The organism is Allobosea sp. TWI1241, assembly GCF_039673065.1.
Taxonomy (GTDB): Bacteria; Pseudomonadota; Alphaproteobacteria; order Rhizobiales; family Beijerinckiaceae; genus Allobosea.
In genome coordinates, this window is record NZ_JBDJKW010000001.1 from 277,789 (window position 1) to 333,751 (window position 55,963).

Annotated in this window: 53 protein-coding genes and 1 other RNA gene (2 of these 54 running past the window's edge); 18 read left to right on the plus strand and 36 right to left on the minus strand. The window is 70.5% G+C overall.

Features of this window, described 5'->3' with window-relative positions:
- The 5 genes from ABE438_RS01365 to ABE438_RS01385 form a co-directional block, all read right to left on the minus strand.
- On the minus strand, positions 1-25 hold the 5' portion of the coding sequence (locus tag ABE438_RS01365) for an FAD-dependent oxidoreductase (RefSeq protein ID WP_346500466.1). It extends 1,217 nt beyond the left edge of the window; 25 of the gene's 1,242 nt are visible here — the first part of the coding sequence; its start codon is at positions 23-25; its stop codon lies off the left edge, out of view.
- Between the two features lie 16 nt (positions 26-41).
- On the minus strand, positions 42-578 hold the full coding sequence (ilvN, locus tag ABE438_RS01370) for an acetolactate synthase small subunit (RefSeq protein WP_346500468.1): 537 nt from the start codon (positions 576-578) through the stop codon (positions 42-44).
- Positions 575-1,288, minus strand: coding sequence for a glutathione S-transferase family protein (locus tag ABE438_RS01375; RefSeq protein ID WP_346500470.1), 714 nt, complete (start codon positions 1,286-1,288; stop codon positions 575-577). Before ABE438_RS01375 ends, ilvN begins: the two co-directional genes overlap by 4 nt.
- A 124-nt stretch (positions 1,289-1,412) precedes the next feature.
- Complete coding sequence (locus ABE438_RS01380; RefSeq protein ID WP_346500471.1) at positions 1,413-2,123, minus strand: aspartate/glutamate racemase family protein; 711 nt, start codon at positions 2,121-2,123, stop codon at positions 1,413-1,415.
- 151 nt (positions 2,124-2,274) lie between these two features.
- Positions 2,275-4,038 (minus strand): acetolactate synthase 3 large subunit, encoded by a 1,764-nt coding sequence (locus tag ABE438_RS01385; protein WP_346500473.1) that lies wholly within the window; start codon positions 4,036-4,038, stop codon positions 2,275-2,277.
- A gap of 395 nt (positions 4,039-4,433) precedes the next feature.
- Here ABE438_RS01385 and ABE438_RS01390 point away from each other — a divergent pair, with 395 nt between their 5' ends.
- The gene (locus ABE438_RS01390) at positions 4,434-5,903 is read left to right on the plus strand and encodes a sensor domain-containing diguanylate cyclase (RefSeq protein WP_346500475.1); all 1,470 of its coding nucleotides are present in this window, start codon (positions 4,434-4,436) and stop codon (positions 5,901-5,903) included.
- Between the two features lie 10 nt (positions 5,904-5,913).
- Here the strand turns inward: ABE438_RS01390 and miaA are convergent, their stop codons facing one another.
- Positions 5,914-6,855 (minus strand): tRNA (adenosine(37)-N6)-dimethylallyltransferase MiaA, encoded by a 942-nt coding sequence (miaA, locus tag ABE438_RS01395; protein WP_465248530.1) that lies wholly within the window; start codon positions 6,853-6,855, stop codon positions 5,914-5,916.
- Here miaA and serB point away from each other — a divergent pair.
- The gene (serB, locus tag ABE438_RS01400; RefSeq protein ID WP_346500479.1) at positions 6,854-7,744 is read left to right on the plus strand and encodes a phosphoserine phosphatase SerB; all 891 of its coding nucleotides are present in this window, start codon (positions 6,854-6,856) and stop codon (positions 7,742-7,744) included. The genes miaA and serB overlap by 2 nt on opposite strands.
- A 25-nt stretch (positions 7,745-7,769) precedes the next feature.
- Here the strand turns inward: serB and ABE438_RS01405 are convergent, their stop codons facing one another.
- From ABE438_RS01405 to ABE438_RS01440, 8 genes are all read right to left on the minus strand, one after another.
- The gene (locus ABE438_RS01405; protein WP_346500481.1) at positions 7,770-8,111 is read right to left on the minus strand and encodes a DHCW motif cupin fold protein; all 342 of its coding nucleotides are present in this window, start codon (positions 8,109-8,111) and stop codon (positions 7,770-7,772) included.
- 103 nt (positions 8,112-8,214) lie between these two features.
- Positions 8,215-9,732, minus strand: coding sequence for a DegQ family serine endoprotease (locus ABE438_RS01410; protein WP_346500483.1), 1,518 nt, complete (start codon positions 9,730-9,732; stop codon positions 8,215-8,217).
- Positions 9,733-9,993: 261 nt separating this feature from the next.
- Positions 9,994-10,179, minus strand: coding sequence for a DUF2065 domain-containing protein (locus tag ABE438_RS01415; protein ID WP_346500484.1), 186 nt, complete (start codon positions 10,177-10,179; stop codon positions 9,994-9,996).
- Between the two features lie 9 nt (positions 10,180-10,188).
- Complete coding sequence (hflC, locus tag ABE438_RS01420) at positions 10,189-11,154, minus strand: protease modulator HflC (RefSeq protein WP_346500486.1); 966 nt, start codon at positions 11,152-11,154, stop codon at positions 10,189-10,191.
- On the minus strand, positions 11,151-12,338 hold the full coding sequence (hflK, locus tag ABE438_RS01425) for an FtsH protease activity modulator HflK (protein ID WP_346500488.1): 1,188 nt from the start codon (positions 12,336-12,338) through the stop codon (positions 11,151-11,153). The genes hflC and hflK overlap by 4 nt, the downstream gene beginning before the upstream one ends.
- A 563-nt stretch (positions 12,339-12,901) precedes the next feature.
- Positions 12,902-13,441 carry a dihydrofolate reductase gene (locus ABE438_RS01430; RefSeq protein WP_346500489.1) on the minus strand — a complete coding sequence of 180 codons (540 nt, stop codon included), beginning with the start codon at positions 13,439-13,441 and terminating at the stop codon, positions 12,902-12,904.
- Between the two features lie 4 nt (positions 13,442-13,445).
- Positions 13,446-13,928 (minus strand): GNAT family N-acetyltransferase, encoded by a 483-nt coding sequence (locus ABE438_RS01435; protein WP_346500491.1) that lies wholly within the window; start codon positions 13,926-13,928, stop codon positions 13,446-13,448.
- Positions 13,925-14,719 (minus strand): thymidylate synthase, encoded by a 795-nt coding sequence (locus tag ABE438_RS01440; RefSeq protein WP_346500493.1) that lies wholly within the window; start codon positions 14,717-14,719, stop codon positions 13,925-13,927. The genes ABE438_RS01435 and ABE438_RS01440 overlap by 4 nt, the downstream gene beginning before the upstream one ends.
- Positions 14,720-14,885: 166 nt before the next feature.
- Between ABE438_RS01440 and ABE438_RS01445 the strand changes: the two genes are divergently transcribed.
- The 7 genes from ABE438_RS01445 (at position 14,886) to ABE438_RS01475 (ending at position 18,755) form a co-directional block, all read left to right on the plus strand.
- A complete protein-coding gene (locus ABE438_RS01445) occupies positions 14,886-15,188 on the plus strand; it encodes a PepSY domain-containing protein (protein WP_346500494.1) in 303 nt (100 codons plus the stop codon).
- A 147-nt stretch (positions 15,189-15,335) separates the two neighbouring features.
- Positions 15,336-15,638: a hypothetical protein gene (locus ABE438_RS01450; protein WP_346500496.1), complete on the plus strand. Its 303-nt coding sequence runs from the start codon at positions 15,336-15,338 to the stop codon at positions 15,636-15,638.
- Between the two features lie 118 nt (positions 15,639-15,756).
- Positions 15,757-16,123, plus strand: a transfer-messenger RNA (tmRNA) gene (ssrA, locus tag ABE438_RS01455).
- Positions 16,124-16,316: 193 nt separating this feature from the next.
- Positions 16,317-16,901: an SspB family protein gene (locus tag ABE438_RS01460; protein ID WP_346500498.1), complete on the plus strand. Its 585-nt coding sequence runs from the start codon at positions 16,317-16,319 to the stop codon at positions 16,899-16,901.
- 23 nt (positions 16,902-16,924) lie between these two features.
- Positions 16,925-18,328 (plus strand): class II fumarate hydratase, encoded by a 1,404-nt coding sequence (gene fumC, locus ABE438_RS01465; RefSeq protein ID WP_346500500.1) that lies wholly within the window; start codon positions 16,925-16,927, stop codon positions 18,326-18,328.
- Between the two features lie 2 nt (positions 18,329-18,330).
- Positions 18,331-18,525: a DUF4169 family protein gene (locus ABE438_RS01470; RefSeq protein ID WP_346500501.1), complete on the plus strand. Its 195-nt coding sequence runs from the start codon at positions 18,331-18,333 to the stop codon at positions 18,523-18,525.
- On the plus strand, positions 18,522-18,755 hold the full coding sequence (locus tag ABE438_RS01475; RefSeq protein WP_346500503.1) for a ribbon-helix-helix domain-containing protein: 234 nt from the start codon (positions 18,522-18,524) through the stop codon (positions 18,753-18,755). Before ABE438_RS01470 ends, ABE438_RS01475 begins: the two co-directional genes overlap by 4 nt.
- Positions 18,756-18,764: 9 nt before the next feature.
- Here ABE438_RS01475 and ABE438_RS01480 read toward each other — a convergent pair whose 3' ends face one another.
- Both ABE438_RS01480 and ABE438_RS01485 read right to left on the minus strand, forming a co-directional pair.
- A complete protein-coding gene (locus tag ABE438_RS01480) occupies positions 18,765-22,367 on the minus strand; it encodes an AsmA family protein (protein ID WP_346500505.1) in 3,603 nt (1,200 codons plus the stop codon).
- 107 nt (positions 22,368-22,474) lie between these two features.
- Entirely contained in the window at positions 22,475-23,896 is a 1,422-nt protein-coding gene (locus tag ABE438_RS01485; RefSeq protein WP_346500507.1) for an FAD-binding oxidoreductase, read from the minus strand.
- 182 nt (positions 23,897-24,078) lie between these two features.
- On the opposite strand from ABE438_RS01485, the gene ABE438_RS01490 reads away from it, so the two are divergent.
- Positions 24,079-24,639, plus strand: a complete 561-nt coding sequence (locus tag ABE438_RS01490; protein WP_346500508.1) for a thioesterase family protein — start codon at positions 24,079-24,081, stop codon at positions 24,637-24,639.
- Here the strand turns inward: ABE438_RS01490 and ABE438_RS01495 are convergent.
- Positions 24,633-25,343 (minus strand): class I SAM-dependent methyltransferase, encoded by a 711-nt coding sequence (locus tag ABE438_RS01495; RefSeq protein ID WP_346500510.1) that lies wholly within the window; start codon positions 25,341-25,343, stop codon positions 24,633-24,635. The two genes, ABE438_RS01490 and ABE438_RS01495, sit on opposite strands and share 7 nt — an antisense overlap.
- Positions 25,340-26,593 carry a BtaA family protein gene (locus tag ABE438_RS01500; RefSeq protein WP_346500512.1) on the minus strand — a complete coding sequence of 418 codons (1,254 nt, stop codon included), beginning with the start codon at positions 26,591-26,593 and terminating at the stop codon, positions 25,340-25,342. Before ABE438_RS01500 ends, ABE438_RS01495 begins: the two co-directional genes overlap by 4 nt.
- Before the next feature lie 160 nt (positions 26,594-26,753).
- Here ABE438_RS01500 and msrB point away from each other — a divergent pair, with 160 nt between their 5' ends.
- From msrB to ABE438_RS01515, 3 genes are all read left to right on the plus strand, one after another.
- Positions 26,754-27,191 carry a peptide-methionine (R)-S-oxide reductase MsrB gene (gene msrB, locus ABE438_RS01505; RefSeq protein ID WP_346501023.1) on the plus strand — a complete coding sequence of 146 codons (438 nt, stop codon included), beginning with the start codon at positions 26,754-26,756 and terminating at the stop codon, positions 27,189-27,191.
- 414 nt (positions 27,192-27,605) lie between these two features.
- Entirely contained in the window at positions 27,606-29,963 is a 2,358-nt protein-coding gene (locus tag ABE438_RS01510; protein ID WP_465248531.1) for a UvrD-helicase domain-containing protein, read from the plus strand.
- Between the two features lie 80 nt (positions 29,964-30,043).
- Complete coding sequence (locus ABE438_RS01515; RefSeq protein ID WP_346500514.1) at positions 30,044-30,868, plus strand: SDR family NAD(P)-dependent oxidoreductase; 825 nt, start codon at positions 30,044-30,046, stop codon at positions 30,866-30,868.
- Between the two features lie 140 nt (positions 30,869-31,008).
- Here the strand turns inward: ABE438_RS01515 and ABE438_RS01520 are convergent, their stop codons facing one another.
- Positions 31,009-31,800 carry a GGDEF domain-containing protein gene (locus tag ABE438_RS01520; protein ID WP_346500516.1) on the minus strand — a complete coding sequence of 264 codons (792 nt, stop codon included), beginning with the start codon at positions 31,798-31,800 and terminating at the stop codon, positions 31,009-31,011.
- 92 nt (positions 31,801-31,892) lie between these two features.
- Between ABE438_RS01520 and ABE438_RS01525 the strand changes: the two genes are divergently transcribed.
- Complete coding sequence (locus ABE438_RS01525; protein ID WP_346500518.1) at positions 31,893-32,846, plus strand: 50S ribosomal protein L11 methyltransferase; 954 nt, start codon at positions 31,893-31,895, stop codon at positions 32,844-32,846.
- A 31-nt stretch (positions 32,847-32,877) separates the two neighbouring features.
- On the opposite strand, the gene ABE438_RS01530 is transcribed toward ABE438_RS01525, so the two are convergent.
- Complete coding sequence (locus ABE438_RS01530; RefSeq protein WP_346500520.1) at positions 32,878-33,000, minus strand: hypothetical protein; 123 nt, start codon at positions 32,998-33,000, stop codon at positions 32,878-32,880.
- Between the two features lie 54 nt (positions 33,001-33,054).
- Positions 33,055-33,300: a hypothetical protein gene (locus tag ABE438_RS01535; protein WP_346500521.1), complete on the minus strand. Its 246-nt coding sequence runs from the start codon at positions 33,298-33,300 to the stop codon at positions 33,055-33,057.
- 312 nt (positions 33,301-33,612) lie between these two features.
- On the opposite strand from ABE438_RS01535, the gene ABE438_RS01540 reads away from it, so the two are divergent.
- Complete coding sequence (locus ABE438_RS01540) at positions 33,613-35,448, plus strand: aminopeptidase P family protein (protein WP_346500523.1); 1,836 nt, start codon at positions 33,613-33,615, stop codon at positions 35,446-35,448.
- 30 nt (positions 35,449-35,478) lie between these two features.
- Here ABE438_RS01540 and ABE438_RS01545 read toward each other — a convergent pair whose 3' ends face one another.
- The 4 genes from ABE438_RS01545 to ABE438_RS01560 all read right to left on the minus strand — a co-directional run bounded on the left by ABE438_RS01545 (position 35,479) and on the right by ABE438_RS01560 (position 38,680).
- Complete coding sequence (locus ABE438_RS01545; RefSeq protein ID WP_346500525.1) at positions 35,479-35,778, minus strand: AzlD family protein; 300 nt, start codon at positions 35,776-35,778, stop codon at positions 35,479-35,481.
- Positions 35,775-36,500 carry an AzlC family ABC transporter permease gene (locus tag ABE438_RS01550; protein WP_346500527.1) on the minus strand — a complete coding sequence of 242 codons (726 nt, stop codon included), beginning with the start codon at positions 36,498-36,500 and terminating at the stop codon, positions 35,775-35,777. Before ABE438_RS01550 ends, ABE438_RS01545 begins: the two co-directional genes overlap by 4 nt.
- A gap of 11 nt (positions 36,501-36,511) precedes the next feature.
- Entirely contained in the window at positions 36,512-37,375 is an 864-nt protein-coding gene (locus tag ABE438_RS01555; RefSeq protein ID WP_346500528.1) for an AraC family transcriptional regulator, read from the minus strand.
- A 90-nt stretch (positions 37,376-37,465) separates the two neighbouring features.
- Complete coding sequence (locus ABE438_RS01560) at positions 37,466-38,680, minus strand: MFS transporter (RefSeq protein ID WP_346500530.1); 1,215 nt, start codon at positions 38,678-38,680, stop codon at positions 37,466-37,468.
- 127 nt (positions 38,681-38,807) lie between these two features.
- On the opposite strand from ABE438_RS01560, the gene ABE438_RS01565 reads away from it, so the two are divergent.
- The gene (locus ABE438_RS01565; protein ID WP_346500532.1) at positions 38,808-39,800 is read left to right on the plus strand and encodes an AraC family transcriptional regulator; all 993 of its coding nucleotides are present in this window, start codon (positions 38,808-38,810) and stop codon (positions 39,798-39,800) included.
- A 36-nt stretch (positions 39,801-39,836) separates the two neighbouring features.
- Here ABE438_RS01565 and ligA read toward each other — a convergent pair whose 3' ends face one another.
- Complete coding sequence (gene ligA, locus ABE438_RS01570; RefSeq protein WP_346500534.1) at positions 39,837-41,969, minus strand: NAD-dependent DNA ligase LigA; 2,133 nt, start codon at positions 41,967-41,969, stop codon at positions 39,837-39,839.
- Between the two features lie 221 nt (positions 41,970-42,190).
- Between ligA and ABE438_RS01575 the strand changes: the two genes are divergently transcribed.
- Positions 42,191-43,012: a DUF2189 domain-containing protein gene (locus ABE438_RS01575; RefSeq protein WP_346500536.1), complete on the plus strand. Its 822-nt coding sequence runs from the start codon at positions 42,191-42,193 to the stop codon at positions 43,010-43,012.
- 17 nt (positions 43,013-43,029) lie between these two features.
- Here the strand turns inward: ABE438_RS01575 and ABE438_RS01580 are convergent, their stop codons facing one another.
- From ABE438_RS01580 to ABE438_RS01590, 3 genes are all read right to left on the minus strand, one after another.
- On the minus strand, positions 43,030-43,833 hold the full coding sequence (locus ABE438_RS01580) for a carbohydrate ABC transporter permease (protein ID WP_346500537.1): 804 nt from the start codon (positions 43,831-43,833) through the stop codon (positions 43,030-43,032).
- Positions 43,830-44,699: a carbohydrate ABC transporter permease gene (locus ABE438_RS01585; RefSeq protein ID WP_346500539.1), complete on the minus strand. Its 870-nt coding sequence runs from the start codon at positions 44,697-44,699 to the stop codon at positions 43,830-43,832. The genes ABE438_RS01580 and ABE438_RS01585 overlap by 4 nt, the downstream gene beginning before the upstream one ends.
- Positions 44,700-44,810: 111 nt before the next feature.
- Complete coding sequence (locus tag ABE438_RS01590) at positions 44,811-46,037, minus strand: extracellular solute-binding protein (RefSeq protein WP_346500541.1); 1,227 nt, start codon at positions 46,035-46,037, stop codon at positions 44,811-44,813.
- Positions 46,038-46,097: 60 nt separating this feature from the next.
- Here ABE438_RS01590 and ABE438_RS01595 point away from each other — a divergent pair, with 60 nt between their 5' ends.
- Positions 46,098-46,316, plus strand: a complete 219-nt coding sequence (locus tag ABE438_RS01595; protein WP_346500543.1) for a hypothetical protein — start codon at positions 46,098-46,100, stop codon at positions 46,314-46,316.
- Between the two features lie 96 nt (positions 46,317-46,412).
- Here ABE438_RS01595 and ABE438_RS01600 read toward each other — a convergent pair whose 3' ends face one another.
- The 7 genes from ABE438_RS01600 to ABE438_RS01630 all read right to left on the minus strand — a co-directional run.
- Positions 46,413-48,383 (minus strand): DEAD/DEAH box helicase, encoded by a 1,971-nt coding sequence (locus ABE438_RS01600; RefSeq protein WP_346500545.1) that lies wholly within the window; start codon positions 48,381-48,383, stop codon positions 46,413-46,415.
- 189 nt (positions 48,384-48,572) lie between these two features.
- Entirely contained in the window at positions 48,573-50,258 is a 1,686-nt protein-coding gene (recN, locus tag ABE438_RS01605) for a DNA repair protein RecN (protein ID WP_346500547.1), read from the minus strand.
- A 112-nt stretch (positions 50,259-50,370) separates the two neighbouring features.
- Positions 50,371-51,273 (minus strand): outer membrane protein assembly factor BamD, encoded by a 903-nt coding sequence (locus ABE438_RS01610; protein ID WP_346500549.1) that lies wholly within the window; start codon positions 51,271-51,273, stop codon positions 50,371-50,373.
- A 177-nt stretch (positions 51,274-51,450) separates the two neighbouring features.
- A complete protein-coding gene (lpxC, locus tag ABE438_RS01615) occupies positions 51,451-52,401 on the minus strand; it encodes a UDP-3-O-acyl-N-acetylglucosamine deacetylase (RefSeq protein ID WP_346500551.1) in 951 nt (316 codons plus the stop codon).
- 322 nt (positions 52,402-52,723) lie between these two features.
- The gene (gene ftsZ, locus ABE438_RS01620) at positions 52,724-54,484 is read right to left on the minus strand and encodes a cell division protein FtsZ (protein WP_346500553.1); all 1,761 of its coding nucleotides are present in this window, start codon (positions 54,482-54,484) and stop codon (positions 52,724-52,726) included.
- Between the two features lie 134 nt (positions 54,485-54,618).
- Positions 54,619-55,944 carry a cell division protein FtsA gene (gene ftsA / locus ABE438_RS01625; protein WP_346500554.1) on the minus strand — a complete coding sequence of 442 codons (1,326 nt, stop codon included), beginning with the start codon at positions 55,942-55,944 and terminating at the stop codon, positions 54,619-54,621.
- Positions 55,941-55,963: the final stretch of a cell division protein FtsQ/DivIB gene (locus ABE438_RS01630; protein ID WP_346501027.1), read on the minus strand. Its footprint extends 898 nt past the window's final position; the window shows 23 of its 921 coding nt (coding positions 899-921); the start codon falls outside the window, past its right edge; the stop codon is at positions 55,941-55,943. Before ABE438_RS01630 ends, ftsA begins: the two co-directional genes overlap by 4 nt.

The following is a 55,963-nucleotide window of genomic DNA, read 5'->3' on the forward strand; positions in this document are numbered from 1 at the left end:
CGATGCCGATATCGAGGACGCGCATGGCGCGCCCGCGGGCCTCACATCGCCTCGGCCCCGCGGCTCATCGCCGCCACGCCGGTGCGCGAGACCTCACGCAGGCCGACCGCCGCCATCATCTTGATGAAGCGCTCGACCTCGTCGGTCGAGCCGGTCAGCTCGAAGACGAAGGATTCGAGCGTGGCGTCGAGCGTGCGCGCCCCGAAGGCGGCGGCGAGCCGCATCGCCTCGACGCGATGGTCGCCCTTGCCGACCACCTTGAGCAGGCAGAGCTCGCGCTCGATCGCATCGCCCTGCAGCGTCAGGTCGACGACGCGGTGCACCGGCACCAGCCGGTCGAGATGCGCCTTGATCTGGTCGATGACCGCTTCCGTGCCCGAGGTCACGACGGTGATGCGCGAGAGATGGCTCTCATGCTCGGTCTCGGAGACGGTGAGGCTCTCGATGTTGTAGCCGCGGCCGGAGAACAGACCGGCGATGCGAGCGAGAACGCCGGGCTCGTTGTCGACGATCACCGCCAGGGTGTGGCGGGCGCTCGGCTGCGAGACGGGAGCGGTCGGGTAATGCGTCGTGTTCATCGCTGGGCCTTGCTTCGGCTGAGATGCGGGCGGAAATCGGTGAGGACGGGTTCGTCGACCTCGTCCTCGGCGACGATCCAGGGCTCGGCCAGCGCGGCCTCGCGCCAAGCGCGGAAGCCGGCGGTCGCCTGGATTGCCTCGACATAGGCGGCGCAGACCGGATCGAGCGGGATCGAATAGCTGGTGAAGCGGCTGGCGACCGGCGCGAACATCGCGTCGGCGGCGCTGAACGCGCCGAACAGGAAGGGCCCGCCGGCGCCGAAACGCTCACGCGCCTCGCGCCAGATCGTGCAGATGCGCGCGACATCGGCCGCCACCCCCGGGCCGCGATCGCGCGGCGGATGGATCCAGCCGAGGTTCATCGGGCAGGCCCCGCGCAGCGCCTGGAAGCTCGAATGCATCTCGGCGCTGATCGAGCGGGCCATGGCGCGCGCCGCGCGGTCGCGCGGCCAGACCGCCAGCTCCGGGCGCAGCTCGGCGAGATATTCCAGGATCGCCAGCGAATCCCAGACGACGATCTCGCCATCGACCAGCGCCGGCACCTTTCCCGCGGGGCTGTAGGCGCTGACCGCGCGCTTCCACTCGGGATCGTCGAAGGTCGGGCCGAAGGGGAACAACACCTCCTCGAAAGGCACGCCGAACTCGGTCAGCGCCAGCCAGGGGCGCAGCGACCAGGAGGAATGGGTCTTGTTGGCGATGACGAGCTTCATGGCGAATCCTCGGAGGAATGACGGAGCGGCAGGCTAGCCCCGCCCCGTGCCCTGCACCCTCGCCTTTTGGTGATCCCGGCCATGAGCGGACGCGATGAAGCGGCAAGCGGGCGCGACCGGCGGCTCATGCCGCCTGCCTCGCCGGCTCGCAGGCGAAGTCGAGCGCCGCGGCGACATGCAGCGCCGTGGTGTCGAACACCGGCACCGCGACGTCGTCCTGCCCCATCAGCAGCGTGATCTCGGTGCAACCGAGGATCACCGCGTCGGCACCCTGCTCACGCACCGCCCGCGCCACGATGGCGCAATAGCGCTCGCGCGAGGCCGGGTCGATCGTACCGCGGCAGAGCTCCTCGAAGATCACGCGGTGGACCTCGTCGCGCTCCTGCGCCTCCGGGATCACCGTCTCGACGCCGAAGGCCGCGAGGCGCCCGCGATAGAAGTCCTGCTCCATGGTGAAGCGCGTCGCCAGCAGAAGCGGCCGCTTGGCGCCCTGCGCCAACACCGCCTTGGCGGTGACGTCGGCGAGATGCAGGAAGGGCAGCATGGTCGCGCCGGTGATGTGGTCGGCGAGCTTGTGCATGGTGTTGGTCGCCAGCAGGATGCAGCCGGCGCCCGCCCGCTCGAGCTTGCGCGCGCTCTCGGCCAGCGCCGCGCCGGCCCCCTGCCAGTCACCCTGCGCCTGCATTTCGGCGATCGGCGCGAAATCCAGCGAGTGCAGCAGCATGTCGGCCGAATGCAGCCCGCCGCGGCGCGCGCGCACGCCCTCGTTGAGCAGGCGATAATAGACCGCCGTCGATTCCCAGCTCATGCCGCCGATCAGGCCGATGGTCGTCATCTGATCCCCCTTGCGCGCAAGGCCCGCGCGGGCCGCGCCACGGTCCCGCCATGCCGGCGCGTGCCGGGCGTGGACCTTGTCGGCGGGGAGGTCTCGGATGGACCTCCCGCGCCCGCCGCCCGGCCGAGGCCGGGCGGATCGCCGCCGGTCGTCAGACCAGCTGGCGGCCCTCGGCGTCGATGATCTCGCCGGTATCGCCCTCGAAATCAGGCAGGATCATCTCGTTATGGGCCTTGCCCGACGGGATCATCGGGAAGCAGTTCTCTTCCTTGGCGACATGGCAGTCGAAGATCACCGGGCCGGGCGTCTCGATCATCTCCATGATGCAGCGGTCGAGATCGGCCGGATCCGAGCAGCGGATGCCGTGCCCGCCATAGGCTTCCGCCAGCTTCACGAAATCGGGCAGAGAGGCCGAGTAGCTCTCGGAATAGCGCCCGCCATGCAGCAGCTCCTGCCACTGGCGCACCATGCCCATGTATTCGTTGTTCAGGATGAAGACCTTGACCGGCAGCCGGTACTGCGCCGCCGTCGACATCTCCTGCATGTTCATCAGGATCGAGGCCTCGCCGGCGATGTCGATCACCAGCGCGTCGCGATGCTTCATCTGCACGCCGATCGCCGCCGGCAGGCCGTAGCCCATCGTCCCGAGGCCGCCCGAGGTCATCCAGCGGTTCGGCTCCTGGAAGTGGAAATACTGCGCCGCCCACATCTGGTGCTGGCCGACCTCGGTGGTGACGAAGGTCTCGCGGTCCTTGGTCAGCTCGTAGAGGCGCTGGATCGCGTATTGCGGCTTGATGACGCTTTCGGACTTCTTGTAGCCGAGGCTGTTGCGCGCCCGCCATCCGTCGATCTGCGTCCACCAGGTGGTCAGCGCGGTCTTGTCGAGCTTCGGGTTCTTCTCGCGCCAGACCTGGATCATGTCCTCGAGGACATGGGCGCAGTCGCCGACGATGCCGATATCGACCTTGACGTTCTTGTTGATCGAGGACGGGTCGATGTCGATGTGGATCTTCTTCGAGCGCGGCGAGAAGGCGTCGAGGCGGCCGGTGATGCGGTCGTCGAAGCGCGCGCCGACCGCGATCATCACGTCGCAATCGTGCATGGCGAGGTTGGCCTCGTAGGTGCCGTGCATGCCGAGCATGCCCAGCCACTGCCGGTCGGCCGCCGGGAAGGCGCCCAGCCCCATCAGCGTCGAGGTGACGGGATAGCCGGTCAGCCGCGCCAGCTCGCGCAGCAGCTCGGAGGCGCGCGGCCCGGCATTGATGACGCCGCCGCCGGTGTAGAACACCGGCTTCTTGGCGTTGGCGATCATCTCCACCGCGGCGCGGATCTTGGTCATGTCGCCCTTGACGGTCGGGCGGTAGGTCTTGTGCTGGTTGTCGAGCGGGCGGCTATAGGTGCCGGTCGCGAACTGCACGTCCTTCGGGATGTCGATGACGACCGGGCCCGGCCGGCCATTGGCCGCGACATAGAAGGCCTCGTGCAGGATGCGCGGCAGGTCCGCGATGTTCTTCACCAGGTAGTTGTGCTTGGTGCAGGAGCGCGTGATGCCGACCGTGTCGCATTCCTGGAAGGCGTCGGAGCCGATCAGATGCGTCGGGACCTGCCCGGTCAGGACGACGAGCGGGATCGAGTCGAGCAGCGCGTCGGTCAGGCCGGTGACGGCGTTGGTCGCGCCGGGGCCGGAGGTGACCAGCACGCAGCCGACCTTGCCCGGGCCGGAGCGGGCATAGCCCTCGGCCGCATGGACGGCGCCCTGCTCGTGGCGGACGAGCACGTGCTTGACCTTGTCCTGCTGGAAGAGCGCGTCGTAGATCGGGAGTACGGCGCCGCCGGGGTATCCGAACAGGTGCTCGACGCCCTGGTCCTGAAGGGCGCGGACGACCATCTCGGCTCCGGTCATCATCTCGCTCATAACGCTCTCCTGCGCGGTCTTCGTACTCGGTCGAAAAAAGGCAATAAAAAAGGCCCTTCGAGGGGCCTGGGCGTGCGCTGGCGTCGGGGACGCCCGGTCTTGAAACCGGCCCCTACCAGCGCACCTCTACGATAATAAGCTTGCGCATTTCGCAGCCTTCCATGACGTAAGTTTCCGGACGCTAGACCAGCGCCGGGGCATGGTCAAGCGGCTGATCGCGCAGGCTGCACGAAAACAGCGGCGTTTTCGAAGATCGCAGGAACACTTTTTCAAGACCCGGATGCTATCCCGCCTTCCCGGAGCACGGCCTCTCCGCTCCGGGGAGAAGCCGCTGCGGCGACGAGGACGCCTATCGGGATCGAGCCGCGCACCCGGAGACGCGACGATCCGGCCAGATGGATAGGTCACACCCGGGCCCGATGCACCACGAGATCCACCGCCACAACATCGCGCAGCGGGCCCGCAACCCGGTGATCCGGGACCTCGTCCAGCGGCTGGAGCGCGCCGGGACGGCGGCGTTCGCTGGCTTCCGCGAGGCGGTTCTGGCGGAATTCGGCGACGACATGATGATCCTGTCGCCAATCGGGACGAGCGACTACGCCTGCGAGCATTACGGCCGCAACATCGTCCGCGCCGTCGGCATCGACTTCGCCGGGCACCCGGTCTCGCGCATGCCGGGCCCGATCGCCGATCTGACCGTCGAGAGCTGCGCGCGCGTGCTCGCCGGCGACGGCCCTCTCCTCACCATTCACCGCTCGCTCGGAACAGCCGGCATCTGCCTCTGGGAACGGCTGGTCTTCCGCATCACGGGCGTCGATGGCGACCCGCGTATCGTTATCTTCTCCACGCCGATGCTTTATCACGAAGCCTTGCTCGAAACCGTCCTCGCCTCCTCCCCCTGCGGCATCGTCGCCCTGCATGCCGTCCGCGAGGCGGACGGCACCGTGACGCGCGGCGTGATCATCGCCGCCAACCGTCGCGCCGCCGAATTGGCGGGCAAGCCCGGCCACGACCTCGTCGACGCCGATGCGCGCGCCACCCTGCCCTTCCTCGCCGACGAGACCGTCTGGCGGCGCTGCCTCTATGCGATCGAGCTGCGCCGCACCGACAGGCTGGAGGCGAGCCATGTGGTGAACGGCCGCGAGGTCTGGATGCAGATCGCGCTCGCGCCCCTCGGCGACGGGCTGGTGATGACGCTGACCGACGTCTCCGACCTGATGAACGCCAATCTCGTGCTGCAGAGCCGCGCCGCGACGTTGGCGCTCGAGGTCGGCCGCGAGCGCGCCACCCGCCGGGCGCTCTCGAACGAGATCGGCGAGCGCGAGGCCCGCGAGCAGGAATTGCGCCGCCTGGCCGAGACCGATCCGCTGACCGCGCTGCTCAACCGCCGCTCGCTGAAGGAGAAGGCGGAGGCGCTGATCGCCGCGGCCGACTCCGATGGCGGCGCGATCTCGCTCTTCGTCATCGATCTCGACCATTTCAAGCAGGTCAACGACCGTCACGGCCACCCGGCCGGCGACGCCGTGATCCGTGCATTCGCCGATCTGCTGCTCGGCCATATGCGCGCCGGCCATCTCGTCGGCCGCCTCGGCGGCGAGGAATTCGCCGTCGTCCTGCCGGACACCGACACAGACGAGGCGAGACGCATCGGCGAGCGCTTCCTCAAGCTGCTGCGCGCCACCCATCTGCCGGTTTCCGAGGATCTCGATCTGCAGGTCACCGCGAGCCTGGGCATCGCCACCCGCCTGCCGGGCGAGACCATCGGCGATCTGATCGCGCGCGCCGACCAGCAGCTCTACCGCGCCAAGAACGACGGGCGCGACTGCATCCGCTCCGGCGAGGACCTGATCGCCGACGCCGCCTGAGCGCCGCGGCTCAGGCGCCTTCCGCGTCCAGCGCGGCGAAGGCGATCGCCTCGGCCTCCTGCGGCGCCACCGCCTGCCAGTCGTGCATCTGATGGCGGAACCAGGTCATCTGGCGCTTGGCATAGGCGCGCGTATCGGCCTGCCCGCGGGCGACCGCCTCAGCCAGCGACAACGCTCCGTCGAGATGGGCGATCAGCCCGGGCACGCCATGGGCGCGCATCACCGGCAGCAGCGGATCGAGCCCGCGCGCCTTCAGCGCCGCGACCTCGTCGAGCGCGCCGCCCGCCATCATCTGCTCGAACCGCGCATCGATCCGCGCCCGCACCAGGGCGCGCTCCGGCGCCAGGAAGAACCGCAATGTCCGCGCCCCGGCCAGCGGCCCGGGTCGGCGCGCGCCCTGAAACAGGGCGAGCGAGCGCCCGGTCGCTTCCAGCACCTCCAGCGCCCGCATCACGCGCAGCCGGTCGCTCGGCCGCAGCTTTTCCGCCATCAGCGGATCGCGCGCCGCGAGTTCGGCATGCAGCGCCGCCGTCTCCAGCCCGGCGGTGCGCACCCGGAACGCGGTGCGCACCGCCTCCGGGACCGCCGGCATGTCGGACAGGCCCTCGACCAGCGCCTTGAAATAGAGCCCCGTGCCGCCGACCAGCACCGGCAGCCGCCCCTGCGCCCGCAGGGCCGGCAACAGCGCCGCGACCTCGGCGGCATAGGCGGCGACCGAATGGTTCACCGCGCCGTCGACATGGCCGTAGAGCAGGTGCGGCACCTCGCCGATCTCGTCCGCCGTCGGGCGGGCGGTGATCACCGCGAGGTCACGATAGACCTGCATGGAGTCGGCATTGATCACCACGCCGCCATGGCGGCGTGCCAGCGCGGCCGCCAGCGCGGACTTGCCGCTCGCGGTCGGACCTGCGATGAGCACGGCCTCCAAGGTCATCCCGGCAGCAGCTCCCATGTCTCTCGTCGCCACCCTCGTTTCGGCCCACGGCCAGGCCCCGCTCGACGACGCCCTGCTGGCGCGGCTGCGTGACGCCGCCGGCGGCACTGCGACCACTGCCCGGCTCGACGGCGCGATCGCGGCCGATCTCTTCGCGGATGCCGCCGATGCGCGCAAGCTCGAAGCGGCGCTGCGCACGGCGCTCGACGGCCTGCCGGTGGACGTGATAGTCCAGCCGGCGGCGACGCGCCGGAAGCGGCTCTTCCTCGCCGACATGGATTCCACCATGATCGGCCAGGAATGCATCGACGAGCTCGCCGACTATGTCGGGCTGCGCGAGAAGGTCTCCGACATCACCGAGCGGGCCATGCGCGGCGAGCTCGCCTTCGAGCCGGCGCTGCGCGAGCGCGTCGCGCTGCTGAAGGGCGTGCCGCTCTCGGTCATCGAGGAGATCATCCGCGAGCGCATCACGCTGACGGCCGGCGGCCGGGAACTGGTGCGCACCATGCGCGCCAACGGCCATTACACCGCGCTGGTCTCCGGCGGCTTCACGGTGTTCACCGGGCCGATCGGCGCGATGATCGGCTTCGATGAGGATCGCTCGAACCTGCTGCTCGGACAGGACGGCCTGCTGAGCGGCGAGGTCGGCGAGCCGATCCTCGGCAAGCAGGCGAAGCTCGACACGCTGGTCGAGCTGCGCGAGCGCCTCGGCGTCGCGCCTGCCCTGACCATGGCGGTCGGCGACGGCGCCAACGATCTCGCCATGCTGGGCGAAGCGGGCCTCGGCGTCGCCTTCCGGGCCAAGCCGGCCGTCGCCGCGGCGGCCGCAGCCCGGCTCGACCATGCCGACCTCACCGCCCTGCTCTACGCCCAGGGCTACCGCGCGGACGAGATCGTCAGGGGCTGAGGCCTTCCGCCGCGCCGTCGCGCCGTCAGTCGACGATGAACAGCCTGGCGCCCTTCGGCGCCGTCGAGCGGTGCGGCTCGGCCTGATCGGCGACCTGATAGCTCATGCCCGGCCGCAGCACGAAGACCCGGCCATCGGCCAGCGTGGTCTCCAACTCGCCCTCGAGGCAGAGCAGGATATGCCCCTTCTCGCACCAATGGTCCGAGACGTAGCCGGGCGTATACTCGACCATCCGCACGCGGATCTGGTTGCCGTCCGGGCCGAAGCGCCGCGTCCGCCAGATCGCCTCGCCCTGCTCGCCCGCATGGTGTTCGGGCTCGATGGTCGCCCAATCGGTGGTACCGAAGGGTATGTCGCTCATTCGCATCGGGTTCACATGCTCGCTGCAGCGGAATTCGGCCTTCGCCCGCCTTGAAACGACGAGGGCGGCCTCGCGGCCGCCCTTTATCATATCGCGGTGAGGCCGAACCTCACTTCATCGGCAGGGCCACGAAGCGGTCGCCGCCCTGCGGGCTGGCGATCAGCAGCAGCGCCGACTTGCGGCCTTCCTTCTTGAGGGCCTCGAGGCGCTTGGTCACGTCCTCGGGGCTGTTCACCGGCTCCTGGCCGACCTCGACCACCAGCTCGCCGACCTGGACGCGGCGATCGGCGGCGGCGGAGTTGCCGTCGACCTTGGTGATGACCACGCCCTTGGCGCCGTCCTTGATCGCGTGGCGGCGGCGCAGCTCGTCGGTCTGGGCCGAGAATTCGAGCCCGAGCGCCGCGGCGGACGCCGGCTTGGCGGCCTCGGGCGCACCCTTGGACGCCGCGGCCGCCTGGACCTTCTCGCCGTCCTCGAGCCGGCCGAGCTTGACCGTCTTGGTCTCTTCCTTGCCCTTGCGCATGATCAGGACCGGCACGTCCTTGCCGACCGGCGTCGCCGCGACGATGCGCGGTAGGTCGCGCGAATCCTTGACCTCCTTGCCGTCGAACTTGACGATCACGTCGCCGACCTCGAGCCCTGCCGGCTTGGCGGGGCCCTTGTCGTCGATGCCGGCGATCAGCGCGCCGCGCGCCTTGCCGAGGCCGAGCGCGTCGGCGGTGGTCTCGTCGACGTTCTGGATGCGCACGCCGAGCCAGCCGCGGCGGGTCTCGCCGAACTCGCGCAGCTGGTCGACGATGCTGGTCGCCAGCGACGACGGCACGGCGAAGCCGATGCCGACCGAGCCGCCGGTTGGCGAGAGGATCGCCGTGTTGATGCCGATGACCTCACCGGCCATGTTGAACAGCGGACCGCCGGAATTGCCCTTGTTGATGGCCGCGTCGGTCTGGATGTAGGTGTCGTAGGGACCCTGGTTGATGTCGCGGTTGCGCGCCGAGACGATGCCCGACGAGACCGAGCCGCCGAGGCCGAACGGGTTGCCGATCGCCATGACCGGATCGCCGATGCGCATCTTGTCGGAATCGCCGAACTTCACGAAGGGCAGCGGCTTGTCGGACTTCACCCGCAGGAGCGCGAGGTCGACCTTGCTGTCCTTGCCGACGACCTCGGCCTTCAGGCGCTGGCCGTCGCCAAACACCACGGTGATCTCGTTGGCGTCGCCGATAACGTGGTTGTTGGTGACGACGAGGCCCGACGGATCGATGACGAAGCCCGAGCCGGCCGACTGCGAGCGGCGCTGCTGCGGCGCCTGACGCTCGCCCTGCTGGCCCTGGCCGCGGCGGTTGAAGAACTCCTCGAACAGGTCGCCGAAGGGCGTGTCCGGCCCGAGCTGGGGCAGCTGAGGCAGGGTGCGGCCGCGGCTTTCGGCGGTCGTCACGGCGGAGATGTTGACCACCGCCGGCATCACCCGCTCGGCAAGATCGGCGAGGGAGATCTGGCCCTGCACCAGCGGTGCCGCCGCGGTGCCCTGGGCGAAGGCCGGGATCGTCAGCGGCCCGCCGAGCGCGAGACCGGCGACGACGGCGATCCGCGTCAGGGCAGAACCATGGGGGAATGAAAGAGCCATCGAAATCCTCGTGAGACTGTCACGCCGCACCGTCATAGCAGCGCAGCGGGAACCCGAACGCAACACAGAACGTCCAATTGCGGCGGAAGGTCGACGCGAACGCCCCTCCTCACGCAGTCGTGGTCGAAAGCGGCCCGGTCGCGCCGGGAAAAACGCGAAGGCGGCGCGGGCGTTCCCTGCCGCCTTCGTGATGGATCGCGGACGGCGCCGCGTGACGTTCGTCCCGTCGCGGCCTGCGGCGAAAGCCGTGCCGCGCTGTCTCTAGCCCCGGACCATCCAGACCAGCAGCACGCCGACGACGGCAGACACGATGCCGATCAGGCGCATGCGGTCCACCGGCGTCTCGGAGGCGCTGCGCAGCGCCTCCTTGGCCATTTCCGGAATCGCGGCGAACAGCAGGCCTTCGATGGCGAAGACCAGGCCGAGCGCCGCGAGAAAGTCCGTCATCGCCGCCGATCAGGGTGCGGGCGCGCGCGGCGCCACCGGCGCCGTCGCAGTGCCGTTGGCAGGCGCGGCACTGGCGCCGTTGCTGCCCGCGGCGGCACCCGGCCGGCTCCCGCTCGGATCGTTGAAGAACCGGAAGAACGGGGAGTCCGGCGAGACCAGCATACGCGTGTCACCAGCCTTGAGGCTCGCCTCATAGGCCTGCATCGAGCGATAGAAGGCGAAGAACTCGGGGTCCTTGCCGAAACCTTCCGCGAAGATGCGGTTCCGCTCGCCTTCGCCCTCGCCTCGCACCTCGTCGGCACGGCGCTGGGCCTCGGCGACGATCACGGTCGAGTTGCGCTCGGCACGGGCCCTGATCTCCTGCGCCTGCTGGGCACCGAGCGCGCGGGCCTCGGCCGCCTCGCGCTGACGCTCGGTCTGCATGCGCTGGAAGATCGCTTGCGAGTTGGCGGCCGGCAGGTCGACGCGACGCAGCCGGACGTCCACCACCGTCATGCCGAAGCGGGCGGCCTCGCGGTTCACCTCGTCGCGGATGCGGTTCATCAGCCGCGTGCGGTCGGTGCGCACCATCGCGGTGAAGGTCGCCTCGGCGAGCACCGAGCGGACCTGACCGTTGACGATGGAGGCCAGCTGCGAATTGGCGCGCGGGATGTTGTTGACCGCCTGGTAGAAGCGCAGCGGATCGGAGATGCGATAGCGCGTGAAGGCATCGACCACGAGACGCTTCTGGTCCGAGGCGATGATTTCCTGCGCCGGCAGGTCGAGATCGAGGATGCGGTTGTCGAGATAGACCACCTGCTCGATCGGGGCCGGCAGCTTGAAGTAGAGCCCGGGCGCGGTCGCGACCGTGCGCACCGCGCCGAAGCGCAGCACGAGGGCCGATTGCGTCTGCTGAACCACGAAGGTCGCGGCGTAGAAGACGACGACTGCGAGGCCGATGACGACCAGCGCGCCGATGCGGAGGAAGCCGTTCATCGCGTGGCTCCCTGCTGCGTCTGCGGACGGGCCTGGCCGCGGTTCGGGCCGAGCTCGCCGAGCGGGAGATAGGGCACGACTCCGCTGCCGGAACCGCTTTGGTCGAGGATGATCTTGTCCATGCCGCCGAAGACGCGCTCCATGGTTTCGAGGAAGAGACGCTCGCGCGTCACGCCCGGGGCGGCCTTGTACTGCTCGTAGACCGCGTTGAAGCGGCTGATCTGGCCGAGCGCCTCGTTGACCGTCTGGTCCTTGAAGGCTTCCGCGGCCTGCACGAGTTGGGCGGCACGGCCGCGCGCCTCGGGCACGATGCGGTTGGCGAAGGTCTCGGCCTCGTTGCGCAGGCGCTCCTGGTCGGCACGCGCCGCCTGGACGTCGCGGAAGGCGTCGATGACCTGCTGCGGCGGGTCGACCTTCTGCAGCTGCACGAGGCGGATCTGCACGCCGGCGCCATAGGTGTTGAGCGTGTCCTGCATCAGCTGCCGGACCTCGGTCTCGATCACCGCGCGATCGGTGGTCAGAACCGGCTGGATGTTGCGGCGGCCGATGATCTCGCGCATGGCGCTCTCGGCCACGGCCTTCACCGTGCCCGGGGGGTCCTGGATGTTGAAGACATAGGCCTCCGGCTGCGCCGGATCGATCTGCCACTGCACGATCACATCGATGTCGACGATGTTCTCGTCGCCGGTGAGCATCAGGCTCTCCTCCGCGACGTCGGTCTGGCGCGTGGTGCGCATGGCCTCGACGGTGCGGAAGCCGACTTCCGTGGTGATGACGTTGGTCACCTGCGGCTTGATCACGCTGCCGATCGGGTAAGGCAGGTTATAGTTCAGGCCCTGGCCGGTCTTGCCGACATATTTCCCGAAGATCAGGTTGAGACCGACCTCGTTCGGGCGGACAGTGTAGACGCCGGTCGCGAGCCAGAGCAGCACGAGGGCGAGGCCGCCGAGCAGCATGCCGCGGCCACCGAGATTGCCGCCGGGCATGATCGTCTTGAGACGGTCCTGGCCGCGGCGGATGATCTCCTCGAGATCGGGGGGTGTGCCGCCGCCGGATCCACCGCCGCTACCGCCGCCGCCCCAGGGGCCGCCGCCGTTGCCGCCGCCACTGCCACCGCCGCGCTGGCCCCAGGGACCACCTCCGCCGCTTCCTCCGCTACCGCCGCTCTGGTTGCTCCAAGGCATGCCTTAGCCGTTCCTCGCTTCTGTCACCAACCGTGCATAGATGAACGGCCGCGGGTTGTCAGCGTCCCGCATTGCGCAATACGGGACTGTCGCCGTGACATGTGCACGCCACCCGGATTCGTCAACGCCGGAATTCACCTACGGTCAATGTGACGCGGACAAGAGCCACCGACTGCCCCGGTTGTTCGCACAATAGCCGGCCCGTCCGTTCCCGCCTCGCCGAGAACAGTGCAAGGTTCATGGCCGACAGACCCTGCCGGCCGCGAGCGCTATAGCGCGGAGGTAGCCCACTATAATGACTTAGCCGTCGAATCCGGCCTGGCGCGACGCTCTGCGTCGCAGCTACGCTTGGACCTGCTGGCCGCGCCATCCCTGCAGATGAAGGTGCTGCCGCTAATGCGAGACACCGCCCTTTCGTCCCGAACAGCGCTGATTGCCGCGCTGCGCCAAGGCCGGCCCGGCAACGAGGGCGAGAACCCAGCTCAACGGCCCCAGGGCGCATCCTCGCCGCGTCATCGCACTGACGTTGCCGACAATGGTTTCCCCCGCCGCGGCACGCGGCGTCATGCGGCGCCTGGGTGCTTCTCGGTCCCCTTGCGCACGAAGCTCGCGAAGGTGAAGGGGTATTCGTCGCCCTCGCCCGGCGGATGGTGCTCTGCGGCGACGCGCGCGAAGACGCCCTCCTCCCAGACCGGGAACAGCGCATCGCCCTCTGGGCTGGCATGGACGAAGGTCAGCTCCAGCCGGTCGGCCAGCGGCAGCGCCTGGGCATAGACCTCGCCACCACCGGCGATGATCACGGCCCGCGCGCCCGTCTCCGCCCCGATGCGCTGCGCCAGCGCCAGCGCCTCGGCGAGCGAGGCGGCGGTCTCGACGCCCTCGGCTGCGAACTCCGCGTCGCGCGTGAGGACGATGCTGCGCCGGCCCGGCAGCGGCTTGCCGATCGACAGGAAGGTCTTGCGCCCCATGATCATCGGGCAGCCCATGGTGATCTCGCGGAAGCGGCGCAGATCGGTGCGCAGCCGCCAGATCAGCTGGTTGTCGCGGCCGATCACGCCATTGTCGGCGATGGCGGCGACCAGCACGACGGGAAGCGTCGTCATCGGCTCACGCTCCCGCGGCGAGACGGCGCAGTGTCTCGCCGTCGACCCGCTTCACGGTCCACTCGCTCTGCGCCACGGCGCCGATCGCGCGATAGAACACGCGCGACGGCTCGTTCCAGTTCAGCACCCACCAGGCGAAGCGCGACAGGCCTTCCTCGACGCAACGTCGCGCCAGGCGCACCATCAGCGCCTTGCCGATGCCGCGGCCGCGCTGGCCGGGGCGGACATAGAGATCCTCGAGCCAGATGCCGTGCCGGCCGGTGAAGGTCGAATAGGTGTAGAACCACAAGGCGAAGCCGACCGGCTCGCCGTCCCATTCCGCGATATCGCAGAACACCTTCGGCTCCGGGGCGAACAGCGCCGCGGCGATGTCGGCCTCGCCGGCCTCGACCTCGTGCAGCAGCTTCTCGTACTCGGCCAGCTCGCGGACGAAGCCGAGCACGAGCCCGGCCTCGCCCGGCCGGACGGGTCGGATGGTCAGGCTCATATCGCGATCGGCGCCTTGATCGTCGGATGCGGCTCGTAGCCCTCGATCACCACGTCCTCGAAGCGGAAATCCTCGAGCCGCGTCACCGCCGGGTTGAGCGAGAGCCGCGGCAGCGCCCGCGGCGTCCGCGCGAGCTGCTCGCGCGTCTGATCGAGATGGTTGAGGTAGAGATGCGTGTCGCCGAAGGAGTGCACGAAGTCGCCGACACCGAGCCCCGTGACCTGCGCGACCATATGGGTCAGCAGCGCATAGCTCGCGATGTTGAACGGAACGCCGAGGAAGACGTCGGCCGAGCGCTGGTAGAGCTGGCAGGATAGCCGCCCCTCGACCACGAAGAACTGGAACAGGCAGTGGCAGGGCGCCAGCGCCATCTTCGGGATGTCGGCCGGGTTCCAGGCCGAGATCACCAGCCGGCGCGAATCCGGATTGCGGCGGATCTCGTCGACCAGCCAGGCGATCTGGTCGATGGTGCTGCCGTCCGGCGCCGGCCAGGAGCGCCATTGCCTACCGTAGACGGGGCCGAGATCGCCGTTCTCGTCGGCCCACTCATCCCAGATCGAGACGCCGTGCTCCTGCAGGTAGCGCACATTGGTGTCGCCGCGCAGGAACCAGATCAGCTCGTGGATGATCGACTTCAGGTGCAGCTTCTTGGTCGTCACCAGCGGGAAGCCCTCCCGCAGGTCGAAGCGCATCTGGTGGCCGAACAGCGCGAGCGTGCCCGTGCCGGTGCGGTCGTCCTTGCGGACGCCTTCGTCGAGCACGCGCTGGAGCAGGGCCTGATACTGGTGCATGGCGATTCCCGGAAAGCAGCGGGGCACCTTATCCGCCTTCCCCGTCCGCGCGTAGCCCGCAGCCTGCAGCCATCCACGGTGTCGCGGGCGGAACCGGTCGCGGCGGCGCGACGTTGGGACAGCGAGCCCAGACCGTGCCAATCCGCTTTCAGGAGGCCAAGCCGCCATGTCCAGACGCCATCTCGCCCCCGCGCTCGCCCTCGCCTTCTCCATGGCCGCCGGCAGCGCCATTGCCCAGACGCAGACAGCGCCCGACGCCGCGATCAGCCTCGACGAGGCGCGCCGCATCGCCACCCAGAACGGCCTCGTCCGCGTCGAGAAGATCGAGCTCGACGATGGCGTCTGGGAGGTGAAGGGCCGCGACAATGTCGGCGCCGAGATCGAGATCGAGCTGCGCGCCGACAATGGCAACATCATCAAGATCGAGCGCGACCGCCCGGTGACCGCCGGCACCCCGCCGCGCTCCTGATCGCGGTCCGCGATCACGCGATCGCGATCGGATGTGACGCTTCTGAGCCGGCGCAGCAGTTGCAATGCGCCGCGCCAGGGGCGATCTCGGCGGGGAATGACGAGGCACCCCTTCGCGGCCTGCCTCGCGCCCCGACGAGGCTTTCCCATGACCAGATCCGCCATGCTGGCCGCGCTGCCGGCCCTACTCCTCATCGCCGCGGTTCCGGCCGCGCCGGCCTTGGCCAGCGGCGCGCCGCGCGCAGAGATCGGCATCTCCGCCTTGCCGCAGCGTCCGGCGGCCCCCGTGATCAGCGAGGATGTCGCGCGCACCATCGCGTTCGAGCACGGCATGGTCCATGTCGAGGAGATCGCGCTGATCGACGGCCGCTGGGAGCTCGGCGGGCGTGACCGCGCCGGCATGGAGCTGGTGCTCGACCTCTGCGGGCTCGACGGCGCCGTGATCCCCTGACTGTCCCAGGGACGGCGCCTGCCGGCGGTCTGCCCCCTCACCCGGCCGCGCTGCTGAGACTAGCGCGGATTTGTCCGATGGATTTCGCGGGCAGATTTCGCGGGAATGATGCGCGCGGCATCTTCCCCTCCGGAACGGACCACCCTATATTCGTCGTGCCGTCCGCAAGGCCGGCTATGGCGATAAACGAGCGTCGAAATAAGCCTTTCGGACCCGGGGGCGGTACCCGGCGCCTCCACCTCAACCCATCGACGCCTGGCGCGGCGATGGGCTGGGGCGGGGGCGAAATAGGATCGACGAGGGTGTAAAGGTCGTTCTTTTGCTCGGCATGGTTCCACCGTTATCGGGCCTAACGCATAGTTGCCAACGACAACAATGCTCGGGTCGCCGTCGCCGCGTAAGCGGTGCTGGTTCCCAAACCAAAGCCCTTGCGTTTAGCCGCGTAAGGCGGGGCTCGGAGGCGCCTGGCAACAGAAGCCTCCACTTTCTCCAGCTCGCTTTTCATCTCCGGCCGACGCCGCCCGCCCATCGCCGCTCTTGCAGCCGCCTTGGCGGACGACTGTCGCAGTTTCGTATGAGAAGCGATCTAAACTAATAGAAATGATCAGGTTTTTGGCTTCGGCCGCTTTCGCCGGAGCCCGACCTGATCTAAAGGAGCGGAAACGGAACCCCGACGCGATGACCAAGGACATTCTCCGCTACGACCTCATGGTGCAGGACGCGCTGAAGGGCGTCGTGCGCAAGATTCTGGCCGAGGCGGGCCGCGACGGGCTTCCGGGCGACCACCATTTCTACATCACCTTCCGGACCGGCGCGCCGGGCGTGCGCGTCTCGCAGCGCCTGCGCGACAAGCATCCTGACGAGATGACGATCGTCCTCCAGCACCAGTTCTGGGACCTGAACGTCAGCGAGCATGCCTTCGAAGTCGGCCTGTCTTTCTCGGGCGTGCCCGAGCGGCTGCTGATCCCCTATGACGCCGTCACCACCTTCTTCGATCCATCCGTGCAGTTCGGGCTGAAGTTCGAGACGCAGGAGGCCGCCGCCGAGGCGGCGCCGGCCGAACCGGCCGCCGCCGGCAAGGCACCGCGCGGCGCCGGCTCCGAGCCCGGCATCGCCCCTGCCGCGCCGCTCGCCCTGCCGACCGCCCGCGCCCGTCCCGACGACGCCGCGGCCGAGGAGAAGGGCGAGGCCGAGGCCACCGCCGGCGGCGAGGAGGGCGGCGCGCAGGTCGTCAGCCTCGACGCCTTCAGAAAGAAGACCTGACCGCGAAGCGAGTATCGGCCGCCATGACCGCCAGCCCCGGATTCCGCAGCGAGACTGATTCCTTCGGTCCGATCGACGTCCCCGCCGACCGCTACTGGGCGGCGCAGACCCAGCGATCCCTCGAGAATTTCCGGATCGGCGGCCCGTCGGAGCGCCTGCCGCTGCCGCTGGTCCACGCGCTGGTCATGGTCAAGAAGGCCGCCGCCACGGTGAACGCCCGGCTCGGCCTGCTCGACGCGACCGTCGAGAAGGCGATCGTCCAGGCGGCCGACGAGGCGCTGGCCGGCAAGTTCGACGATCACTTTCCGCTCGTCGTCTGGCAGACCGGCTCCGGCACCCAGTCGAACATGAACGTCAACGAGGTGCTGGCCAACCGCGCCAACGAGATCCTCGGTGCCGGCCTCGGCAAGAAGAGCCCGGTCCATCCGAACGATCACGTCAACAAGGGCCAGTCCTCCAACGACAGCTTCCCGACCGCGATCCACATCGCCGCGGCGCTGGCCGTCGGACGCGAGCTCCTGCCGGCGCTCGGCCGCCTCAAGGGCGCGCTGGCGGCCAAGGCGGAGGCCTTCGCCGACCTGGTCAAGATCGGCCGCACCCATCTGCAGGACGCGACCCCGGTCACGCTCGGCCAGGAGTTCTCCGGCTATGTCGCGCAGATCGAGCTCGGCATGGCCCGAATCGAGCAGACCCTGCCCGGCCTGCTCGCCCTGGCGCAGGGCGGCACCGCCGTCGGCACCGGGCTCAACGCCCATCCCGATTTCGCCAGGGCCTTCTCCGCCGAGGTCGCGGCGCTGACCGGCCTGCCCTTCCGCACCGCCGACAACCTTTTCGAGGCGCTCGCCAGCCATGGCGCCGTCACCTACAGCCACGGCGCGCTCACCGCGCTGGCGATGGACCTGTTCAAGATCGCCAACGACATCCGCCTGATGGGCTCCGGCCCGCGCTCGGGTCTCGGCGAGATCAGCCTGCCGGAGAACGAGCCCGGCTCCTCGATCATGCCCGGCAAGGTCAACCCGACCCAGGCCGAGGCGCTGACCATGGTCGCCACCCGCGTGCACGGCAACCAGGCCACGATCGGCTTCGCCGCCAGCCAGGGCCATTTCGAGCTCAACGTCTTCAAGCCGGTGATCGCGCAGGCCTTCCTGCAATCGGCCAGGCTCCTGGCCGACGCGGCCGACAGCTTCCGCACCAATTGCGTCGAGGGCATCGAGCCCAATCGCGAGCGCCTGGCCGAGTTGCTGTCGCGCTCGCTGATGCTGGTGACCGCGCTCGCGCCCGCCATCGGCTACGACAAGGCCGCCGGCATCGCCAAGGCGGCGCATCACAACGGCACCACCCTGCGCGAGGAAGCGCTGAAGGCGGGGGTCGACGCCGATCTGTTCGACCGGACAGTAGTCCCCGAGACCATGCTCGGCCCGGCCTGAGAATGGCGGAGATCGTCAACCTGCGCCGGGCCCGGAAGGCCCGCGACCGCGCCGCGGCCGAGGCGCAGGCCGCCGAAAACCGGATCGCCTTCGGCCGCACCAAGGCGGAGCGCAAGCTGACGGAGGCCGAGGCGAAGCTGGAGGCCGCCCGCCTCGACGGCCATCGCCTCGGGCGCCCGGACGGGGACGAGGCGTGAGCGGGCAGCGCAAGCGCTCGCTCTCCATCGCCGGCCACCGCACCAGCATCTCGCTTGAGGAACCGTTCTGGGAGGCGCTCAGGCGCATCGCCACGGCGCGCGAGATTTCGGTGGCGGCCCTCGTCGCCGAGACCGATCTCGGCCGCGGCGACACCAATCTCTCCTCGGCGCTGCGCCTGCTCGTGCTGGCGCATTATCGCGCCCTCGCCGGCGAGACGGATGCCGGCTGACGACGCCGCTCAGCCGCCCGGCGAAGAATGCGGCGCGGGCTGCGGCACCGGCACGATCTGCAAGGGCGGCGGCAGCGCCTGCGGCTCGAGCGGCGCGACCGGGCGCGCGCTCTCGCCGAAGCTGCGCGGCGCGCCGGGCAGGACCAGCGGCCCGCTCTGTCCATCCGGCCTCAGGCTGTTGCGGCGCGCGCGCTCCTCGGCCTCGGCCCGGCGACGCTGCTCCTCCACTCTCCGGACTTCTTCCTGCCGCCTCGCTTCCTCCTGCCGGCGCGCGGCCTCAGCCTTGCGGGCTTCCTCGGCGCGCCGGGCTTCCTCCGCCAGGCGCTCCTCCTCGGCCTTGCGCGCTTCGGCCTGCCGCCGTTCCTCCTCCGCCTTGAGGAACTCCTGCAGCTTGCGCTCGTTCTCGCGCATCTCGCGCTCGGCCCGCAGCCTGCGGACGAAATAGGCACGCTCGCGCTGGTCGGCCTCGAAAGCCTCGACGCGGGCGATCTCGCGGGCGAGCGCCCGCGCCGCCACGAGATTGGCGAGCGCCCCGACATCGGTTTCGCGCACAGGCGCCGCCAGCGGCCCGCGCCAGGTGACACCGACGCGCGGCAGTTGCTCGGGCCACCCCTTGGGCGGGGCGCCGAGCGGGCGCAGCGACAGCCGCAGATCGAGCGTCAGCGCCCGCCAGTCGACCAGGCCCGAGGCCTCGGCCTGGAGGCCAGCGCGTTCCAGCGTCACCGGCGACAGGCGCAGCACGCCGCCGGCCTGGGTGAAGGGCACGCTCACCGCGCCCAGCGGCCAGGCCGCCGCCGCCAGCGCCGCCTCGACCCGGCCGCGCAGCCGCGCCGTCTCACTCTCCGAGGCATCCTCGCCCGTCTCGGCGACGACCCGCGACAGCGCCTGCGGGTCGAAGCGGCTCAGCGCGGCGTCGGCCAGCGTCAGCGTGCCGGCACCGCCGAGCCCGGCGACAAGCCGGGCCGGGCTCTCGCCGGAACCGCCGCCCTCGAACCGGCCCGAGAGCCGCCCGGTCAGCGCTCCGTCCGACAGCTGCGCGAGGTCGAGCCCCGCGACCGCGAGCTGCCCCGACAGCTGCGCCAGCCCGCCATCGCGACGGGCCGCGATGCGGCCGCTCGCCGTCCCGCCGGCGATGCGGCCGGCGATCTTCTCCAGCGCCAGCCCGTCCGCCCCGGCCGCCAGCCTGAGGCTGGCATCGGCGAGCGCCTGCATCGGCGTCAGCACGAGCTTTTCGGCGGCGAGGTCGAGCGCAATCTCCCCGAGCGGGGCTGCGGCCTCGAAGCGCGAGGGCGACCAGGCGCTGCCCGCGACCGGCTTCGCCTCGCCGAGCGCCGCGCCCAGCAGCGCCGGCAGCGACAGTCCCGGCAAGACCAGCCTGCCGCCGATGCGGCCGCCGGCATCGAGCGTCAGCTGGCCGCGGGCGGTGGCGCCGGCGAGGTTCACCACGAGGTCGTCGAGCCGGCGCGTCTCGCCCAGGTCGAGCCGGGCATGGCCGTCGAGCGGGCCGTCCGGCAGGAGCCGCGCCAGCCCTTCCGGCAGCAGCCGGCGCGCGGAATCGGCCTGCAGCGTCAATTGCGTCGCGCCCGCCGGCGCACGGTCGAGGATCATTGCCAGCCCCTCGCCGCTCAGGGAACCAGCGGCTCCACCTTGCGAAAAGCTGACGGTGGCCTGCGCCGGCCCGCCACTGGCGGGCTGCGGCAGGTCGAGGGCCGCGAAGATGCGCCGCCTGTCGTCGAGGCTCCAGGCGAGATCGCCGGTGTGCCAATCGCCCTTGGCGTCGAGGCGGCCGTTGAGCCGGAAACCGCCGGCCTTCGCCTTGCCCTCGGCCGCGAGACGCGTCTGGCCATCGGCCTCGCGGGCGAGGCGGAAAGCCGCGTCGAGACCGGCGAGCCCGTCGCCGAGGCGCGGCAGCGCGCTGCGGATCGCCTCCGGCAAGGCGGGCCCCGCCAGCGCCGCGAGCGGTGCGACGGAAGGCGCGCGCACGCGGCCCGAAATGTCGCCGCCGCCCGGCAGCAGCGCCCCCTCGCCCTCGACGCGCACGCCGCCGAAGCCCTCGACCAGCAGCCGGTTCAGGCGCCATTGCGAACCCTCGCGCCATAGCGCCAGCCGCGCCGATCCGGGGGGCACGCCGCGATGGCGCAGGCCCGCCAGCGTCAGGTCGAGCGCGAGATCGCGCGTGCCGGCGAGCCCGCTCAGCGTCTCGCCCGGCGGCAATTCGGCGAGATCGAGCCCGTCGACCCGCAGGCGCGCCTCCAGCCGCCGCGGCGTGATCGTCGCCTCGCCTGCCAGCGTCTGGGCCGAACCGGTACGGGCGGAGAGCTCGGTGATGGCGAGACGCTCGCCGCTCCAGTCCAGCACCGCGCCGCCGTCGAGGCTCTGCAAGGCGGCGAAACTGTCGGCCAGCACCTGGTCGACGCCGAGCCGTGCCAGGGCCAGCGCGGCACGGCGCGCTTCCGGCGCTGCGATCGTGACGCGCCCATGCACGCGCGCCGCCTCCGCGCCGGCATCGGCGATGGCTATACGGGTGTTGGCGAGGCGGAGGCTGGCGTGGGCCGCGTCGAGTCCCTCGGGGCCGAGCCGGCCGCGCAAATCGAGATCGGAAAGATCCTCGCCGCGCCAGGCGATCTGGTCGAGCGCCAGAGCGAGGTCGATCGGCCCCGGCAGCGCGGCAAGCGCCTGCGCGAAGCCCGGTCGCTGGGCCAGCGCCTCGGCGAGCGCGTCGGCGTCGAGGCGGCGCGCCTTCAGGTCGAGCGCCCCAGTGCCGTCACGCAGCGCCAGCCAGCCCTCGCCTTCGAGGCGGGCGGCCCCACCGGCGATCTCGACCGCAAGCCCCGACAAGGCGAGGCGGCGATGATCGCCCGCGACCCGGCCCGAGAGTGAGACCGCGCCGCCCGGCGCCGCGGTGAAGGCGCCGTCGAGGCCCGGACGCAGCCCATCACCTTCCAGCGCCAGCGTCAGCGCCCCGTCGAAACCGAGCTGCAATTGCTCGCCGGTCAGCGAGGCCTTGCTGCGCAGCCGGCCACCGGGCTCGATCTCGCCGGTGGCGATCCGCAGAGAGGCACCCGCGACCTCGCCCTCGATCCGCCAGGGACCGGCGAGCGCCGTCGCCGCGACATCGACGGAGACCGGCGCCAGGACCTGGGCGGGCTGGCCGGGCGCGTCGCGCCAGACCAGCGCCGAGCGGCGGATGCGCAACCGATCGATGCCGGTGCCGGCCGGCAGGGAGGGGCCAGTGCGCGGCGGCAGCACGACCCCGCCGGCAGCGTCGCCGACCAGCGACAAGGCGAGCCCGTCGAGTTCGGCCTCGGTGAAGCGGAATTCGCCGCGCGCCAGCGCGGTCAGGGCGAGTTCGACGCGCAGCCGCTCGATCGCAGCCGAGCTTGCCTGCCCGTCCGCCGGGCCGAGCCGGACCTCGCCGAGCGTCAGCCGCGGCGAGGGCAGCAGCCGCAGGCCGATCTCGCCGGCGATCCTGGTCTCGACGCCGAGCGCCGCCGCGATGCGCCGCTCGAAATCCGCGCGGTATGAGCGCCAGTCGACGAACCCCGGCCCGACCAGCGCCGCGAGCAGTGCGACGACCAGCAACCCGGCCAGGAAGGTCAGGAACTCACGCACGGGCTCGCATCGGTCCTTCTCGCTCGCATCACCACCCCGCCTCGCTCGGATTGCGGGATGGCGACGCCGGTCGGGCGGAGGCTGGGCCGCCCCCGCTCGTCATGGGCTCAGTCGACGAAGATCTTGCCGGGGTTGAGGATGTTCTTCGGGTCGAGCGAGCGCTTCAGCAGGCGCATCACGGCGAGCGCCGGCGCGCCGTGCTCGGCCTCAAGATACTTGCCCTTCTTCTGGCCGACCCCGTGCTCGCCGGTGCAGGTGCCCTCCATCGCCAGCGCCCGCTTGACGAGGCGGTCGATGAAAGCCTGGCAGCGGGCCATCTCGTCGGCATCGTTGAGGTCGACCAGCGGCTGGGTGTGGAAGTTGCCGTCGCCGACATGGCCGGCGATCGGCGCAATCAGCCCCATCTCCTCGATGTCGCGCTTGGTCTCCTCGACGCAGTCGGCGAGGCGCGAGATCGGCACGCAGACATCGGTCGCCACCGATTCGAAGCCGGGACGCAGCGCGCGCGCCGCCCAGTAGGCGTCGTGGCGGGCCTGCCAGAGCTTGGTGCGGTCCTCGGCCCTGGTCGCCCAGTCGAACGGGCCGCCGCCGAACTCCATAGCGATCTCGCCGAAGCGCTCCGCCTGCTCCTTCACGCCCTCCTCCGAGCCGTGGAACTCGACGAAGAGCATCGTCGTCTCCGGCAGGTCGAGCTTGGAATGCAGGTTGACGCCGCGGATCATCACGTCGTCGAGCAGTTCGATGCGCGCCACCGGCAGGCCGGACTGGATGGTGATGATCGTCGCATCGCAGGCCGCCTTCACCGACGGGAACGGGCAGACGCCGGCCGAGATCGCCTCGGGAATGCCGTGCAGCTTGACCGTCACCTCGGTGATGATGCCGAGCGTGCCTTCCGAGCCGACCAGCAGGCGCGTCAGGTCGTAGCCGGCCGAGGTCTTGCGGGCACGGTTGGCCGTCTTGACGATCGAGCCGTCGGCCATCACCGCGGTCAGCGCGATGACATTGTCCTTCATCGTGCCGTAGCGCACCGCATTGGTGCCGGAGGCCCGCGTCGCCGCCATGCCGCCGATGGAGGCGTCGGCGCCCGGATCGATCGGGAAGAACAGGCCCTGGTCGCGCAGATGCTCGTTCAGCTCCTTGCGGGTGACGCCAGCCTCGACCACGCAGTCGAGGTCCTCGGCATGCACGGCGACCACGCGCTTCATCTGGGACATGTCGATGCAGACGCCGCCGAAGGGCGCGTTGACATGGCCTTCCAGCGAGGTGCCGGTGCCGTAGGCGATCACCGGCACGCCATGGGCGGCGCACAGGGTGACGATCTCCGAGACCTCCTGCGTGCTCTGCGGGAACACCACCGCATCCGGCGGCTGGTTTGGAATCCAGGTCAACGTATGGCCATGCTGCTGGCGTACGGCGAGGCTGGTGACCAGGCGGTTGCCGAATCGCGCGGCCAGCGCGCCGGTCACGGCAGTGATCGCCTCGCCCGAGGGCGGCAGCTGTGCAGAGGAAGCAAGGGGGGCCTGAGCCATGGCGACGGAGGAACTCATTGTCATACCTTGAAAGAATGCCCTAATCTGGAACTCTTCGGCTTTCGCTGACGGTTCAGGCGCTGTTGTCCCGCGCGGCGGCCGGCACTGCAAGTGCCAAGCTGCGCATCCGGCAAGGAGCACCGCGCAGGACCGGGAGAGCCGAGCGCGAAAGGAGGTGAGCGATGAACGACGAGATCCGCACCAATGTCCTGTTCTTCGCGCCTTTCGTCTCCTCGACGATGCGCGTCGAATCCGGCTGGATCGACTATAACGGCCACCTCAACATGGCCTATTACCACGTGCTCTTCGACCGGGCGGTCGAGGAGGTGTTCTCGCTGGTCGGCCTCAGCCAGGACTATGTCGAGATGCGCAACGCCTCGGTCTTCGCGGCCGAGTGCCACATTCTCTACAAGCGCGAGCTGACCGAGAGCGACCGCGTGCGCATCACCGCGCAGCTGATCGCCTTCGACGAGAAGCGGCTGCACTATTATCTCGAGATGCGCCACGCGACCGAGGGCTGGCTGGCGGCGACCTCCGAGAACCTTTCGCTGCACGTCGACATGTCGACGCGCAAGGTCACGCCGTTCCCGCCGGACATCCTGGCCAATCTCGCGCTGATGAAGGCGGCCCATGGGCGCATGCCGCTGCCGGCGACCATCGGGCGGATCATCGGCATGCCGCGCCAGCGCGCGATCAGCGTCGAGGACGTGCACGACGAGCCCGAGGTCGCGACCCGTCACTGATCGCCGGGCCGCCCCTCACCCACTAAGGCGCCTGCAGCCGTGGCGCGCAGGGCCGTGCCGCCGACCGCATAGCCGCCATGGAGCTGGCGGGTCGTGGCGATCATTCCGGCTGCGCCGGCGACCCGCGCCAGTTCAGCCGGCAGGTCCAGGCGCGGCATGACGTGGAACATTGCGAGCCAGCGGTTGAGCAGCGCGCGCAGCGGCGCCGGCAATCCCCCCTGCCCCCCGAAATCGACCACATGCAGCGCGCCGCCCACCGCGGTGACGCGCATCGCCTGCGCCAGCGCTGCGCGCCAGGGCGGGATCATCGACAGCGCATAGGAGATCGCGACCCGGTCGAAGGCCGCGACGCCGAACAGCGCCTGCGGATCGAAAGCGACCGCATCGCCTTGCGCCAGCGTGATGCGCTGCGCCAGCCCCGCCGCCTCGACCTCGGCGCGCGCGGTGCGCAGCATCTCGCGCGACAGGTCGATGCCGTAGCAGCGCGCCTGCGGATAGCGCCTGGCGATCAGGATGAGATTGCGCCCCGTGCCGCAGCCGATCTCCAGCACGCTGCCGCCGGCGGGCGGCCGCAGGTCGGCGATCAGCCCGTCGCGGCCGAGCAGGTAGAACTTGCGGGTCGCGTCGTAGATATGGCGCTGCCAGCCATAAATCCTGTCCATCAGCCCGGCGGCGTCGGTCTCGGGCGCGCCAGCGGCGCTCACCGCCCGTCCCCGCCCAGCCGGTAGAGATGGAAGGCGCCGTAGATCGAGGAGCGATCGCGCGCGCCGAGCGCCCGGCTGCTCGCCTCGTCATAGTGCCATTGCGACAGGATCGCCTCCGGCACCCGCCCCGGCAGCAGCCGCTCGTCGGCGGCGGTACGGAAGATCACGCGCGCGCCCGGCGCGGCGCTGCGGGTGATCTGCGTCCATAGCGCCGTGAGATCGGCATCGTTCATCCAGTCCTGCGCGTCGAGCAGCACGAAGCCGTGGCAGCTCTCCGCCGGCTGGCGTTCGAGGAAGGCGGTGATCGCGCTCTGGTGATAGGCGACGCGGCCGGCACGCGCGCGCACCGTCTCGAAATGCTGCGCTTCCAGATAGGGCGGCACCGCGGCGTCCGGACCCGGCCCGTAGCCGCGGCCGAAGGCCTGCCAGGCGAAATAGTTGGTCTTGAGGTCGAAGCCGCAGGCCAGGCGTTCGAGCCGGTTGCGCAGAACCGGCAGGATGCCGTCGGCATCGTCGGCGGCGAGCGCCTTGTACTGCGCCGGCGGGATGCCGAGCCCGTAGAGCGAAGCCGGCTGGCGAACCAGCCAGCGCACCAGAGCCTTGTCGAACACCGGCGCGAGATGCCGGTCGAACAGGACGCGCTGCTCCGCCAGCGTGCGCGCCTCGAGCAGCGCACGGGGATCGCAGCCGAGGCGCCGCGCCAGAAAATGCCCGGCGCCGATGAAGCGGCCGAGCAGGCCGTAGCGGTAGAAATTGCGCGCGAAGACCGCGATGCGCCGCCGTCCGGCGAGGCTGCGGCTCTCCCAGTAGGCGCGCGAGACCGGGTCGAGGTCCGGCGCGACCAGCCGGTCGTAGAGCGCCACATTGTCAGGCGATTGCGCCTCACCGAAGAAGCGGCGGAACACGGCATGGTCGTCGATGCGCCGCAGCGCCGCGAGCTTGAGCCGGCCGAGTGCGATATGGGCGCCGTTGAGATCGACCGCGCTGATCCGCGCCGGATTGGCGGTGAGATAGGACAGCACGTTGCAGGAGCCCGAGGCGATCGCCACGATGTGGTCGTCGGGCCGGATCTCCAGCGCCGCCATGTCGACGACCGGATCTTCCCAGATCTGCGGGTAGACAAGACCGGAGAAGGCCAGGGTGAACAGGCGCTCCAGCAGCCCGGCCCGCGACAGCGGCGTGCTGCGATGGACCGCGTCGTTGAGGCCCAGGCTGGTCGTGCGCTTCACCGCGCGGATCGTCTGCGTCACAAAGCCCTCGATGGCACCCATTGCGATGGTGGGGCCGACTAGAGGACGCGCATGACGGCGCGGTGACGCTACACCCCTGCTGCAATCGGGCGCGGGCTTCCCCATATTGGGCGCAACCGACCACCCGCAGTCCGCGAGAGAGGAGAACCGCATGGGCCTGATGGACATGTTCGGCCGGCAGGGCGCGCCGGCGCGCGAATTCCCCTTCCAGCTCACCGAGGCGCAATGGCGCGAGCGGCTGACGCCGGAGCAGTACCAGGTGCTGCGCGGGCACGGCACCGAGCGACCCGGCTCCTGCGCGCTCAATTTCGAGAAGCGCCCCGGCATCTTCTCCTGCGCCGGCTGCGGCCAGGAGCTGTTCAGGTCCCACAAGAAGTTCGAGAGCGGCACCGGCTGGCCGAGCTTCGACCAGCCGCTCGAGGGCGCGGTGGAGACCAGCGAGGACTTCAGCCACGGCATGCACCGCGTCGAGGTGCATTGCGCCAATTGCGGCGGCCATCTCGGCCACGTCTTCCCGGACGGCCCGCCGCCCACCGGCTTGCGCTACTGCATCAACGGCGTGGCGATGGATTTCGCTCCGGACGGCGCGGAAGGCTGAGCCGGACGGATTTGCCCTGATGGCGATCCGCACCATCGGACCTGCGCCCCTAATCGGCGCCGGTCCATGGACGCGGCCCGAGCGCGCAAATCCTCTTCAGCGAACCCGGCCTGTTCAGCGGCTACTTCCTCGGCAGCCCGTCGCTCTGGCACGACAAGCGCGACGCGGCCGCGAATGCCCGAAGCTGGCCCTGGAATCGGTCGTCCTCAGCGACGAGGACCATCTCACCGTCGCGCCGCGCGGCTTCACCCAGGGCTTGCGATATCTCCTGCCGGCGCGGTGACGAGACGAGCTTCCTGACCACCTGCTCGCCACCGCGGAAAACCGTCTGCGGCGGCGAGCAATCCAGGCGGCCTGTCCCTATATTGACCGTGAACGAATCACGATCACGCAGCGCGCCCGAAGCCAGAGCCAGTGTCAGACCACGCCACGCCCGCCCCCCTGCCCCGTCCCGGCGGCCTCGCCGCGCGCGCCGCCGCGCAGCCGGCTGCCGGCTATCTGCAGGGCCTCAATCCCGAGCAGCGCCAGGCGGTCGAGGCGACCGACGGCCCCGTGCTGGTGCTCGCCGGCGCCGGCACCGGCAAGACCCGCGTCCTGACCACCCGCATCGCGCATCTGATCGCCACCAGCCGCGCCTATCCCTCGCAGATCCTCGCCGTGACGTTCACCAACAAGGCGGCGCGCGAGATGAAGGAGCGCGTCGCCCATCTGGTCGGCCCGGCGGCCGAGGGCATGCCCTGGCTCGGCACCTTCCACTCGATCTCGGCCAAGATCCTGCGCCGCCATGCCGAGATGGTCGACCTGCGCTCGGACTTCACCATCCTCGACACCGACGACCAGATTCGCCTGATGAAGCAGGTGATCCAGGCCGAGGGCATCGACGAGAAGCGCTGGCCCGGCCGCATGCTGGCGGGCTTCATCGACAGCTGGAAGAATCGCGGGCTCGGCCCGAAGGACGTGCCGCCCGGCGAGGCCTCGGTCTTCGCCAACGGCAAGGGCGGCAAGCTCTATGCCGCCTATCAGGAGCGGCTGAAGGCGCTGAACGCCGTCGATTTCGGCGACCTCCTGCTGCACTGCCTGACGCTGTTCCGCGACAATCCCGATCTGCTCGCCAGCTATCACGACCGCTTCCGCTACATCCTGGTCGACGAGTACCAGGACACCAACGTCGCCCAGTATCTCTGGCTGCGGCTGCTGGCGCAGGGCCGGCGCAACATCGCCTGCGTCGGCGACGACGACCAGTCGATCTATGGCTGGCGCGGCGCCGAGGTCGACAACATCCTGCGCTTCGAGCAGGACTTTCCCGGCGCGACCGTGGTGCGGCTGGAGCGCAACTACCGCTCGACGGGCCATATCCTCGCCACCGCCTCGCGGCTGATCGCACGCAATGAGGGCCGCCTAGGCAAGACGCTGCGCACCGAGGACGAGGCCGGCGAGAAGGTCACCATCACCGGCGCCTGGGACAGCCAGGAGGAAGCCCGCCTGATCTCGGACGAGATCGAGGCGATGCAGAGCAAGGGCGAGAACCTCGCCGAGGTCGCCATCCTCGTGCGCGTCTCGGCGCAGATGCGCGAGATCGAGGAACGCTTCGTCCATGTCGGCGTGCCCTATCGCGTCATCGGCGGCCCGCGCTTCTACGAGCGCGCCGAGATCCGCGACGCGCTGGCCTATCTGCGCTGCGTCGTCTCCGCGACCGACGACCTCGCCTTCGAGCGCATCGTCAACGTGCCAAAGCGCGGCCTCGGCGACGCCACCGTGCAGTTGCTGCACAACCATGCCCGCGCCACCGGCCTGTCGCTGCTGCAATCGGCCCGCGCCGTGGTCGAGACCGAGGAGCTCAAGCCGAAGGCGCGCACCTCGCTGCGCGAGCTGGTCGAGGCCTTCGCCCGCTGGAGCGGCCGCGCCGAGGGCATGCAGCAGGGCGAGCTCGCCGAGCTCGTGCTGGAGGAGAGCGGCTATACCGAGATGTGGCAGAAGGACCGCTCGGCCGACGCCGCCGGCCGCCTCGAAAACCTCAAGGAGCTGGTGCGCTCGCTCGACGAGTTCCCGGACCTGCCGGCCTTCCTCGAGCACGTCTCGCTGGTGATGGACGCAGACAGCGGCGATGGCGGCGCCCGCGTCTCGATCATGACCCTGCACGCGGCAAAGGGGCTGGAGTTCGACACCGTCTTCCTGCCCGGCTGGGAGGAAGGCCTCTTCCCCAACCAGCGCGCGCTCGACGAGAACGGCCGCGCCGGGCTGGAGGAGGAGCGCCGCCTCGCCCATGTCGGCCTCACCCGCGCCCGCAAGCGCCTCAAGCTCTTCTTCGCCTCGAACCGCCGCATCCATGGCCTCTGGCAGTCGAGCCTGCCCTCGCGCTTCATCGACGAGTTGCCGGAGGATCATGTCGAGGTGGTGCAGGCGCCCTCAACCTACAGCCAGGGCGGCTACGGCGCCTCGCGCTTCGAGCGCATGGAGAGCTTCGGCTCCTCCTATCAGACGCCGGGCTGGCAGCGCGCCCAGGAGAACCGCGCGCGGGCGGCCGGCAACGGCTTCTCGGAGGGCGGTCAGCGCGGCTTCGGCGCCTCGCGCCAGCGCGGGCCGATGCTGATCGAGGGCGAGCTGACCGCGAAATCGACCGGGAGCTCGGCCTACGCGCCGGGCGCCCGCGTCTTCCACATCAAGTTCGGCCCCGGGTCCGTCGCCAGCGTCGAGGGCAACAAGCTGACGGTCGATTTCGACAAGGCCGGCCGCAAGATGGTGCTCGACAGCTTCGTGGAGAAGACGGGGTAGATCGAGGCCCGTTAAACTGCGACGGCGCCTCGCGCCGCTCGCGTCCATCACCCCCCTGCCTCCTCGACGCAAACCCCGTCATGACATCTGCTCCGTCCCTCAGCTCACAGACCTCGCCCCCGCGCCGTTCACCGCAGCGGGACACCGCCTCGCTCGCCGGTCGCGTCGGGATCGTCACGGGCGCCGGCCGCGGGCTCGGAGCGGCACTGGCGATCTCGCTGGCGGATGCCGGCTGCCGGCCGATCCTGTGCGGCCGGAGCGAGGCCGCCCTGGCCGGCACACAAGCGGCCATCCGGGACCGCACCGGCCTCGAAGCGCCGCTCGTGCCGCTGGACCTCGCCGATGCGAACAGCATCACGGCAGCGGAGCGCCGGATCGCCGGCCTGAAGGACGACATCGACATCCTGATTAACAACGGCGCGATGTGGCTGGAGAACCGCACCTCTCCCTACACGCCGCAGGAGGTGCTAGGCGTGGTCAACGCGGCCGTTTCGGGGACATTCCTGCTGACGCAGGCACTCCTGCCCGCGCTGCGGCGCTCGCCCTGTCCGGACATCGTCACCATCGGCTCGATCAGCAGCCTTCCCAACGCGGCCCTGCAGAGCGTTTCCGTGCCGTTCTACGCTGCCAAGCAGGCTCAGGCAGCGCTGGCCGACGGCTTCCGCCAGATCCTTGCCGGCACGCCGGTACGGTCGATGCTGGTGCACCCGCCCTATCTCGACGATGCGCTGCCTGGCGAACCGGCGTGGGATGAGAGTCCGCAGCGCGCAAAGGGCCGCCGCGCCAGCACGCGAGACGTGGTCGACGCCGTGCTGTTCTCGCTCACCCGGCCGCGGCACCTGAGCGTCACGATCACGCTCGACACCGACGACGGCGGGCGGTTTCCGTCGCCGGCAGACGGCTGAGAGCTTCGGCAGCCACGGTGGTGCTCGACCAAACCGCGGTCGCGTGCCCCCTGCTCACGTCGACAAGATCGCGCTGATTCCGGCTCCGCGGATCAGCCTTCAGCCCGCGGCGGAATAGCCGCTCCCGAGCAAAGGCCCGTTCACGCCGCCTGCGTGACCTCGTCCAGCACCACCCGGTCCCGGCCTCGGCGCTTGGCTTCGTAGAGCTGCCGGTCAGCCTCGATCACCAGTTGCTCGAGCGTCTGGCCGGGATGCGACAGCCGCCCGCCGATGCTGACCGCGAGCGAAACGCTCTGGCCCGAAGGCGTCGGCACGCTGCAGGCGGCGACCGCCTGCCGCAATGCCTCGGCGATCGCGTTCGCTTCCGCGGCCGTGGCGCCCTGGAGATAGGCGGCGAACTCCTCCCCGCCGATCCGCCCGCAGAAGTCACCCTCCGGCAGCGCCAGCTTGATGGCGGCCGCGAGCGCGATCAGCGCGGCATCGCCGGTCGGATGGCCGAACCGATCGTTGATGTCCTTGAAATGGTCGGCGTCGATGACCAGCAAGGCCCCGCCGCGGCCGCGGGCGAGCGCCCGCGAAAGCTCGGCGAAGAAGCCCTCGCGATTCAAAAGCCCGGTCATCCCGTCATGGCGTGCCCTGACGGCGAGTTCCTGGTTGCGAGCCCGCAACTCCTCATGGGCCCGGCCGAGCGCTTGATGCAGCCGGCCGATCTCCTGATGCGCCCGCTTGAGGCGCTCGTGCTGCCAGAACTGGTAGGCGCTCGCCGGCCAGGCGATCAGCAGCGGGCAGAGCACGATCATCAGCCAGGCATTGCCGTCCACGATCCCGCCGAGCGCCGGGACGATCGTCACGGCGAGCAGGAGCGAGGCGGCGATGGACAGGACCGTCGTGATCGTCGCCTTCGCGACGACGCGACCCAGGCTGGCATACATGGGGCCTGCCTCGCACGAATTGCTGAACGAGCCGTTTCCGGAGCTGGCGCCGGCGGCATGACAAGACGGCCGCGCCCTGCTAAGCCGCGCCCATGCGCGAAGGCCTGCTCCCCGCGACGGTGACCACCGTCCTCGAACTCTCGACCAGCGGCGACAAGGCGCGCGCGCTGACCGAACTGCTCGGCGAGGTCTTCGACCCGTCCGAGACCGCCGTCTCGGCCTTCGAGGTCGAGACCGGCGTGACCACGCTGTCGCTGAACGCGCCCTGGAAGGTCGAGGTCTATTTCGCCCATCACCCCGACGAGGAGGCCGTGCGCGACATGCTGCGGCCGATCGTCGGCGAGATGGTCGACGAGACGCCCTTCACCACCGTCAACCAGCGTGACTGGGTGGCGACCAGCCTCGACGGGCTCAAGCCCGTGCGCGCCGGCCGCGTCCTGGTCCATGGCGCGCATGACCGCGACGCCATCCGCCCGAACGACATCGCCATCGAGATCGAGGCGGCATTGGCCTTCGGCACCGGCCATCACGGCACAACCGCCGGCTGCCTGCTGGCGCTCGACGCCGAGCTGAAGCGCCGCCGCCCGCGCCACGCCATCGATGTCGGCACCGGCACGGGCATCCTGGCGCTGGCGCTCGCCAAGCAGATCAAACGCCGGGTCGTCGCCGGCGACATCGACGCCGTCGCGGTCGAGGTCGCGGCGCGCAACGCCCGCCTCAACCACGCCCCGCATGCGCTCGATCTCTATGTCGGCCCGGGCCTGCGCCACGCCAAGGCCGACCGGACGCGCCGTTTCGACCTCGTCGTCGCCAACATTCTCGCCGGCCCGCTGCGCAAGCTCGCCCCCGACATTGCGCGCGTGCTCTCCGCCGACGGCACGCTGATCCTGTCGGGCCTGCTGGAGATGGACGTTCCCGGCGTGATCTCGGCCTATCGCCATCAGGGCCTGGCCCTGGCGCAACGCAGCGCGCGCGAGGGCTGGGCGACGCTGGTCATGAAAAGGGGCGGCGCGGCCCCCAGGCCTCGCCGCCCCGCCTGGGCGTAGCTCTGCGGCGGCGCGCTCGGGCGCCGGCCGATCAGAACTGGCTGTAGCGGTCTTCGGCCTGCGCCTGCATGCTGCGGGCGTCGTGCCAGACATCGGCGATGAACTTCACGGCATCGGCGATCCGCTCATAGGCGTGCTTGATGATGGCGATCATGATCGGGCTCCTTGTCGGTGCGTGCCCGGCCTCGGCGGCCGGCAGCGACGGAATTCAGCGGTTGAACGGCAGCTCGGCGTCGTTGGTCAGAGCGGTCTGCGGAAACCCGCCGAGGACCAGCTCGGTCTCGCGCGCCAGATAGGAATGCGAGCGCAGTTCGCGCAGCGCGGTCTGGCGGCGGCTCTCGATCAGCGCGGCATAGAAGCGCTGCCAGAAGCCGGGGCGGTTCGTCTTGACGGTCTTCTGGGCGGCCCGCTCGGCGGACGGCACAACGTCGGTATGGCTCAGAACATAGGTCATGGGGTCTATCTCCTCAGAAAACGAAGGACAGTCCCGGTCGCTTCCTCGTCGTCTTATGCAGTGAAGATGGGCCCACTTCGCACTTGCGAGAAGATACGTTCGCATATGCACAACATGCGTCCTGCGCATGGCGCAGGTGAAATGCCGTTAATGATTGCGTCAAAAGCATAGCGGATCGGCAAGCGGCCCAATTTCGCGCCACCACCCATCCCGTGTTCCGACCGGTGAAAACCGCGATTTCCACTGGCGTTTCCGCACCCGAGCGGCAAGCATGACGCCCTCGCCGCGCCTGCCACAGAGTCTCCGATCGCGATGTCCGCCTCACCTGCTCCCGCCTGCCGCTTCCAGTCCTTCACCGACCCGTGCGACCCGGCGCAGGTCGCGCCCCGGCTCGCCGCCCTGCGCGCCGCGCTGGCCGGCCTCGGGCTCGACGGCTTCGTGGTGCCGCGCGCCGACGAGCACCAGGGCGAATACGTGCCGGCGCATATGGCGCGCCTCGCCTGGCTGACGGGCTTCACCGGCTCGGCCGGCAACGCGGTCGTCCTCGCCGACAAGGCGGCGCTGATCGTCGACGGGCGCTACACCATCCAGTCCGTCGCCCAGACCGACACCGCGCTGGTGACGCCGACGCGGATGGAGGAGACGCCGCTCGGGGCCTGGGTCGAAGCCAACCTGCCGGCTGGCGGCCGCCTCGGCTACGATCCCTGGCTGCACACGGTCGACGGGCTCGCAAAGCTCGAAAAGGCGGTGGAGGCCGCCGGCGGCGAACTCGTCCCGACCGTGCTGAACCCGATCGACGCGCTCTGGAGCGACCGCCCCGCCCCGCCGGTCGCGCCGGTGACGGTCCACCCGCGCGCGCTCGCCGGCGAGGACGCTGCTGCCAAACTCGCCCGCATCCGCGAGGCGCTCGCGCGCGAGAAGGTCGATGCGCTCGTCCTGTCCGATCCGCACGCGCTGGCCTGGACCTTCAACATCCGCGGCGGCGATGTCGAGCACACGCCGCTGCCGCTGGGCTATGCCATCCTGCCGCGCGAAGGCCGGCCCACCGTCTTCCTCGCCCCCAAGAAGCTCGGCAACGAGGCCGGAGACGCCATCGGAGCGGTCGCCGACATCGCAGCCCCCGAGGCGCTGGCCGGGAGGCTGAAGGCGCTCGGGGCCGAGGGCGCGACCGTGCTGCTCGACGCCGCGACCGCCTCGGCCGCGCTGGCCTCCCTCATCCGCGAGGCCGGCGGCACGCCGCGCGCCGGCACCGACCCGACCGCGCTGATGAAGGCGCGCAAGAATGAAACGGAACTCGCCGGCGCCCGCGCGGCGCATTTGCGCGACGGCGCCGCCATGGTGCGCTTCCTCGCCTGGCTGTCGCGCACCGCCCTCGCAGGCGGGCTCACCGAGATCGACGCCGTCGCGGCGCTGGAGGCCGAGCGCCTGCGCACCGGCCTGCTGCGCGACGTCTCCTTCACGACCATCGCCGGCGCCGGCCCCAACGCCGCCTTGCCGCATTACCGCGTCACCGAGGCGAGCAACCGCCCGATCGCGCCCGGAATCTTCCTGGTCGATTCAGGCGGCCAGTACGAGGACGGCACCACCGACATCACCCGCACCGTCGCGATCGGCACGCCGGACGCCGAGATGCGCGACCGCTTCACCCGCGTGCTCAAGGGCCATGTCGCGATCTCGCGCGCCGTGTTTCCCAAGGGGACGTCCGGTGCCCAGCTCGACGTGCTGGCGCGGCTGCCGCTCTGGCAGGCCGGGCTCGACTTCGACCACGGCACCGGCCACGGCGTCGGCAGCTATCTCTCGGTGCACGAGGGCCCGCAGCGCCTGTCCAAGCTCGGGCACACCGCGCTGGAGCCCGGCATGATCCTCTCCAACGAGCCCGGCTACTACAAGGAAGGCGCCTACGGTATCCGCACCGAGAACCTCGTGGTGGTCGAGCCGCGCCGGGTCGAGGGGGCCGAGCGCGAAATGTACGGCTTCGAGACGATCAGCTGGTGCCCCTATGACCGCGCCCTGATCGATCCGGCCCTTCTCGACGAAGGCGAGATCGCCTGGATCGACGCCTATCACGCACAGGTGCTGGCGAAGCTCGCCCCCATCGTCGATGGCGAGGCGAAGGCTTGGCTGCAGGAGTCCTGCCGGCCACTCTGACGCAATGTCCGCCTAGCCTACGCCTCGCGCTCAGATCACCTGTCGCAGCGCCACCACCGCAGCGACGCCGATCGCGACCACGCCGAGCAGCGGCAACCGCGTCGCCGCGAGCGCGCACAGGCCGGCCGCGATCGTCTCCGGCCAGCCGGTCGCCAGCGCGCTCGGCGCGATCACCGCGATAAGAACGGCGGGCGGGATCGCGTCGAAGGCCGCCTGCGCGCGCGGCGAGAGGCGCAGCCGGCCGACCAGCGCCAGCCCGGCGATGCGGGTGAGATAGGTCACCAGCGCCATGCCTAAGAAGGCGGCGAGATTGATCAGATCGAGCGTCATGCCGCCGGCCCGTCCGCCGCGCCCGCCCGCTCGGCTTCCGCGTGGATGCTCCCTGCGGCGATCCAGGCCGCCGCGAGCCCGCTGAGCGCCCCGGCCAGCACATGCCAGGGCGGCCCGGCATAGCGGTAGGCCAGCGCAGAGGCCACGCCGGCGGCGGCGACCGTCCAGGCCGTCACGCGGCCTTTCCAGAACGCGGCGGTGAGCGCGATGAACAGCGCGGTGAAGGCGAAATCGGCGCCGTAGCGGCGCGGATCGCCGAGCGCCGCCCCCAGCACGCCGCCGGCCGTCGAGGTCAGGAGCCAGCCGCCGACGAAGGGGATCACCATGCCGAACCAGTAGGCCGGCGTCACCGGATGGCTGCGCGCCCGCTTCTCGGCCAGCGCCCAGTTCTCGTCGGCCATGTAGTAGAGCCCGATGAAGGTCTGCGCGCGCGAGAAGCCGGCGAGCTTCGGCGCCAGCGAGGCGCTCATCAGGATATGGCGGGCATTGATCAGCGCGGTCGAGAACATCAGCGCGAGGATCGGCGCCGGATGGGCCCAGAGCTCGATCGCCGCGAACTGCGCCCCGCCGGCGAAGACCAGCGCACTCATCAGGAAGACCTCGAGCGGCGACAGGCCCTTGCCGGCCGCCAGCGCCCCGAACAGGAAGCCGATCGGCACCGCGGCCAGCGCCGCCGGCCAGATGTCATTGAGCCCCGCACGGGCCTCCTGCCGCCACGCCATGGCCCGCACCGTCAGCTGCGATGTGCGGCGCGGAAGGCGCCCGGCGTGACGCCGAGGCGCGCCTTGAAGGCGCGCGTCAGATGCGCCTGGTCGCAGAAGCCGGTGGCCACAGCGACCTCTCCCGGCGCCTCGCCGCGCCGCAGCCGCTCGCGCGCCCGCCGCACGCGGATATCGACCAGATAGGCGTGCGGCGTGAAGCCGGTCTCGCGGCGGAAGGCGCGGATCAGGTGATGGCGCGGCAGGCCGCAGCCCCGGGCGAGATCGGCGAGAGAGAGATCCTCGTCGAAGCGTGCCTCCATCAGCGCGCGCACCTGCGCGACCGGCCCGCCCTCGCGGCCGAGCCCGCGCACCGAGAGATCGGCATGGCGCGCCAGGCACCAGGCATAGGCGCGCAGCAGCGCCTCCTCGCCGGCGAGCGCGTCGCCGCCCTTCTCCAGCAGCCGATGGGCGGCGCCGAACAGGGCCGCGCCCTCGGGATCATGCGCCACGGGCGCTGGGAAGAAGGGCGTGCCGACGATCTCGCGCCCGCTCAGCGAGCCCGCGATCTCGCGCATCAGCTCCACTGTCGGATAGCTCATCCGGTAGCGATAACCGCCGGCGCTGGGCGCCCCGTCATGGATGTCGAGCGGGTGGTTGAAGACGATGTCGCCGGCCGTGGCATGGAGCCTGCGGCCGCGCGCGTTCCAGATCTCGCAGCCGACCTCGATCGTGCCGATCGCATAGGTGTCGTGCGCATGCGGGGCGTAGGCATGGGTGCGGAAGGTCGCGGCGAGGAATTCCAGCCCGTCGAAGCGCCGGGCCGTGAACAGATGCGCCCGCTCGCCCGCCAGCAGCGGGTTCTGCGCCAGCGCCTCGCCTTGCGTGATCAGATCCATGCCGCAGGATAGAGCGCGAAAACCGGCGCGTGTCTTGAAGAAAAGTGATGGATGACGGCAGCGAGGGACACGCCGCCGTCATCGTTGTCGTCAGGCCCGGTGCGGCTCGCGCGCCGTCAGCAGCACCAGCAGTGCCCCCGCCGTCATCGCTGCCGCCATGTAGGCGATCGGCCCGAGCCCGCCGACGCGGTCGACCAGGACGCCGCCCAGCACCGCCCCGGCGGCGATCGCGACGAGGAAGGCGGCGGTGACCAGCCCGCTCGCCGGCTCGGCATGGTCGGCGGCGATGCGGACCATCCAGCTCTGGAAGCCCACCGGCGCGAAACCGAAGGCGAAGCCCCAAAGCGCAACCGCGATCCCCGCCACCAGCGGAGAGCCGCCGAGCGTCAGCATGACGACGGCGAGAATGGCGATCGACGTCGCGCAGGACAGGATGGCGAGCTTGACGCCGCGGGCCGCCACCGCACCGCCGGCGAAGTTGCCGAAGAGGTTGCCGATTCCGTAGCCGAGCAGCACAGCGGTGATCGCCGCCACGCCGAAGCCGGGCGCCTGCTCGAGATAGGGGCGGATATAGGTGAAGCCGGTGAACTGGCCCGAGACGATCACCAGGATCGAGAGCAGCATCAGGCGAACCGCGGGCCGCCGCAGCAGCAGGCCGAGTGTCGCGAGCCGCGGCGTCGCCTGCGAGGGCAGCGGCGGCACCGTCGCCAGCAGCACCGCGAGCGCGACGCCCGCCAGCCCGGCCGACAGGCCGAACACCGTACGCCAGCCGAGAATGGCGTCGAGCCAGGCGCCGAGCGGTCCGCCGCCGATGAAGGCCGCTGAGACACCGGCCGAGATCGTCGCCAGCGCCCGCGGCACCGAGGCTGACGGCACGAGGCGCAGCGTCAGAGCCGGCGCCATCGACCAGAAGCCGCCGAGCGCCAGGCCCAGCACCACGCGCGCCGCCAACAGCATGGTATAGCCGGTCGCCAGAGCGGTCAGCACGCTCGACAGCGCCAGCAGCGAGACAAGGCCCCAGAGCACGACGCGGCGGTCGAGCCGGCTGGTCAGGATCGGCGTCAGGATAGCCGAGGCCACGCCGATGAGCGAGGTGACGGTCACGCTCTGGCCGGCGGCGCCGACGCTGATCTGCAGATCGGCAGCGATCGAGGTCAGCACGCTGGCCGGCAGGAATTCGGCGCTGACCAGCGCGAAGACGCCGAGCGACAGCGCCAGCACCGCCGGCCAGGCGGCCGACTCCTGCGCCGGTATGGCGGAGTCGACGAGAGGCATGCCGGCCGGGGCCGACAGGGAATCCGACATGGAAAGCTCCTGGAATGCGAGAGGTCCGCAATCTTCGGCGCCGATGACTCGGGCTGGGCGCCGGCTGCGTTGTTCATGCCCAGAGGTAACGCTGGCGCCCCGGAGCATCCATGTTATAAATCCCGAAATGCACGACAATTCGTCCAGAACCCAATCCGATCCTCTCTCCGAGATGCTGCGCGGCCTGCGCCTCGACGGCGTGGACTATGCGCGCTACGCGATGAGCGCGCCCTGGGGCCTGCTCTTTCCCGCGCAGCCGGCAGCGCGCTTCCACTTCATGGCCGATCAGGGCTGCTGGCTGCGCACGCCGGCCGGCGACTGGGTGCGGCTCGAACAGGGCGACGCGGTGCTTCTGCCGCGCGGTGCCGCGCATGCGCTGGCGAGCGCGCCCGACGCCTGCACCAGACCCGCGAACCGCTGCGCGCTCGAACCCTGCTGCGACGAGATCGCCCAGGCTCGCGGCGGCGCTGGCAACGGTGAAATGCTGAGCTTCTTCAGCGCCAGCATGCAGTTCAACGTCGCCGCCGGTCATCCGCTGCTGCGGATGATGCCGGAGGTGATGTGGGTTCACGAGATGGCGGTGCACGAGCCGGGCATTCCCCCGCTGCTGGCGACCATGGCCTGCGAGCTGGCGCTGGACCGCGTCGGCGCCGGCGGCATCCTCACCCGCCTCGCCGATGTGGTCGCGGCGGCCCTGATCCGCTCCTGGGTCGAGCTCGGCTGCGGCGACGGCCGCGGCTGGGTCGCCGCCGCCCGCGATCCCGATATCGGCCGGGTGCTCGCCGCGATCCATCGCGATCCGGCGCATGACTGGTCGGTCGAGGCCCTGGCGGGCGTGATGCACGCCTCGCGCTCCTCCTTCGCCGAGCGCTTCGCGGCCATCGTCGGCGAAACGCCGGCCCGCTATGTCGCTCAGGTGCGCATGCATCAGGCCCGGCAATGGCTGGAGCGCGACCGGCTGCGCATCGCCGAGGTCGCCCGCCGCCTCGGCTACGATTCGGAAGCCTCCTTCAGCCGCGCCTTCAAGCGCGTGATCGGCGCCCCGCCGAGTCATGTCCGCGCCAGCGAGCCCGAACCACGCGCCCAGCCGCCCTTCGACGCCTCGGGTGTCGGCGCATAGGCCCCGGGTCTTCGCTCGCGGCGCCTTACGCCGCCCCTACCCGCCGACCAGTTCGAACCAGCCCGCTTCGTCGATCACCTTCACGCCGTGCTTGGCGGCGTCCTTGAGCTTCGAGCCCGCGCCCGGCCCCGCCACCAGCAGGTTGGTCTTGGACGAGACCGAGCCGGCGACCTTGGCGCCGAGCCGCTCGGCCATCGCCTTGGCCTCGTCGCGGGTCATGCGCTCCAGCGCGCCGGTGAACACCACGATCTGCCCGGCTACCGGGCTGGTCGAGGCCACCGCCTCCAGCGGCTGCGGCACGACCTCGGCCAGCAGGCGCTCCAGCATCTCGCGGTTATGCGCCTCGGCGAAGAACTGCAGCAGCGCCTCGACCACGGTCGGCCCGACACCGTCGATCGCGTCGAGCGCGGCACGCTCCTCGCTTTGCGGATCCCCTGCCGCGAGACAGGCCGCCTGAAGCGCCGCGAACGAGCCGTAGTTGCGCGCCAGCAGCCGCGCATTGGTCTCTCCGATATGGCGGATGCCGAGCCCGAACAGGAAACGGTTGAGCGGCGGCTTGCGCGCGGCCTCGATCGCCTCGAACAGCTTGCGGGCGCTGGTGGCGCCGAAGCCCTCCTTGTCCTTGAGCTTCTTGAGGCTGGCCGCATCGCGCTGCGCCAGCGTGAAGATGTCGGCCGGCTCCTTGACCGGCAGGTCGGGATCGCTGTGGAAGAACTCGATCTGCTTGTCGCCGAGCCCATCTATGTCGAGCGCGTCGCGCGAGACGAAGTGCTTCAGCCGCTCGACCGACTGCGCCGCGCAGATCAGTCCGCCCGTGCAGCGGCGCACCGCATCCTCCTTGCCCGAGCGCGGATTGTGCTCGCGCACCGCGTCGCTGCCGCAGACCGGGCATGTCGTCGGGAAGGCGTAAGGCACCGAACCGGCCGGGCGCTTGCTCAGGTCGACCGCCTCGACGCGCGGGATCACGTCGCCGGCGCGCTTCACCGTCACCGTGTCGCCGATGCGGATGTCGCTGCCGTCGCGGATCGGCTGGCCCTTGGAATCGAAGCCGCGGATATAGTCCTCATTGTGTAGCGTGGCGTTGGTGACGACGACGCCGCCGACCGTCACCGGCCGCAGCCGTGCCACGGGCGAGAGCGCGCCGGTACGGCCGACCTGGATGTCGATCGCCTCCAGCACCGTCGTCGCCAGTTCCGCGGGGAATTTATGCGCGATCGCCCAGCGCGGCGCCCGCGCGACGAAGCCGAGCCGCTGCTGCAGGGCGAGATCGTCGACCTTGTAGACCACGCCGTCGATATCGTAGCCGAGCGTGGCCCGCTGCTCCTCGATCAGCCGGTAGCGCGCCAGCAACTCCGCGACGCTGTCGCAGCGGACCATCAGGGCGTTGGTGCGAAAGCCCCAGCGCGCGAAGGCCTCGACCACGCCCAGTTGCGTCGTCGCCGGTGGTTCCGGCATCTCGCCCCAGGCATAGGCGAAGAAGCGCAGCGGCCGGCTGGCCGTGACCGAGACGTCGAGTTGGCGCAGCGAGCCCGCCGCCGCATTGCGCGGATTGGCGAAGAGCGGCTTGCCGGCCGCCTCCTGCCGCGCATTGATCGCGGCGAAATCCGCATGGCCGAGATAGACCTCGCCGCGCACCTCGATCACGGCCGGCACGTCCGCCCCGGTCAGCCTTTGCGGGATCTCGGAGACGGTACGGGCATTGGCGGTGACGTCCTCGCCCTCCTCGCCGTCGCCGCGCGTCGCGGCGCTGACCAGTTCGCCCTGTTCGTAGCGCAACGAGAGCGACAGGCCGTCGATCTTCGGCTCGGCGGTGATGGCGAGAGGCGCCTCCTCCTTCAGGCCCAGGAAACGACGGACGCGGCCGACGAATTCCGCCACGTCCTCGTCGGCGAAGGCATTGTCGAGAGAGAGCATCGGCACGCGGTGGCGGATCTTGGCGAACTTGCCCGCAGGCCGCGCGCCGACCTTGTCGGAGACAGAATCCGCGCCCTTCAGCTCCGGGAACGCCGCCTCGATGGCACTGAGGCGCCGCCTCAGCGCGTCATAGGCGGCATCGTCCATCACCGGCGCATCGTCCTGGTAATAGGCGCGATCGGCGGCGGCGATGCTGGCGGACAGCGCCTCCCGCTCGGCGCGGGCGGCCTCCGGCGTGAGGTCTTCGACGGGCATGGGAACGGAATCTGGCATGGCGTCGTTCTAGTTCAGGGGCGGTTCGCTGCGAAGGGCCTCTGCGGCCGGAGATCGTCGCGCCTTGGCATGGCGATTTGTGGCAGCAGTCGATCCGATGTAATCTGCCCCTTGCGACAACTGGATGCCCGGCGCCGACGCGGCCCGATCCATCGATCAGTTCGCGGACCGCAGGCGGACCGGGCCCAACCCGGGAGAACGCCATGGCCGACATGCACAGCTCACTGCGCCATCCGCGGATGGCGGCAGCGGATTCCTCCGGCGCGGACGGGCTGCCCGTCCACGAGATCCACGTCTCGGACCTGCGCGAAGCCTTGCGGCTCGGCTGGACCGACTTCCTCGCCCAGCCGAGCCATCTGCTCTTCATCGCGCTGATCTATCCCGTCGCGGGCATCGTGCTGGCGCGGCTGACGGTCAGCTACAACCTCTTCCCGCTGCTCTTCCCCCTGCTGTCCGGCTTCGCGCTGGTCGGGCCCTTCGCAGCCATCGGCCTCTACGAGATCAGCCGGCGCCGCGAGCGCGGCATGGACACCGGCTGGTCGAAGGCGCTCGACGTGTTGCGCTCGCCGGCCATCGGCTCGATCGCCGGGCTCGGCCTGCTGCTCTGCGGGCTGTTCGCGCTCTGGCTGTTCAGCGCCTGGGCGATCTATGGCTGGCTGATGGGCCCGGCCGCGCCCGCCTCGACCGGCGCCTTCCTCACCACGCTCTTCACCACCGTGAACGGCTGGACGCTGATCGTGCTCGGCAACGCCCTCGGCCTGCTTTTTGCGATCGCCGCCTTCTCGCTGACCGTGGTCGCCTTCCCGCTGATGCTCGACCGGCATGTCGGTCTGGCGACGGCGGTGCGCACCTCGGTCGCCGCCGTGGAGGCCAGCCCGCGCGTGATGATGTATTGGGGCCTCGCCATCGCCGGCCTGCTGGTTCTCGGCACCTTGCCGGTGCTGGTCGGCCTCGTGGTGGTCATGCCAGTGCTCGGCCATGCCAGCTGGCACCTCTACCGCCGGGCGGTGCCGCGCGAGCGGTGAGCGGCACCACGCCGGCCTCAATGCTGGTCGATCGCGACCTCGCGGGTCAGCCCGCGGCGGACGAGGCCGACTGCGAGCAGCACCGGGATCGAGGCGAGCAGCCCCATCGCCGAAAGCCGGCCCCACAGCGTCTCGTCCTCGTTGATCAGCGTGGCGATGAAGGCCGGCAGGGTGAAATTCGACGGCGTCTGGATGAAGAGCAGGGCGAACAGGAACTCGTTCCAGCTCATGATCGCCACGAAGACGCCTGTCGCGACGAGACCGGGCATCAGCAGCGGCGCCACGATGTCGCGCATGCGCTTGGCGAGGCCCGCCCCGTCGAGCATCGCCGCCTCCTCGAAGACGAAGGGCACGTCGCGCACGAAGCCGAGCAGCATCCAGATCGCGAACGGCAGCGCATGCACCTGGTTGACCAGGATCAGCCCGAGATGCGTGTCGAGCAGGCCGAAGGCGCGCAGCACCTGGTAGAGCGGGATGGCGAGCGCGATCGGCGGCGCGAGCTTGATGACCAGCACGAAGGCGAGGAACACCGCGTCGAAGCGGCGCGGCAGCGACAGCCGCACCAGCGCATAGGCTGCCGGCAGCGCCGCCAGCAGCGCCAGCGCCACCGTGCCCGCCGCGACGACGATGCTGTTCAGCCCGAGCCGCCACATCCCGGTCTCGGCCAGCGCGCGATAATGCTCCAGCGTCGGCGCGCGCGGCCAGAGCGCGATCGAGGTCGAGACGTATTCGGCCGGCGGCTTGAACGAGGTCGCGACCATCCAGATGAGCGGCACCAGCGACAGCGCGCAGAGCAGGATCGCGGCGGCGACGCGGATCATCGCCCGGCACCTTTCAGCAGCGAGACCGCATAGACCGCCGCCAGCAGCCCGGCGACGAGGATCATCACCACCGCGGCGGCGGAGGCGAGCCCGATGTCGAAGAAGCGGAAACCCTGCCGAAAGACGAAGAGCGACACCGTCTCGGTCGACTGGCCAGGCCCGCCGCCGGTCATCGCATAGACCTTATCGAACAGCTTGAAGCTCTCGACCGAGCGCAGCAGCGCCGCGATGAAGAGATAGGGCGCGAGCAGCGGCAGCGTCATGTCGCGGAACTGCCGCCAGCGCCCCGCACCGTCGACGCGCGCCGCCTCGTAGACGTCCTGCGGGATCAGGCGCAGCCCGGCGAAGATGATCAGGAAGGCGAAGGGCGCCGTCTGCCAGAGATCGACCAGCACGATCGACCAGAGCGCGAGGTTCGGATCGAACAGCCAGGCCACGCCCGGCAGGCCGATCGCGCGCAGCAGGTTGTTGAGATAGCCGAGATCGAAATGGAACCAGGCCCGCCAGATCGCGGTGACCACCATGGTCGACAGCACGAAGGGCGCGAGGAACAGCGTCATCACCAGCGTGCGGCCGCGAAAGGCGCGGTTGAGCAGGAGCGCAAGCCCCAGCCCCGCCACAACCTCGAGCACCGTCGCCGCCACCGTGAACAGGGCGGTGTTGACGACCGCCTGCCGGAAGAAGCGGCTCTCCCAGAGCTCACGGAAATTGTCGAAGCCGACGAAGGTCGCGTCGGCGAAACCGTAATCGGTGGCGAAGAAGGCGAGCGCCAGCGTCCGGCCGAGCGGATAGAGCGTCAGCACGCCGAAGAGCAGCAGGGCCGGCGCCAGCAGGAGCCAGGGAAGCAGGCGGGGCGAAGCGCTCATCGGGCGATCGCCATGCGCTCCGGCCGCACGGCCGGAGAGTCGATCACATCGGCCAGGGCGGCGCGAGACGCGCCCGGGGCCTGCGTGGCGGAGCGGAGAAGCAACGACCGCTCAGCGCTTCAGCGCCCGCGCGATCTGCGCGTTCGCTTCGGCCAGCGCCTGCTTCGGCTGCATCTGGCCGATCAGGGCGAGCTGGAGATAGTCGCCGAGTATCGTCTCGACGCGGGCCCATTGGGTGATGCGCGGGCGGGCACGAGCGACGTTCAGCGCCTCGAGCTGCGCCGGATACCAGCGGTACTTGGCGACGAGATCCTTGTCGTTGAACAGGGCGGCCAGCGTCGGCGGGTTGCCGGTCTCCAGCGCGATCAGCTTCTGGTTCTCGGGCGTGGTGACGAAGCGGATGAAGTCGGCCGCACGCGCCTTGTTGGGCGAATCCGACGGGATGCCGAGCAGCCAGGCGCCCAGCATCGGCGCCGGGCCCTTGGTCTCACCGGGCGAGCCGACGACCTCGACCTCGCCGGCGACCTTGGAGGCGCTGCCGTCGAGCGTGCCGGCCCAGGACGACCACATCTCCACTGCGATCGCGGCGCGGCCCTGCTGCATCGCATCGCGCAGCTCGGTGGCGTTGTAGGTCTCGACGCCCTTGGGCGCGAGCGCCTTGAACGTGAGGAACTGGGTCAGCGCCGCCTCGGCCTCGGCCGTGTCGAGCACGGCCTTGCCGTTGGCGGTGACGACGTCGCCGCCATGCGCCCAGAGCACCGGCAGGAAGGAGGTGACGATCGGGTTGCCCTTGATGCCGCGGAAGACCAGGCCGGAGATGCCCTGCTCCTTGTCCTGGATCGCCTGCGCGGCCTTCACCGCCTCGCTCCAGGTCTTCGGACGGGCGAAGCCGTGCTTGCTCAGCAGGTCCTTGCGATAGGCGAACATGGCGATATTGCCGACGAAGGGCGCGGCGTAGAGCTTGCCGTCATGGCGGGAGACCTCCAGCGCCGACTTGACGAACTCGCCGGGCAGGCCCCCCACGGTGCCGAGATCGGTCAGCCAGCCGCGCGACATGAATTCGGGCGCCCAGATGTCGTCGAGCATGGCGACATCGGTCGCGCCGGTCTTCTCGCGGGCACCGATGGCGAGGCGCTCGTAGAGCGGGCCGCCGCCGAGCTCCAGCCGCTCGATCTTCACCGCGGGATTCTTGGCCTGGTAGAGTTCCACCATCTTGGCCAGCGCCGGGGCGAAACCGGCGTCGCGCCCGGCGATCACCAGCCTGTCCTGCGCGCCCGCCGGCAGCGCGAGCCCGGCCAGCATCATTGCGGCGCCGAGCGCCGTCGCGATCATCCTCATGGCGTTCCCCTGTCCCGGGTCTCTGCCCGGCCGGGCATTGTGTGGGCGGATGACGCGCGGATGCAACAGGGATGCGACGGTGATGCGACAGCCCCGGAACCTTCCCCGACGACGCAGCGTTTCCTGACCGTCGCGGCGAGGTCGCGGCGCCGCGCCTGCGCAGGACACGCGGCAGAAGAGCAACCGGAAGGGGGGCGTCAAGCCATGAACAACATCATCTATATCGTCGGTCTCGTCGTCGTCGTGCTCGCGATCCTGTCCTTTCTCGGACTGCGCTGAGCCCACAGGGACGACGAACAGCAAAGGGCCGGAGCGTGCGACACGCTCCGGCCCTTTGCTGTTGGTGATGAGATCTGCGGCCGCGCCGCGCTGCCGTCAGCGGTCGCGCTTGGGCTTGCCGCCGAAGGGCTTGCCGGCCGGCTTGCCCTTGCCGCCGGGAGCGCCCCAGGGCTTGGCGGTGCCGGGCGCCTTGGCTGGGCCGCGCGGCGAACGCGGGCCGTCGCGATCCTGCTCGCGCCGCGCCGGGCGCGGACGCTCGTCATGATTGTCGAAGCCGCGAGCCGGAGCCGCGCGCCGGCCATGGCCCTCGCCATCCTGGCGCGGCGCCGGGCCGCGATCCTCCCAGGCCGAATTCTCGCGCGGCGCACCCTTTTCGGCGAAGGGCCGAGCCGGGCGGCGCTCGCCCTCGCCATCGGTCGCCTCGATGACGATCCGGTCGCGGTCGGGCTTGGCGACGCGCTGGGCGAAATGCTCGGCGACGTCGGCGTCGATCTCGACCTTGGTCTCGCGATCGAAGATGCGGATGGCGCCGACGGCGTCACGGGTGATGCCGCCGCGACGGCACAGCATCGGCAGCAGCTGGCGCGGGTCGGCGCCGCCCTTGCGGCCGATATTGAGCTTGAACCAGACGGTATCGCCGCGCGGGCCGGCACGCTCGCGGCGCTCGGCCGCTGCCTCCGGATCGCGCTGGAAGCGGCTCGACGGGCGGGCATAGTCCTCGGGCGCCCACACCGGCTTGCGCTCCGACTTGCCGAAGCCCGGATCGCCGACCTCCTCGATCGCCGGCAGGCGCGAGCGGTAGATGCGCACCAGGGCGGCGGCGAGCTCCTGCGCCGAGCGGTCGGCCAGCAGGGCCTCGACCATGCTGGCATCCTCCTCGCCGGTCTCGCCGAGGATCAGCGGGTCGCTCAGCAGCCGCTCGCGATCGAGCGCCAGGATGGCCTCGCGCGTCGGCGCGGCCTCCCACTGCGCCTGCGCGCCGGTGGCGGCCAGCAGCATCTCGGCCTTGCGGCGGCGCGAGGGCGGAACCAGCAGCACGCTGGTGCCCTTGCGCCCGGCGCGGCCGGTGCGGCCGCTGCGGTGCTGCATCACCTCGGGATCGTTGGGCAGTTCGGCATGGATGACCAGCGTCAGGCCCGGCAGGTCGATGCCGCGGGCCGCCACGTCGGTGGCGACGCAGACACGGGCGCGCCCGTCGCGCAGCGCCTGCAGCGCGGCGTTGCGCTCGTTCTGGCCGAGCTCGCCGGAGAGCGAGACCGCGAGGAAGCCGCGCTCGAGCAGGACGGCCTCGAGATGGCGCACCGCGTTGCGGGTGTTGCAGAACACCAGCGCGCAGGGCGCGTCGTGCAGGCGCAGCAGGTTGACGACGGCGAGTTCCGCCTCGCGCGGATAGACACGCACCGCCCGGTAGTCGATGTCGGCATGGCGGTTGTCGGCGCTGGCGACCTCGATGCGCAGCGCATTGCGCTGATAGCTCGCCGCCAGCGCGACGATAGTCTTGGGCAGGGTCGCGGAGAACAGCAGGCTGCGGCGCTCGGCCGGGGCCGTCTTCAGGATGAATTCGAGATCCTCGCGGAAGCCGAGATCGAGCATCTCGTCGGCCTCGTCGAGCACGACGGCGCGCAGCTCCGACAGGTCGAGACGGCGCCGCTCGATATGGTCGCGCAGGCGGCCCGGCGTGCCGACGACGATATGGGCGCCCTCGTCGAGCAGGGCGGCCTCGCGGCGCGGATCCATGCCGCCGACGCAGGAGATCACCTTGGCGCCGGTTTCGCGATAGAGCCAGCCCAGCTCGCGCTGGACCTGCAAGGCGAGCTCGCGCGTCGGCGCGATGATCAGGGCGAGCGGCAGGCCGGCCCGCGGCAGCGTCTCGCCACCTTCCAGCAGCGTCTCGCCGATCGCCAGCCCATAGGCCACCGTCTTGCCGGAGCCGGTCTGCGAGGAGACCAGCAGGTCGCGGCCCGCGGCGGCGGCGTCCAGCACGGCGCTCTGCACCGGGGTGGGCTCGCTGTAATTGCGTTCGGCGAGCGCGCGCGCGAGCGGCGGGCTCGTGAGGGTGAAGGACATCTTGTATCGGGCCTTGGTTTCAACCGCGCTCGCGAGGGGAGAGCGGAATAGGGGTGCGCCGCCGGAACCGTGAGGCGCGCTTACACGGCGCTCATAGAGCAAATCGGCCGTCAAGGGAAATGCGACGACCGCAGGGGGCGGGATCACCGCGCGCGGGATCGGCGACGCAGCGCGCGCGAAACCGCCCTGTCAGCCAGCGCCCGCGACGTCGAGCAGGCGGGCGGCGGCGGCGCGCGCCTCGGCGGTGATGCTGGCGCCGGCGAGCATGCGGGCGATCTCCTCGCGCCGGCTCTCCGCCTCCAGCGGCGAGACGCGGGTGACGATGCGCTCGGCCTCGCCCTCCCCCGCCTGGGCGGATTTCGCGATGAGGAAATGCCGATGCGCCTTGGCGGCGACCTGCGGCGCATGCGTCACGGCCACGACCTGCACCCGGCGCGCCAGCCGGGACAGCCGCTCGCCGATCGCGTCGGCGACCGCGCCGCCGACACCGGTGTCGATCTCGTCGAAGACCAAAGTCGGCGCCGAGCCGCGCTCGGCCAGCACCACCTTGAGCGCCAGCATGAAACGGGAGAGCTCGCCGCCCGAGGCGACCTTCATCATCGGGCCCGGCCGCGTGCCCGGATTGGTCTCGACCCAGAACTCGACCCGGTCGAAGCCCTCGGGCCCGCGCGCCTCGGGATCGCGGTCGATCTGGGTGATGAAGCGCGCACGTTCAAGCTTCAGCGGCGGCAACTCGCCCCGCACCGCCGAATCGAGCGCGGCCGCCGCGGCGGCCCGGCCCTCGGACAGCGTCGTCGCCAGCACGCGATAGCGCGCCTCGGCCTCGGCGACCTCGGTTTCCAGCCGGGCGAGCGAGCCCTCGCTCTCGTCCAGCGCCGCGAGATCGGCCGCCATCGTCTCCGCCAGCGCCGGCAACCCGTCGGCCGGCACGTCGAACTTGCGGGCCGCCGCCCGCAGCGCGAACAGGCGCTCCTCGACGCGCTCCAGCAGGCGCGGATCGTATTCCGCTGCCCGCAGCGCCGCGGCGAGGGCCTCGCCGGCCTCCTCCAGCGCCACCAAAGCGGTGTTGAGCGCGGCGACGGAGGGGTCGATCAGCTCCGGGGCCTGGCCGCTGCGCCGTTCGAGCCGGCGCAGCACGCCCGACAGCGCGGAAAGCGGCGAGCCCTGCCCGGCCACGGCCTCATGCGCCTCGGCGATGTCGCGCGTCACCTTCTCGGCCTGCATCATGCCCTGGCGCTGGCTGGCGAGCGTATCCTCCTCGCCGACCTCGGGCGCGAGTTGGCCGAGTTCCTCGACCGCATGGCGCAGGAAATCGGCCTCCTTGCGGGCGGCCTCGACGCGCTGGCGCTGGCTCTGCAGCGCCTGGCGTGCGGTCCTCAGCTCGTCGGCCGCGCGCGCCACGGCCGCGGCCTGCGCCGTCAGGTCGCCGAAACTGTCGAGGATGGAGCGGTGCTGCGCCGGATCGGTCAGGGCGCGGTCGTCGTGCTGGCCGTGGATCTCGACGAGCGCGCCGCCGATCGCCCGCAGGGTCTGCACGCTGACCGGCTGGTCGTTGACGAAGGCGCGGGTGCGCCCGTCGGCATATTGCACGCGGCGCAGGATCAGGTCGCCGTCGGTATCGATCTCCTGCGCCGCGGCGAGGCGGCGGGCCGGATGATCCAGCGGCAGGTCGAACACCGCGATGACCTGGCCCTGCAAGGCGCCGTGGCGGACCAGACCGCCATCGCCGCGACCGCCGAGCGCCAGCGCGAAGCCGTCGAGGAGGATGGACTTGCCGGCGCCGGTCTCGCCGGTCAGCACGCTCAGCCCGTCCCTAAACGAGACGTCGAGCCGATCGATCAGGACGATGTCGCGGATCGAGAGCTGGGCGAGCATGGCGCGGACTCAGCCGGAGCGCGAAAAACAGGCGGGCCGGCCATGAGCCGGAGGCATCGTCGCGGGGCAGGCCGGGGCGCGCATGGTCACCACACCCCGGACCGGCGCCGCGTCAGGGCACCAGGCCGGCGACGGTGCGGGTGAAGCCGGTGAACAGGCGGCTGATATAGGAGCCGCGATCCTCGCGCGGCTGCAGGCCGCCGCTCTCGAGCAGTACGTAGGCGTCCTTGTACCAGCGGCTGTCGGGGAAGTTGTGCCCGAGCACCGCCGCGGCCGTCTGCGCCTCGTTGGTGATGCCCAGCGCCATATAGGCCTCGGTCAGGCGCATCAGCGCCTCCTCGACATGGCGGGTGGTCTGGTACTTGGTGATCACGTCGCGGAAGCGGCCGACGGCGCCGGTATAGTTGCGCTTCTGCAGGTAGAAGCGGCCGACATTCATCTCCTTGCCGGCGAGCTGGTCGCGGGCGACCAGCATCTTCTCGCGCACGTCGATGACGTATTCGGACTTCGGATAGCGCTCCAGCAGTTCCTGCATGGCGCGCAGCGCCTGCTCGGTCCGCTCCTGGTCGCGGGTCACGTCCGGGATCTGGTTGTAGTAGGACATCGCGAGGATGTACTGCGCGTAGGCCGCGTCCGGGCTCGCCGGGTTCTGCGCCAGGAAGCGCCGCGAGGCGGTGATCGCGTCGTCGTAACGGGCCGCCTCGTAATTGGCGTAGGCCGTCATGATCAGGCCCTTGCGGGCGTAGGGCGAGAACGGGGACTGCTTGTCGATGGCCTCGAACTTCTTGTTCGCGCCCTCCGAATCGCCGTTCTGCAGGCGGGCGAGGCCTTCATTGTAGAGCTTGTCGGCCGGAACCTCCGGCGTCACCTCGGGCTTGTAGGTCTCGGGGCGGTCGAACGGGTTGAGCGAGCTCATCGTGTCGCAGCCGCCCAGGCCGGCTGCCAGGGCGACGGCCAGCGCCAGTCGCTTGCCACCGCCGGTCGAGACGCCGGGATTGAATGCCTTCAGCCGCATGACGCTCACTTCATCCGTTCACAAGCGCCCCCCCTGTCGCAGGTGGGCGGACATCGCTTTACCCTAGAAGCGCATGGTTCGCCAACCGGCGAAGCGCATCACGAGCTGAGCGGAGGCGCCGTGCATCCGACAGGAACCCGGCGAATGCAAGGCGTAGCCTCGCCGGAGGCGCGATTCTCAGTGAAGATCGGGCGCCAGCGCCGCGGGCATCGGCGCGCCGGCGGCCATCTGGACGGCGCGCGCGGCATAGGCCGGCTCGGCCTCGACGATGGTGTAGTTGGCGCGATCGGCGAAGAGCGCCTCGAGGATGCGCACATTCATCCGGTGGCCGCCGCAATAAGAGCGGAACTCGCCGAGGAGCGGATAGCCGGCCAGGGCGAGGTCGCCGATGGCGTCCAGCACCTTGTGGCGCACGAACTCGTCGGCGTAGCGCAGGCCCTCGGGGTTGATCACCTTGTCGTCGCCGATCGCGACGGTGTTGTCGAGCGAGGCGCCGAGCGCGAAACCGGCCTTCCAGAGCTGCTCGACATCGCGCATGAAGCCGAAGGTGCGGGCGCGCGAGATCTCGCGGGCATAGGCGACCGGCTCCAGATCGAAAATCTTGCGCTGGCGGCCAATGGCGACGGTGTCGAAATCGATCTCGACGTCGAGGCGGAAGCCGGACTCGGAGGGCGACAGCTCGGCGAAGGCGCGGCCATGCTCGACGCGGACCGGGCGCAGCACCTTGAGGTAGCGGCGGGTGGCACCAAGCGCCACGAGGCCGACGGCCTCGATCGCCTCGACGAACTCGGCGGCGCTGCCGTCCATGATCGGCATCTCGGGCCCGTCGACCTCGACGAGCACATTGTCGATGCCGAGGCCGGCGCAGGCCGACATCAGATGCTCGACGGTCGCGACCGAAGCGGAGCCCTGCTCGCCGAGCACGGTGCAGAGCTCGGTGGCGCTGACCTTGTTGTGGCGGGCGTGGATGAGCTGCTCATGGCCGCCCTCGAGCCCCTTGCGGAGGAAGACGACGCCGGTATTGGCGGAAGACGGACGCAGGCAGAGACGGGCGGGCGCTCCGGAATGAACCCCGATGCCGTCCAGGGTCACGGGCGCGCGAAGGGTCGTCTGCCGTTCAACCGTCATACTCTGTGTCCGATCCAAAACGCGATGATCCGGGTCCTGTGCGCCGGGCGGCGCGACCTCGAGAATGATCGATCGCGGTCCTCTGAAACGAGCGATCCGAAGCGTGGCTCCGATTCCCTCACCCCTTGATGTGCCCGCAAGATACGCGCAGCGGACAGTGCTTCAAAATCACGCTTTCTTTCGCTCTGTAACAGTCGGCAGAGAGCCTCAGAATACTGACTATTCCCTTGATTCTTATCGTTTTTTATTCGTTAAAAAAGCCCCGGCGCAAGCATGCGCCGGGGCCTGGTCTGATACGCGTTCGAACGGAGCGCGGAAAAGCTCAGCTCGACTGCCGCCGCAGGAAGGCGGGGATCTCGAGATGATCGTCTTCCTGCAGGCGCGCCGGGGCGGCACGGCCGTGCGGATCGAGCTGGCCCTGGGCGGGACGGCTGACCGGGGCCTGCGGCTGGCGGCGCATGAACTCGGCATGCGCGGCGCTGGGCGCCTGCGCCGGAGCGGGCTGCGCCGGACGGGCGGCGACGGGCGCCGGGGCCGGCATCGGGGCGGGCTCGCGCAGCGGCGCCGGCTCGACCATGTGCTCCTCCTCCTTGCGGCCGAAGCCGACGGAGGCGAGGCGCTGCATCAGCGACATGCGCTTCTGCTCGGCCGAGGGCTGCGGCGGCACGCCGGCGGTGGTCGCGCGGGTCTGCGCGATCTGGTTCTGCGCCGGGATCGGCAGCTCCTCGATCCGCGGCATGCGGGCCGGACGGATGACGGCGCGCTCGGGCGCCGGCGGGATGAAGCTGTCTTCCAGATGCGGCAGCTCGGCTTCCGGAGCGTGCGTCTCGACCACCGGAGCGGCGACCATGGCCGGGCGCGGCTGCACCGGCTCGATGCGGACGTCGGCGGCGTAGGCGGCAGGGGCGGCCTGGCGCACCGGCTCCTGCGTCAGCGGCAGGCGCGGCGCGGCCGGATGCTCGGCGATCACCGGAGCGACAGGCGCGGGGGCCGGCGCCGGGGCGGCGGCGGTGCGGATGTTGGGAACCGCGCTGCGCAGGCGGGCCTCGGCCTTCAGGCGCTCGGCAACCTCGGCGATGCGGGCCTCGGTCGCGTCGACCTCGCCCTCGGACTCCATCGGCTTGTCGATGCCGGTGGCGACGACGGAGACGCGCATCGTGCCTTCCATCGACTCGTCGAAGGTGGCGCCGACGATGATGTTGGCCTCGGAATCGACCTCCTCGCGGATGCGGGTGGCGGCCTCGTCGACCTCGTAGAGCTTCATGTCGCGCCCGCCGGTGATCGAGATCAGCAGGCCGCGCGCGCCGCGCATCGAGACGTCGTCGAGCAGCGGGTTGTTGATCGCCGCCTGGGCGGCGGAGAGCGCGCGCTTCTCGCCCTGGGCCTCGCCGGTGCCCATCATCGCCTTGCCCATGCCGCGCATCACGGCGCGCACGTCGGCGAAGTCGAGGTTGATCAGGCCGGGACGGACCATCAGGTCGGTGATGCAGGCGACGCCCGAATAGAGCACCTGGTCGGCCATGCCGAAGGCGTCGGCGAAGCCGGTGTCCTCGTTGGCGACGCGGAACAGGTTCTGGTTCGGGATGACGATGAGGGTGTCGACGGCCTCGTTCAGCTCGCCGATGCCGGCTTCCGCCATGCGCATGCGGCGCTGGCCCTCGAACTGGAAGGGCTTGGTGACGACGCCGACGGTCAGGATGCCCATGTCGCGAGCGACGCGGGCGATCGCCGGGGCGGCGCCGGTGCCGGTGCCGCCGCCCATGCCGGCGGTGATGAAGACCATGTGCGCGCCGGCAAGATGGTCGCGAATCTCGTCGATCACCTCCTCGGCGGCCGCGCGGCCGACTTCCGGCTGCGAGCCGGCGCCGAGCCCCTCGGTGACCTGCAGGCCCATCTGGATGATGCGCGGGGCGCGGGAGAGCGCGAGGGCCTGCGCGTCGGTATTGGCGCAGACGAAATCGACGCCGTCGAGGCCCGACTCGATCATGTTGTTGACGGCGTTGCCGCCGGCGCCGCCGACACCGAACACGGTGATCCGGGGCTTCAATTCCCGGATGTCCGGGGCTTGCAGGTTCATCGCCATGATTGCCTCTTTCACTCTCTCGTCCGGCGCCTGGCGGGCCGTCCCGTTTGTCCACGCCAGGGGCCGTGGCCCCGTTTCCAATTCCCAGAACTCACTCCGTTCCGCCCGGCCGGGACCGGGCGCAACGCAACGCGTCAGAAGCTTTCCTTCAGCCAGCGGCCGACACGGGAGAAGTACCCGTCGGTCGGATGGGCGAAATAGGCCGAGCTCGCACGCGGCTCGAAATGCTCGACATGCGCCACCTGCGGGTAGACCAGCAGGCCCACCGCCGCCGAGAAGGCCGGGCCCTTGCCGGCCTCGGGCAAACCGCGGATGCCGAGCGGCCGCCCGGTGCGGATCTGCCCGCCGAGCACGCGGCGCGCCACCTCCGGCATACCGGTGAGCTGGCAGGCGCCGCCGGTCAGCACCACGCGACGGCCGGTCTCCTGCGAGAAGCCGGCGGCCTTGAGGCGGTCGCGCACCAGTTCGAGGATCTCCTCGACCCGCGGCCGGATGATCCGGACCAGATGCGACTTCGACAGGTGGTTCGGCATGTCGCGCTCGTCGTCGTCGACCTGCGGCACCGCGATGATGTCGCGCTCGTCGGACGGGCTCGCCATCGCCGAGCCGTGCAGGGTCTTCAGCCGCTCGGCGGCCGAGACACGGGTCGACAGGCCGCGCGCCACGTCCATGGTGATGTGGTTGCCGCCGACCGCGACCGCGTCGGTATGGGTCAGGTGCCCGCCCGAGAACACGCCGAGGCTGGTGGTGCCGCCGCCCATGTCGACCACGACGACGCCCATCTCGGCCTCGTCGTCGACGAGGACGGAGAGGCCCGACGCGTAAGGCGTGGCGACGACCGCCTCGACCTCGAGGTCGCAGCGCTCGACCGCGAGCATGACGTTGCGGGCGGCCGCCGCCTCGGAGGCGACGACGTGCATGTCGACCGAGAGCGCCCCGCCGACGAGGCCGCGCGGATCGAGCACGCCGGGCGAACCGTCCAGCGCGTAGCCGGTCGGCAGCGCGTGCAGCACCGCCTTGCCGGGCGCGATCGCATGGGTGGCGGCGGCGGCGAGCACGCGCTTGACGTCCGCGTCGCCGACCGAGCCGCCGCGCAGCTCGACGCTGCCGGCATAATGCTGCGAGCCGAGCCGGCCGCCGGTCAGGTTGACGATGACCGACTGCACCTCGACCTTGGCCATGCGCTCGGCCGCGTCGACGGCGGCGCGGATGGCGCGCTCGGCGCTCTCCAGATCGATGATCGCCCCGCCCTTGAGGCCGAGCGAGCGCTGATGGCCGATGCCGACGATCCGCGCCACATGGGTGCGGCCGCGCAGGCGCTCATTGGCCTCGGCCGGCTGCAGCTCGGCGATCAGGCAGACCACCTTGCTGGTGCCGATGTCGAGCACCGACAGCGTCGCGCTCTTGCGCGACGACAGGGGCCGCATGCGCGGCGTCAGGCCATGGGAGGTCAGGCTCATGCCTCGCCCCTCCGCTTCT

Coding starts and splice junctions, on each gene's coding strand:
- ABE438_RS01490 (WP_346500508.1), top strand. CDS start 24,079: ATGAACGACGAGATCCGCACCAATGTCCTGTTCTTCGCGCCTTTCGTC.
- ABE438_RS01415 (WP_346500484.1), bottom strand. CDS start 10,179: ATGACGGACTTTCTCGCGGCGCTCGGCCTGGTCTTCGCCATCGAAGGC.
- recN (WP_346500547.1), bottom strand. CDS start 50,258: ATGCTCGCCCAGCTCTCGATCCGCGACATCGTCCTGATCGATCGGCTC.
- lpxC (WP_346500551.1), bottom strand. CDS start 52,401: ATGACGGTTGAACGGCAGACGACCCTTCGCGCGCCCGTGACCCTGGAC.
- ABE438_RS01460 (WP_346500498.1), top strand. CDS start 16,317: ATGACCAAGGACATTCTCCGCTACGACCTCATGGTGCAGGACGCGCTG.
- hflC (WP_346500486.1), bottom strand. CDS start 11,154: ATGAACGGCTTCCTCCGCATCGGCGCGCTGGTCGTCATCGGCCTCGCA.
- ftsZ (WP_346500553.1), bottom strand. CDS start 54,484: ATGGCGATGAACCTGCAAGCCCCGGACATCCGGGAATTGAAGCCCCGG.
- miaA (WP_465248530.1), bottom strand. CDS start 6,855: ATGGGAGCTGCTGCCGGGATGACCTTGGAGGCCGTGCTCATCGCAGGT.
- ABE438_RS01590 (WP_346500541.1), bottom strand. CDS start 46,037: ATGAGGATGATCGCGACGGCGCTCGGCGCCGCAATGATGCTGGCCGGG.
- ABE438_RS01450 (WP_346500496.1), top strand. CDS start 15,336: ATGACCAGATCCGCCATGCTGGCCGCGCTGCCGGCCCTACTCCTCATC.
- ABE438_RS01440 (WP_346500493.1), bottom strand. CDS start 14,719: ATGCACCAGTATCAGGCCCTGCTCCAGCGCGTGCTCGACGAAGGCGTC.
- ABE438_RS01545 (WP_346500525.1), bottom strand. CDS start 35,778: ATGACGCTCGATCTGATCAATCTCGCCGCCTTCTTAGGCATGGCGCTG.
- ABE438_RS01585 (WP_346500539.1), bottom strand. CDS start 44,699: ATGAGCGCTTCGCCCCGCCTGCTTCCCTGGCTCCTGCTGGCGCCGGCC.
- ABE438_RS01525 (WP_346500518.1), top strand. CDS start 31,893: ATGCGCGAAGGCCTGCTCCCCGCGACGGTGACCACCGTCCTCGAACTC.
- ABE438_RS01515 (WP_346500514.1), top strand. CDS start 30,044: ATGACATCTGCTCCGTCCCTCAGCTCACAGACCTCGCCCCCGCGCCGT.
- ABE438_RS01520 (WP_346500516.1), bottom strand. CDS start 31,800: ATGTATGCCAGCCTGGGTCGCGTCGTCGCGAAGGCGACGATCACGACG.
- ABE438_RS01405 (WP_346500481.1), bottom strand. CDS start 8,111: ATGCGAATGAGCGACATACCCTTCGGTACCACCGATTGGGCGACCATC.
- ABE438_RS01430 (WP_346500489.1), bottom strand. CDS start 13,441: ATGACGACGCTTCCCGTCGTGCTGGTCGCCGCCATCGCCGACAATGGC.
- ABE438_RS01375 (WP_346500470.1), bottom strand. CDS start 1,288: ATGAAGCTCGTCATCGCCAACAAGACCCATTCCTCCTGGTCGCTGCGC.
- ABE438_RS01435 (WP_346500491.1), bottom strand. CDS start 13,928: ATGAGCCTGACCATCCGACCCGTCCGGCCGGGCGAGGCCGGGCTCGTG.
- ligA (WP_346500534.1), bottom strand. CDS start 41,969: ATGCCCGTCGAAGACCTCACGCCGGAGGCCGCCCGCGCCGAGCGGGAG.
- ABE438_RS01555 (WP_346500528.1), bottom strand. CDS start 37,375: ATGGATCTGATCACGCAAGGCGAGGCGCTGGCGCAGAACCCGCTGCTG.
- ABE438_RS01445 (WP_346500494.1), top strand. CDS start 14,886: ATGTCCAGACGCCATCTCGCCCCCGCGCTCGCCCTCGCCTTCTCCATG.
- ABE438_RS01385 (WP_346500473.1), bottom strand. CDS start 4,038: ATGAGCGAGATGATGACCGGAGCCGAGATGGTCGTCCGCGCCCTTCAG.
- ABE438_RS01470 (WP_346500501.1), top strand. CDS start 18,331: ATGGCGGAGATCGTCAACCTGCGCCGGGCCCGGAAGGCCCGCGACCGC.
- ilvN (WP_346500468.1), bottom strand. CDS start 578: ATGAACACGACGCATTACCCGACCGCTCCCGTCTCGCAGCCGAGCGCC.
- ABE438_RS01565 (WP_346500532.1), top strand. CDS start 38,808: ATGCACGACAATTCGTCCAGAACCCAATCCGATCCTCTCTCCGAGATG.
- ABE438_RS01580 (WP_346500537.1), bottom strand. CDS start 43,833: ATGATCCGCGTCGCCGCCGCGATCCTGCTCTGCGCGCTGTCGCTGGTG.
- hflK (WP_346500488.1), bottom strand. CDS start 12,338: ATGCCTTGGAGCAACCAGAGCGGCGGTAGCGGAGGAAGCGGCGGAGGT.
- ABE438_RS01560 (WP_346500530.1), bottom strand. CDS start 38,680: ATGTCGGATTCCCTGTCGGCCCCGGCCGGCATGCCTCTCGTCGACTCC.
- ABE438_RS01530 (WP_346500520.1), bottom strand. CDS start 33,000: ATGATCGCCATCATCAAGCACGCCTATGAGCGGATCGCCGATGCCGTG.
- ABE438_RS01485 (WP_346500507.1), bottom strand. CDS start 23,896: ATGGCTCAGGCCCCCCTTGCTTCCTCTGCACAGCTGCCGCCCTCGGGC.
- ABE438_RS01535 (WP_346500521.1), bottom strand. CDS start 33,300: ATGACCTATGTTCTGAGCCATACCGACGTTGTGCCGTCCGCCGAGCGG.
- ABE438_RS01390 (WP_346500475.1), top strand. CDS start 4,434: ATGGATAGGTCACACCCGGGCCCGATGCACCACGAGATCCACCGCCAC.
- msrB (WP_346501023.1), top strand. CDS start 26,754: ATGGACATGTTCGGCCGGCAGGGCGCGCCGGCGCGCGAATTCCCCTTC.
- ABE438_RS01575 (WP_346500536.1), top strand. CDS start 42,191: ATGGCCGACATGCACAGCTCACTGCGCCATCCGCGGATGGCGGCAGCG.
- ABE438_RS01610 (WP_346500549.1), bottom strand. CDS start 51,273: ATGCGGCTGAAGGCATTCAATCCCGGCGTCTCGACCGGCGGTGGCAAG.
- ABE438_RS01600 (WP_346500545.1), bottom strand. CDS start 48,383: ATGTCCTTCACCCTCACGAGCCCGCCGCTCGCGCGCGCGCTCGCCGAA.
- ftsA (WP_346500554.1), bottom strand. CDS start 55,944: ATGAGCCTGACCTCCCATGGCCTGACGCCGCGCATGCGGCCCCTGTCG.
- fumC (WP_346500500.1), top strand. CDS start 16,925: ATGACCGCCAGCCCCGGATTCCGCAGCGAGACTGATTCCTTCGGTCCG.
- ABE438_RS01410 (WP_346500483.1), bottom strand. CDS start 9,732: ATGGCTCTTTCATTCCCCCATGGTTCTGCCCTGACGCGGATCGCCGTC.
- ABE438_RS01595 (WP_346500543.1), top strand. CDS start 46,098: ATGCAACAGGGATGCGACGGTGATGCGACAGCCCCGGAACCTTCCCCG.
- serB (WP_346500479.1), top strand. CDS start 6,854: ATGTCTCTCGTCGCCACCCTCGTTTCGGCCCACGGCCAGGCCCCGCTC.
- ABE438_RS01550 (WP_346500527.1), bottom strand. CDS start 36,500: ATGGCGTGGCGGCAGGAGGCCCGTGCGGGGCTCAATGACATCTGGCCG.
- ABE438_RS01380 (WP_346500471.1), bottom strand. CDS start 2,123: ATGACGACCATCGGCCTGATCGGCGGCATGAGCTGGGAATCGACGGCG.
- ABE438_RS01540 (WP_346500523.1), top strand. CDS start 33,613: ATGTCCGCCTCACCTGCTCCCGCCTGCCGCTTCCAGTCCTTCACCGAC.